The sequence below is a fragment of the Ensifer sp. 2TAB8 genome (assembly GCF_052115125.1).
Classification (GTDB): Bacteria; Pseudomonadota; Alphaproteobacteria; order Rhizobiales; family Rhizobiaceae; genus Ensifer.
Genome location: NZ_JBFRGB010000031.1, coordinates 1 through 56075 on the forward strand (window position 1 = coordinate 1; position 56075 = coordinate 56075).

General features: G+C 62.5%; 55 protein-coding genes. 18 read left to right on the plus strand and 37 right to left on the minus strand.

Going from position 1 to position 56075, the window contains the following annotated elements:
* Window positions 1-1010, minus strand: a 1010-nt coding sequence (locus AB4Z53_RS30860) for an alpha/beta fold hydrolase (RefSeq protein ID WP_441599192.1), incomplete at its 3' end; no start/stop codon positions are given.
* A 195-nt stretch (window positions 1011-1205) separates the two neighbouring features.
* Between AB4Z53_RS30860 and AB4Z53_RS30865 the strand changes: the two genes are divergently transcribed.
* Window positions 1206-1658: a MarR family winged helix-turn-helix transcriptional regulator gene (locus AB4Z53_RS30865; RefSeq protein ID WP_291159561.1), complete on the plus strand. Its 453-nt coding sequence runs from the start codon at window positions 1206-1208 to the stop codon at window positions 1656-1658.
* 182 nt (window positions 1659-1840) lie between these two features.
* Here the strand turns inward: AB4Z53_RS30865 and AB4Z53_RS30870 are convergent, their stop codons facing one another.
* From AB4Z53_RS30870 to AB4Z53_RS30920, 11 genes are all read right to left on the minus strand, one after another.
* Complete coding sequence (locus tag AB4Z53_RS30870) at window positions 1841-2959, minus strand: branched-chain amino acid ABC transporter substrate-binding protein (protein ID WP_113539230.1); 1119 nt, start codon at window positions 2957-2959, stop codon at window positions 1841-1843.
* A 114-nt stretch (window positions 2960-3073) separates the two neighbouring features.
* Window positions 3074-3418, minus strand: a complete 345-nt coding sequence (locus tag AB4Z53_RS30875) for a DUF6867 family protein (protein ID WP_113539229.1) — start codon at window positions 3416-3418, stop codon at window positions 3074-3076.
* A 24-nt stretch (window positions 3419-3442) separates the two neighbouring features.
* Window positions 3443-4168: an ABC transporter ATP-binding protein gene (locus AB4Z53_RS30880; protein ID WP_441599193.1), complete on the minus strand. Its 726-nt coding sequence runs from the start codon at window positions 4166-4168 to the stop codon at window positions 3443-3445.
* Window positions 4168-5052 carry an ABC transporter ATP-binding protein gene (locus AB4Z53_RS30885; RefSeq protein WP_441599194.1) on the minus strand — a complete coding sequence of 295 codons (885 nt, stop codon included), beginning with the start codon at window positions 5050-5052 and terminating at the stop codon, window positions 4168-4170. Before AB4Z53_RS30885 ends, AB4Z53_RS30880 begins: the two co-directional genes overlap by 1 nt.
* The gene (gene livM / locus AB4Z53_RS30890; RefSeq protein WP_441599195.1) at window positions 5052-6437 is read right to left on the minus strand and encodes a high-affinity branched-chain amino acid ABC transporter permease LivM; all 1386 of its coding nucleotides are present in this window, start codon (window positions 6435-6437) and stop codon (window positions 5052-5054) included. The genes AB4Z53_RS30885 and livM overlap by 1 nt, the downstream gene beginning before the upstream one ends.
* A 4-nt stretch (window positions 6438-6441) precedes the next feature.
* Entirely contained in the window at window positions 6442-7344 is a 903-nt protein-coding gene (locus tag AB4Z53_RS30895) for a branched-chain amino acid ABC transporter permease (RefSeq protein WP_113539225.1), read from the minus strand.
* A 286-nt stretch (window positions 7345-7630) separates the two neighbouring features.
* Window positions 7631-10057: a GcvT family protein gene (locus AB4Z53_RS30900; RefSeq protein WP_441599196.1), complete on the minus strand. Its 2427-nt coding sequence runs from the start codon at window positions 10055-10057 to the stop codon at window positions 7631-7633.
* A gap of 252 nt (window positions 10058-10309) precedes the next feature.
* Window positions 10310-10864 carry a sarcosine oxidase subunit gamma gene (locus tag AB4Z53_RS30905; RefSeq protein ID WP_441599197.1) on the minus strand — a complete coding sequence of 185 codons (555 nt, stop codon included), beginning with the start codon at window positions 10862-10864 and terminating at the stop codon, window positions 10310-10312.
* A gap of 10 nt (window positions 10865-10874) precedes the next feature.
* On the minus strand, window positions 10875-13832 hold the full coding sequence (locus AB4Z53_RS30910; protein WP_441599198.1) for a sarcosine oxidase subunit alpha family protein: 2958 nt from the start codon (window positions 13830-13832) through the stop codon (window positions 10875-10877).
* On the minus strand, window positions 13829-14107 hold the full coding sequence (locus AB4Z53_RS30915; protein ID WP_113539221.1) for a sarcosine oxidase subunit delta: 279 nt from the start codon (window positions 14105-14107) through the stop codon (window positions 13829-13831). Before AB4Z53_RS30915 ends, AB4Z53_RS30910 begins: the two co-directional genes overlap by 4 nt.
* Window positions 14108-14180: 73 nt before the next feature.
* Window positions 14181-15431, minus strand: a complete 1251-nt coding sequence (locus tag AB4Z53_RS30920) for a sarcosine oxidase subunit beta family protein (protein ID WP_223725299.1) — start codon at window positions 15429-15431, stop codon at window positions 14181-14183.
* A gap of 230 nt (window positions 15432-15661) precedes the next feature.
* Between AB4Z53_RS30920 and cysQ the strand changes: the two genes are divergently transcribed.
* Window positions 15662-16438, plus strand: coding sequence for a 3'(2'),5'-bisphosphate nucleotidase CysQ (gene cysQ / locus AB4Z53_RS30925; protein ID WP_441599199.1), 777 nt, complete (start codon window positions 15662-15664; stop codon window positions 16436-16438).
* 19 nt (window positions 16439-16457) lie between these two features.
* Here cysQ and AB4Z53_RS30930 read toward each other — a convergent pair whose 3' ends face one another.
* Window positions 16458-16832 carry a response regulator gene (locus AB4Z53_RS30930; protein WP_441599200.1) on the minus strand — a complete coding sequence of 125 codons (375 nt, stop codon included), beginning with the start codon at window positions 16830-16832 and terminating at the stop codon, window positions 16458-16460.
* A gap of 213 nt (window positions 16833-17045) precedes the next feature.
* On the opposite strand from AB4Z53_RS30930, the gene AB4Z53_RS30935 reads away from it, so the two are divergent.
* Window positions 17046-17558: a Dps family protein gene (locus AB4Z53_RS30935; RefSeq protein WP_113539217.1), complete on the plus strand. Its 513-nt coding sequence runs from the start codon at window positions 17046-17048 to the stop codon at window positions 17556-17558.
* Window positions 17559-17624: 66 nt separating this feature from the next.
* Here AB4Z53_RS30935 and AB4Z53_RS30940 read toward each other — a convergent pair whose 3' ends face one another.
* Entirely contained in the window at window positions 17625-18371 is a 747-nt protein-coding gene (locus tag AB4Z53_RS30940; protein WP_162768834.1) for a Crp/Fnr family transcriptional regulator, read from the minus strand.
* Window positions 18372-18564: 193 nt separating this feature from the next.
* Between AB4Z53_RS30940 and AB4Z53_RS30945 the strand changes: the two genes are divergently transcribed.
* Both AB4Z53_RS30945 and AB4Z53_RS30950 read left to right on the plus strand, forming a co-directional pair.
* A complete protein-coding gene (locus tag AB4Z53_RS30945; RefSeq protein ID WP_441599201.1) occupies window positions 18565-19422 on the plus strand; it encodes an SDR family NAD(P)-dependent oxidoreductase in 858 nt (285 codons plus the stop codon).
* Window positions 19423-19581: 159 nt separating this feature from the next.
* Entirely contained in the window at window positions 19582-21138 is a 1557-nt protein-coding gene (locus tag AB4Z53_RS30950) for a VOC family protein (RefSeq protein WP_441599202.1), read from the plus strand.
* Between the two features lie 79 nt (window positions 21139-21217).
* On the opposite strand, the gene AB4Z53_RS30955 is transcribed toward AB4Z53_RS30950, so the two are convergent.
* The 11 genes from AB4Z53_RS30955 to speB form a co-directional block, all read right to left on the minus strand.
* Window positions 21218-21775 carry an NADPH-dependent FMN reductase gene (locus AB4Z53_RS30955; protein ID WP_441599203.1) on the minus strand — a complete coding sequence of 186 codons (558 nt, stop codon included), beginning with the start codon at window positions 21773-21775 and terminating at the stop codon, window positions 21218-21220.
* 189 nt (window positions 21776-21964) lie between these two features.
* The gene (locus tag AB4Z53_RS30960) at window positions 21965-22918 is read right to left on the minus strand and encodes a ring-cleaving dioxygenase (protein WP_441599204.1); all 954 of its coding nucleotides are present in this window, start codon (window positions 22916-22918) and stop codon (window positions 21965-21967) included.
* Window positions 22919-23103: 185 nt separating this feature from the next.
* Window positions 23104-23883 (minus strand): carbon-nitrogen hydrolase family protein, encoded by a 780-nt coding sequence (locus AB4Z53_RS30965; protein ID WP_113539212.1) that lies wholly within the window; start codon window positions 23881-23883, stop codon window positions 23104-23106.
* Window positions 23880-24680: an ABC transporter permease gene (locus AB4Z53_RS30970; RefSeq protein ID WP_113539211.1), complete on the minus strand. Its 801-nt coding sequence runs from the start codon at window positions 24678-24680 to the stop codon at window positions 23880-23882. The genes AB4Z53_RS30965 and AB4Z53_RS30970 overlap by 4 nt, the downstream gene beginning before the upstream one ends.
* Entirely contained in the window at window positions 24677-25531 is an 855-nt protein-coding gene (locus AB4Z53_RS30975; protein WP_113539210.1) for an ABC transporter permease, read from the minus strand. Before AB4Z53_RS30975 ends, AB4Z53_RS30970 begins: the two co-directional genes overlap by 4 nt.
* Window positions 25528-26565, minus strand: coding sequence for an ABC transporter ATP-binding protein (locus tag AB4Z53_RS30980; RefSeq protein WP_441599205.1), 1038 nt, complete (start codon window positions 26563-26565; stop codon window positions 25528-25530). Before AB4Z53_RS30980 ends, AB4Z53_RS30975 begins: the two co-directional genes overlap by 4 nt.
* 121 nt (window positions 26566-26686) lie before the next feature.
* Window positions 26687-27766, minus strand: a complete 1080-nt coding sequence (locus AB4Z53_RS30985; RefSeq protein ID WP_113539234.1) for an ABC transporter substrate-binding protein — start codon at window positions 27764-27766, stop codon at window positions 26687-26689.
* Window positions 27767-27839: 73 nt separating this feature from the next.
* On the minus strand, window positions 27840-28487 hold the full coding sequence (locus tag AB4Z53_RS30990) for an amino acid ABC transporter permease (RefSeq protein WP_441599206.1): 648 nt from the start codon (window positions 28485-28487) through the stop codon (window positions 27840-27842).
* Window positions 28484-29152 (minus strand): amino acid ABC transporter permease, encoded by a 669-nt coding sequence (locus AB4Z53_RS30995; RefSeq protein WP_113539207.1) that lies wholly within the window; start codon window positions 29150-29152, stop codon window positions 28484-28486. Before AB4Z53_RS30995 ends, AB4Z53_RS30990 begins: the two co-directional genes overlap by 4 nt.
* A gap of 60 nt (window positions 29153-29212) precedes the next feature.
* Window positions 29213-30007, minus strand: a complete 795-nt coding sequence (locus AB4Z53_RS31000) for a transporter substrate-binding domain-containing protein (protein WP_113539206.1) — start codon at window positions 30005-30007, stop codon at window positions 29213-29215.
* Window positions 30008-30099: 92 nt separating this feature from the next.
* Window positions 30100-31161, minus strand: coding sequence for an agmatinase (speB, locus tag AB4Z53_RS31005; protein ID WP_113539205.1), 1062 nt, complete (start codon window positions 31159-31161; stop codon window positions 30100-30102).
* Between the two features lie 223 nt (window positions 31162-31384).
* Between speB and AB4Z53_RS31010 the strand changes: the two genes are divergently transcribed.
* Both AB4Z53_RS31010 and AB4Z53_RS31015 read left to right on the plus strand, forming a co-directional pair.
* Window positions 31385-32431: a LysR substrate-binding domain-containing protein gene (locus tag AB4Z53_RS31010; RefSeq protein WP_441599207.1), complete on the plus strand. Its 1047-nt coding sequence runs from the start codon at window positions 31385-31387 to the stop codon at window positions 32429-32431.
* Window positions 32432-32505: 74 nt separating this feature from the next.
* Window positions 32506-33684: an aminotransferase gene (locus AB4Z53_RS31015; RefSeq protein ID WP_441599208.1), complete on the plus strand. Its 1179-nt coding sequence runs from the start codon at window positions 32506-32508 to the stop codon at window positions 33682-33684.
* Between the two features lie 77 nt (window positions 33685-33761).
* On the opposite strand, the gene AB4Z53_RS31020 is transcribed toward AB4Z53_RS31015, so the two are convergent.
* From AB4Z53_RS31020 to AB4Z53_RS31050, 7 genes are all read right to left on the minus strand, one after another.
* The gene (locus tag AB4Z53_RS31020) at window positions 33762-34607 is read right to left on the minus strand and encodes a DMT family transporter (protein ID WP_441599225.1); all 846 of its coding nucleotides are present in this window, start codon (window positions 34605-34607) and stop codon (window positions 33762-33764) included.
* Window positions 34608-34802: 195 nt separating this feature from the next.
* Entirely contained in the window at window positions 34803-36236 is a 1434-nt protein-coding gene (locus AB4Z53_RS31025) for an aldehyde dehydrogenase family protein (RefSeq protein ID WP_441599209.1), read from the minus strand.
* Between the two features lie 16 nt (window positions 36237-36252).
* A complete protein-coding gene (locus AB4Z53_RS31030; protein ID WP_441599210.1) occupies window positions 36253-36987 on the minus strand; it encodes an MBL fold metallo-hydrolase in 735 nt (244 codons plus the stop codon).
* Between the two features lie 4 nt (window positions 36988-36991).
* Window positions 36992-38092, minus strand: coding sequence for an ABC transporter ATP-binding protein (locus tag AB4Z53_RS31035; protein ID WP_441599211.1), 1101 nt, complete (start codon window positions 38090-38092; stop codon window positions 36992-36994).
* Window positions 38089-38880, minus strand: a complete 792-nt coding sequence (locus AB4Z53_RS31040) for an ABC transporter permease (RefSeq protein WP_113539199.1) — start codon at window positions 38878-38880, stop codon at window positions 38089-38091. The genes AB4Z53_RS31035 and AB4Z53_RS31040 overlap by 4 nt, the downstream gene beginning before the upstream one ends.
* A 2-nt stretch (window positions 38881-38882) precedes the next feature.
* Entirely contained in the window at window positions 38883-39764 is an 882-nt protein-coding gene (locus AB4Z53_RS31045) for an ABC transporter permease (protein WP_113539198.1), read from the minus strand.
* Between the two features lie 74 nt (window positions 39765-39838).
* Window positions 39839-40933, minus strand: a complete 1095-nt coding sequence (locus tag AB4Z53_RS31050; protein WP_113539232.1) for an extracellular solute-binding protein — start codon at window positions 40931-40933, stop codon at window positions 39839-39841.
* Window positions 40934-41052: 119 nt separating this feature from the next.
* Here AB4Z53_RS31050 and AB4Z53_RS31055 point away from each other — a divergent pair, with 119 nt between their 5' ends.
* Together AB4Z53_RS31055 and AB4Z53_RS31060 are read left to right on the plus strand one after the other, a co-directional pair.
* Window positions 41053-41670: a TetR/AcrR family transcriptional regulator gene (locus tag AB4Z53_RS31055; protein ID WP_113539197.1), complete on the plus strand. Its 618-nt coding sequence runs from the start codon at window positions 41053-41055 to the stop codon at window positions 41668-41670.
* A 44-nt stretch (window positions 41671-41714) separates the two neighbouring features.
* Entirely contained in the window at window positions 41715-42107 is a 393-nt protein-coding gene (locus tag AB4Z53_RS31060) for a YybH family protein (protein ID WP_113539196.1), read from the plus strand.
* A 9-nt stretch (window positions 42108-42116) separates the two neighbouring features.
* Here AB4Z53_RS31060 and AB4Z53_RS31065 read toward each other — a convergent pair whose 3' ends face one another.
* From AB4Z53_RS31065 to AB4Z53_RS31080, 4 genes are all read right to left on the minus strand, one after another.
* Entirely contained in the window at window positions 42117-42266 is a 150-nt protein-coding gene (locus AB4Z53_RS31065; protein ID WP_441599212.1) for a hypothetical protein, read from the minus strand.
* A gap of 133 nt (window positions 42267-42399) precedes the next feature.
* Window positions 42400-43314, minus strand: a complete 915-nt coding sequence (locus tag AB4Z53_RS31070) for a transglutaminase-like domain-containing protein (RefSeq protein ID WP_223725323.1) — start codon at window positions 43312-43314, stop codon at window positions 42400-42402.
* A 278-nt stretch (window positions 43315-43592) separates the two neighbouring features.
* Complete coding sequence (locus AB4Z53_RS31075; protein ID WP_441599226.1) at window positions 43593-44906, minus strand: NAD(P)/FAD-dependent oxidoreductase; 1314 nt, start codon at window positions 44904-44906, stop codon at window positions 43593-43595.
* Entirely contained in the window at window positions 44903-46270 is a 1368-nt protein-coding gene (locus tag AB4Z53_RS31080) for a glutamine synthetase family protein (RefSeq protein WP_223725324.1), read from the minus strand. Before AB4Z53_RS31080 ends, AB4Z53_RS31075 begins: the two co-directional genes overlap by 4 nt.
* Window positions 46271-46491: 221 nt before the next feature.
* Between AB4Z53_RS31080 and AB4Z53_RS31085 the strand changes: the two genes are divergently transcribed.
* A complete protein-coding gene (locus AB4Z53_RS31085; RefSeq protein WP_223725325.1) occupies window positions 46492-47184 on the plus strand; it encodes a GntR family transcriptional regulator in 693 nt (230 codons plus the stop codon).
* A gap of 336 nt (window positions 47185-47520) precedes the next feature.
* A complete protein-coding gene (locus AB4Z53_RS31090; protein ID WP_441599213.1) occupies window positions 47521-48624 on the plus strand; it encodes a M24 family metallopeptidase in 1104 nt (367 codons plus the stop codon).
* A gap of 62 nt (window positions 48625-48686) precedes the next feature.
* Here AB4Z53_RS31090 and AB4Z53_RS31095 read toward each other — a convergent pair whose 3' ends face one another.
* Window positions 48687-48944 (minus strand): hypothetical protein, encoded by a 258-nt coding sequence (locus AB4Z53_RS31095; RefSeq protein ID WP_441599214.1) that lies wholly within the window; start codon window positions 48942-48944, stop codon window positions 48687-48689.
* A 145-nt stretch (window positions 48945-49089) separates the two neighbouring features.
* Here AB4Z53_RS31095 and AB4Z53_RS31100 point away from each other — a divergent pair, with 145 nt between their 5' ends.
* The 7 genes from AB4Z53_RS31100 to AB4Z53_RS31130 all read left to right on the plus strand — a co-directional run bounded on the left by AB4Z53_RS31100 (window position 49090) and on the right by AB4Z53_RS31130 (window position 55882).
* A complete protein-coding gene (locus AB4Z53_RS31100; RefSeq protein WP_113539189.1) occupies window positions 49090-49806 on the plus strand; it encodes a FadR/GntR family transcriptional regulator in 717 nt (238 codons plus the stop codon).
* A complete protein-coding gene (locus AB4Z53_RS31105; protein ID WP_060605247.1) occupies window positions 49803-50975 on the plus strand; it encodes a PLP-dependent transferase in 1173 nt (390 codons plus the stop codon). Before AB4Z53_RS31100 ends, AB4Z53_RS31105 begins: the two co-directional genes overlap by 4 nt.
* Before the next feature lie 68 nt (window positions 50976-51043).
* The gene (locus AB4Z53_RS31110) at window positions 51044-52306 is read left to right on the plus strand and encodes an ABC transporter substrate-binding protein (protein ID WP_113539187.1); all 1263 of its coding nucleotides are present in this window, start codon (window positions 51044-51046) and stop codon (window positions 52304-52306) included.
* 96 nt (window positions 52307-52402) lie between these two features.
* Window positions 52403-53338 carry a carbohydrate ABC transporter permease gene (locus AB4Z53_RS31115; protein ID WP_113539186.1) on the plus strand — a complete coding sequence of 312 codons (936 nt, stop codon included), beginning with the start codon at window positions 52403-52405 and terminating at the stop codon, window positions 53336-53338.
* Window positions 53339-53342: 4 nt separating this feature from the next.
* A complete protein-coding gene (locus AB4Z53_RS31120) occupies window positions 53343-54176 on the plus strand; it encodes a carbohydrate ABC transporter permease (RefSeq protein WP_113539185.1) in 834 nt (277 codons plus the stop codon).
* Window positions 54177-54186: 10 nt separating this feature from the next.
* Window positions 54187-55254, plus strand: coding sequence for an ABC transporter ATP-binding protein (locus tag AB4Z53_RS31125; protein WP_113539184.1), 1068 nt, complete (start codon window positions 54187-54189; stop codon window positions 55252-55254).
* A 241-nt stretch (window positions 55255-55495) separates the two neighbouring features.
* Window positions 55496-55882 carry a c-type cytochrome gene (locus AB4Z53_RS31130; RefSeq protein ID WP_113539183.1) on the plus strand — a complete coding sequence of 129 codons (387 nt, stop codon included), beginning with the start codon at window positions 55496-55498 and terminating at the stop codon, window positions 55880-55882.
* The last annotated feature ends 193 nt before the right edge of the window (window positions 55883-56075 follow it).

Consider the following 56075-nt stretch of genomic DNA (forward strand, 5'->3'; position numbering starts at 1 on the left):
TTGGCGAAGGCGAGCAGGTCGGCGTTGAGCTGGTCCTTGTGCGTGTCGGTGATGCCATGCGGCGCGCCGGCATAGACCTTGAGTTCGGCATGCGGGACGAGTTTCTTCGAAGCCCGAGCGGCCGCATCGATCGGCACGATCTGGTCGTCGTCACCGTGGATGATCAAGGTCGGCACGTCGAACTTCCTCAGGTCGTCGGTGAAATCGGTCTGCGAGAAGGCGACGATGGAGTCATAGGTGTTCTTGTGACCGGCCGTCATGCCCTGCAGCCAGAAGCTGTCGATCATGCCTTGCGAGGCGACCGCACCCGGCCGGTTGAAGCCGAAGAACGGACCGGACGCGATATCGCGGTAGAGCTTGGAACGATCCTTGAGGCTTGCCGCCTGCAGGCCGTCGAACACCTCCTTCGGCAGGCCACCGGGGTTCTTGTCGGTCTTGACCATCAAGGGCGGCACCGCCGAGATCAATCCGGCCTTGGCGACGCGGCTCGTGCCGTGGCGGCCGATATAGCGGCTGATCTCGCCGCCGCCGGTGGAAAAGCCGGCGAGGAAGATGTCCTTCAGGTCGAGCGCATTGATCAGATCCGCGAGATCATCGGCATAATGGTCCATGTCGTTGCCGTCCCAGGGTTGCGACGAGCGGCCGTGGCCACGGCGGTCATGGGTGACGACGCGGAAGCCGTTGTTGGCCAGATGAAAGGCCTGCGCCTCCCAGCTGTCCGACGACAGCGGCCAGCCGTGGCTGAGCACGACGACCGGGCCATCCTTCGGACCCCAGTCCTTGTAATAGATCTCGACGCCATCGCGGGTGATGATGCGGCTGCCGGAGACTTCACCACCTTGCGAACCGGCACCAACCTGCTTGCCGCTTGCCGCCGTCGCATCCGCCGCCTTGGCGGGGCTGTTGACCGCCGACACGGCGGCCGCGGTCGCCGCTGCGCCAAAGGCAACCGAGAGGACATCGCGACGGGAAATGCTGCTGGTTTCGGCCTTGCTGACTGCCTTGCTCATGGAAACGCTCCTTCTTCCCTGCGGTCGTGCCGCGTTGCAATAAATATCTAGCGATTAAATCGTTCACGATGCATTTGGATTTATATCGCTGCCGATTAGATCGTGCACAATCTTTTATATCGTGGTTCGCACGCCTGTCAATGCCTTGCGATTATATCGCGAACGATTTATTTTAAGGCATGATGGGAGAAAGCGATGACCGGCACCGAACCTAGAGACGACGATGCAATGCTGACGCTGGACAGTTTCCTGTGCTTCGCGGTCTATTCCGCAAACCACGCCTTCACGCGCATCTATAAGCCGCTGCTGGAAGAACTCGACCTCACCTACCCGCAATATCTGGTGATGGTGCTTTTGTGGGAGAAGAACGACCAGACGGTCGGCAGCCTCGGCGAACGGCTCTTTCTGGAATCGAGCACGCTTACCCCAATGCTGAAACGTCTGGAGGCGGCCGGCTATATCGACCGCGTGCGCGACAAGGCGGACGAACGGCAGGTCCGGGTACAATTGACCGACATGGGCAAGGCGCTGCGCCAGAAGGCGATCGCTGTGCCGCGCGGCCTCACTCAGGCAACAAAGCTCGGCGCCGACGATCTCGAGCGACTGCGTGCAGAGGTCTCGTCGCTCAGGGACACCCTGCTGAAATAGAAATCACTGCGCCAGGGCCTCATCTGAACGCGGAAGGCGCTCCTAGCCCTTTGAGCTACGAGTATCCTTCCACATCCAGCGATTCCGCTTGAAGGCGGGACGCTCTCGCAATCTTCAAAAAAGAAAAGCCCGGCGATCGCTCGCCGGGCCAAACCAGTCGGACACGCAGTCCGAAGTCAGAACTACTCGTTCTGGAAGTAGCTGTACTTGCCGTCTTCACCCTTCTTCCAGGTGTACATGACGTAGTCCGGACGCGTGATGTCGCCCTTTTCGTCATAGCCGAGGTCGCCGATTGCGGTCTTGAACGGACCCTTTGCCTTGATGGCTTCAGCAACGGCCTGCGGGTCGTTGCCGCCGGACGCCTTTGCGGCTTCAGCGATGACCTGGAGGGCGGCGTAAGCGTAGAGCGTGTAGGCTTCCGGTTCGAAGCCGGCAGTGCGGAACTTCTCGACGAGTTCCTTGGCAGCCGGGTTCTTGCGCGGATCCGGAGCGAACGTCATCAGCGTGCCATCGACGGCGTCGCCGGCGATCGAGGCCAGTTCGTTCGAAACGATACCGTCGCCCGACATCAGGGTTGCCTTGAGGCCCTGATCCTTCATCTGACGCATGATCAGGCCAGCTTCGGTGTGCAGACCGCCGTAGTAGACGATCGAAACGCCGGCTTCCTTCATCTTGGCGATCAGCGCCGAGAAGTCTTTGTCACCGGTGTTGATGCCTTCATAGAGGGCTTCGGTGAGGCCGGCTTCGTTCATCGACTTCTTGGTTTCGTCGGCAAGACCCTGACCATAGGGGGTCTTGTCGTGAATGACGGCGATCTTCGCGTCCTTGAAGTTGGCGGCGAGGTAGGCACCGGCAACTGCACCCTGCTGGTCGTCACGGCCGCAGGTACGGAACGTGTTCCAGAGACCGCGCTCGGTGAACTGCGGGTTGGTGGAGGCCGGCGTTACCTGCAGGATGCCGTTTTCAGCGTAGACTTCCGAAGCCGGGATGGACACGCCCGAGTTGAAGTGACCGACAACGAACTTCACACCGTCAGCAACGAACTTGTTGGCGACCGAAACGCCCTGCTTGGCGTCGGAAACGTCGTCGCCGAGCACAACCTTGATCTGTTCGCCATTGATACCGCCAGCAGCGTTGATATCTGCAGCAGCCTGTTCAGCACCTTTCTGGAGCTGTGCGCCGAAAGCGGCATTCGGGCCAGTCAGCGGGCCTGCGACACCAACGAGAACATCAGCCCAGGCGCTGCCGCTGAAGGCAACCATAGCCGTCAGCGCGACCGCCGACAGAAGAGACTTTTTCATCTTGTTACTCCCAATTATTCGAGCGGGTCTCGTTACCAACCTGCGCAATGCCCACCATAGTTGCGCCGGTGTTTCTTTCGCACCGGCCGCGGCGGCCGGCGCGCGCTGTTCCCTTTATTTGGCTTTCCAAGAGAAAGGCGAAGCCTTCTCATAGAGCCAATAGTAGTTATTGGTCATTTGCTTGGTCCGGTAGTACCGGAAACCTGCGGTAGCAAACAACAAAAGCACGACCGTGTCCACGATATAGTATTGCAGGCTGAACATCGTGCCCGCGAAGAGCGCGTGGTGCACGAAACGGATACCCAGCCCCAGCAACGCCACGTAGAGCAGCAGGCGTCGCATGTCTTCCCAGCTCTCGGCCACGCTCTTGCCCGTGCGCCAGGCGGTCCAGCCGCCAAGCACGCAGCTTATGAAAAGAAACTGCCAGATCGACGCTTCTTCGTAGAGAATTCCCTGCATGTCACTTGCTCCAGATGCAGCCGATCAATGACGGCCGCCTTCGAGATAGGCCGCGCGCACTTCCGGATTGGCGAGCAGTTCCTTGCCGGAACCGCTCATCGTCACCCGGCCGTTGACCATGACGTAGCCGCGGTCCGAAAGCTTGAGCGCACCGAAGGCGTTCTGCTCGACGAGGAAGACGGTCAGGCCCTCCTCCTTGTTGAGTTTCTTGATCGCTTCGAAGATGCCCTTGACGATCAGCGGCGCGAGACCGAGCGACGGTTCGTCGAGAAGCAGGAGCTTCGGCCGGGCCATCAGCGCGCGGCCGATCGACAGCATCTGCTGCTCGCCGCCCGAAAGCGTGCCGCCGCGCTGCGCCTGGCGTTCCTTGAGGCGCGGGAAGAGTGCGAACACCTTTTCCACGTCTTGGTCGAAGTGCTTCAGGTTGTCGAGGCTCGCGCCCATCTGCAGGTTCTCGAACACCGTCATGCGCGGGAAAATACGCCGCCCCTCGGGGGACTGGGCGATGCGCAACCGGGCGATTTCGTGCGTCGGCATGCGGGTGATGTCCTGGCCCTCGAAGTGGACCGAACCGGTGCGCGCCTGCGGACTACCGCAGATGGTCATCATCAAGGTCGACTTGCCGGCTCCGTTCGCGCCGATCAGGCAGACGATCTCACCACGGTGAACTTCGACATCCACCCCGCTCAAGGCGCGGATGTTGCCGTAGTAGGTCTCGACGRCTTTGACTTGGAGAAGAGGCGCCGTCATCAGTTGGTGCCCCCCTGTCCGCCTTCGATTTCCTCGATTTGTTCGATCACCTCTTCAACCTCTTCATCCTCGACACCCAGATAGGCCGCGATGACCTTCGGATCGGTCTTCACGAAATCCGGTGTGCCGTCGGAAATCTTCTGTCCGTATTCCAGGACCACCACGTGGTCAGAGATCTCCATGACCACGGACATGTCGTGTTCGATCAGCAGGATCGACGTGCCGGTATCGGCACGGATGCCCTGCAGCAATTCGTTGAGCGCCAGCGATTCCCGCGGGTTGAGGCCGGCGGCCGGCTCGTCCAGGCAGAGCAGTTCGGGGCCCGTGCACATGGCACGTGCGATCTCGAGACGACGTTGAGCGCCGTAGGAAAGATCGCCGGCCGGATCATCCGCCCGGTCGATCAGCGATGCCTTTTCGAGCCAATGCTTGGCAAGGTCGATCGCCTCTCTCGACGCCTGGCGGTAGGCCGGGAAGCCGAGAAGACCGAGGAAGGTGTAACCTGATGCCTGCATCAGCTTGTTGTGCTGCGCGACGAGCAGGTTCTCGAGCACCGTCAGACCGGAGAACATCCGGATGTTCTGGAAGGTGCGCGCCACCTTGGCGTGCTTGGTGATCTCGAAGTCTGGCAGCCGCTCCAGCAGGTATTCCCTGCCGGCCTTCTGCTTCATCGTGATCATGCCCATCGTCGGCTTGTAGAAGCCGGTGATGCAGTTGAACACCGTCGTCTTGCCTGCGCCGTTCGGACCGATCAGCGCCGTGATGTCACCGCGATAGGCTTCGAAGGAGAAGTCGTTGATGGCCATCAGACCGCCAAAGCGCATCGACAGGTGCTCAACCTTGAGAATGGGGTCTTTTGTCATTGTCGTTGTCTCGCGGGCCATCAGCCGTGCCCTTCCTTGGTGAAGCTGCCGGAGACTGCCTTGCGTTCGTGCAGGAAGGCTGTCGGTTCGCGCGATCCGACGAAGCCGCGCGGCTTCCAGACCATGACGACCACCATGGCGAGGCCAAAGATCAGCATGCGGTAGAGTTCAGGCGTGAAGTCCTGCCCGAAGATGGCCTTCAGGAAGGAAAGCTCACGCAGGATTTCCGTGCCGCCGATCATCACCACCGCGGCGACCGCAATGCCGGTGAGCGAGCCCATGCCGCCGAGAACCACGATCGCCAGGATAACGGCGGACTCCAGGAACACGAAGGATTCAGGCGAAACGAAGCCCTGGCGCACTGCAAAGAACGACCCGGCAATACCGCCGAACATTGCGCCCGTGGCAAACGCGGTGAGCTTGGTCGTCACCGTGTTGATGCCGAGGGAGCGGCAGGCGATCTCGTCCTCGCGCAGCGCTTCCCAGGCGCGACCGATCGGCATGCGGCGCAGCCGCATCGTCACGTAGGCCGTCAACAGCGCAAGCGCCAGGATCAGGTAGAACAGGAAGATCTTGTAGTAGGCCGAAGACATCGGCAGGCCCATCATCGCGGCAAAGCCGTCCTTCGAGGCATCGAACTTGATGCCGAACAGCGTTGCCTTGGCGATACCGGAAACGCCGAACGTACCCTTCGTCACCTCTGTCCAGTTGATCAGGACGAGGCGGATGATTTCACCGAAGGCAAGCGTCACGATCGCCAGATAGTCGCCCCGCAGACGCAGGACCGGAAAGCCGAGGATCATGCCCCAGAAACCGGCAAGGATGCCGGCAACCGGCAAGAGAATCCAGAACGACAGGCCGAAATAGGTCGACAGCAGCGCGTAGGAGTAGGCGCCGACAGCGTAGAAGGCGACATAACCCAGATCCAGAAGGCCGGCCAGACCGACGACGATATTCAGGCCCCAGGCCAGCATCACGTAGATGAGGATCTGGATGCCGAAATTGTCGACCCATTTGAGCGAGCCCTGGACGCCGAAGAGCGCGACGATGATCGGCGGGTAGACGAGCAGGAACGCGATGGCGATCTTCGAGAAGTTGCGGCTGAAGAAGGTCTCCTCCTTCGCCACGTCCTCGGCTGCAGCCTTCGCCGCCTTGCGGCGGGCGAGTGCCGGCTGGACATAGGCAACCATCGCGAAACGGCCGACGGCAGCCACGATTACGAAGATCGCAAGCAGGCCCCACCGTTGATTGAGGATCAGCTCATTGCGGATGTTCTGATCGGACTTGAGACCGACGAACAGCACGAAAAGGCCGAGGGAAATCAGGCCCGCGAAGACAGCCTCGCGCAGGGCCCGCGCCGTCACGTCAGTGCCGGCGCTTGCAGTCGTAGAAGCAATGTTTGCCATGGAATTATACCTTCTCGACTTCCGGTCGTCCGAGAATGCCAGACGGCTTGAAGATCAGGACGATAGCGAGAATGGAGAAGGTCGCGACGTCCTTGTAGTCGATGGTGAAATAGGCCGACCAGAGAGACTCGATGAGCCCGATCAACAGTCCGCCGAGAACGGCGCCCGGCAGCGAACCGATGCCGCCAAGAACGGCCGCGGTGAAAGCCTTGACGCCAGGGACGAAACCGTCGGTGAAGACGACGACGCCGTAATACATCAGGTACATCGTACCGGCGACGGCCGCGAGTGCTGCACCCATGATGAAGGTAACAGAGATCGTGCGATCGACGTCGACGCCGAGCAGTGCAGCCATCTTGCGGTCCTGTTCGGTCGCACGCTGTGCACGACCAAGCGGCGTCTTGTTGACGATGTACCAGAAGATGGAGAGCAGGATCGCCGTGATGATGATGATGATGATCTGCTTCAGCGAGATGGTAATGCCGAAGACGTTGTAGACCGAGGAAACGAGCGGCGGGATCGGCTTGTTGCGCGGGCCCTGCGTTACCTGGATGAAGTTCGACAGCGCAATCGACATGCCGATTGCCGTGATCAGCGGCGCAAGACGGAACGAACCGCGCAGCGGCCGGTAAGCCACCTTCTCGATCGTCCAGTTCCAGAGCCCTGCGGTCAACATGCCGACGATCATCATCAGCAGCAGCGCAAGTACAACCGGGACGCCCCCGATGAATGTTGTGAGAATAAGAAAGACAATCAAAGCGGCAAAACCGCCGAGCATGAAGATATCGCCATGGGCGAAGTTGATCATGCCAATGATGCCGTAGACCATGGTATAACCGATTGCGATCATACCATAAATAGACCCAAGAGTCAGCCCGTTGACGAGCTGCTGGACGAAATACTCCATCAATCTTCCCCTGGACCAGATCCTTGTAGGTCCGGTCTCTTGTTTTTTGAGCTCATTTTGAGCGCTGTATTTGCTCGATTCCATACCTTTTTCAAACGAAAAGGAAAGCTAAAAAACGCGACTTCGATAAAATCTTCCTCGATAAAATCGATTTGACGCTTTTAGAGCCAGAAAAATCAAAATTTCCGCAGCTTTCGCCCGTGAAATCATCAACTTTAGTCGTAAATGCTTTGGGCTTGGTCAGCGGCCTGGCCACCGAACGGCCAGACCAGTGCTGCTTCGCGGCTCAGCCGCGCATCCTTTGCCCGCTTGCATCGAACAGKGGATTCGGCTGGAGGCGCGCCGGCAGTATCTCGCCCAGCAGTTCGATCGCCCAGCCATCGCTGCGGTCGGCGATCTCCTTCGGCACGTAACCCATGGCGACCGAAACGCCGCTCGTGTGCGCATAACCGCCGGATGTCACCCAGCCGCGCACGACGCCATCGAGATAGATCGGCTCATCACCGATGACATCGGCATCCCTGGCTTCGAGGAGGAAGGTTCTAAGACGCAGCGCGCCGCCTTCCGCCTTTTCCTTCACGGCTGCCGCCTTGCCGATGAAATCCGCGTCCTTTCCGGCCGCCACGAAGCGACCAAGGCCGGCTTCGACCGGGCCATAAAGCGGACGATACTCGCGCGCCCAGCTGCCGAAGGATTTTTCGACGCGCAGCGCATTCAGCGCCCTCAAGCCGAACAGACGGATCCCGGACGCCTGTCCCTTCTCCATCAGAAGTTCGAAGAGATAGCGCTGATATTCCGGCTTCATCCAGATCTCGTATCCGAGATCGCCGGTGTAGCTCACGCGGCCGACGATCGCGGGCGCCATGCCGAGATCCATTCGGCGAACTTCCATGAACGGAAAGGCCGTATCGGAGACGTCGAGATGGGTGAGGCCGGCAAGCACGTCACGCGCCTTCGGCCCGGCGATCGATAGGCCGACCAGTTCCAGCCTCAGCGCCTTCAGCGAAACCGAACCGTCCCCGGGCAGATGCGCCTCGAACCAGCGCATGTGGTAGTCCTCGGCGATGCCGGATCCGACAAGCAGGAAATCCCCCTCCCCGAGCTTGGCAAGCGTGAAGTCGCCGATCAGCTTGCCATCGTCCTTCAGCATCGGCGCCAGCGTCATGCGCCCCACCTCAGGGATGCGGCAGGCAAGCATGCGGTCGAGCCAGGATTCGGCGCCCTTGCCGGTGATCGCATATTTGGCAAAGCCCGATGTCTCCATCAGGCCGACCCCCTCTCGCACGGCCCGGGCCTCCGCGCCCACCGTCTCGAAGTCGGTCGAGCGCCGCCAGGAGAAGGCGTCCTTTACGCCTTCGGGTGCGAACCACAGCGGCGTTTCGAGCCCATAGGAAGCGCCGAAGACGGCGCCCGCAGCCTTCAGCCGGTCGTAGATCGGCGTCGTCAGCAGCGGCCGCGCGGCCGGCAGTTCCTCGTTCGGATAGCGGATGGAGAAGCGGCGCGAATAGTTTTCGCGTACCTTGGCATTGGTATAGGCAAGGGTCGCGAAATCGCCATAGCGGGAAACGTCCATGGCGAAGACGTCGAAGCCGGGATCGCCATGGATCATCCAGTTGGCGAGCGCCAGCCCGACGCCGCCGCCCTGGCTGAAGCCGGCCATGACGGCGCAGGCCGACCAGAAGTTCCTCAAGCCTCGTACCGGGCCGACCAGCGGGTTGCCATCCGGCGAGAAGGTGAAGGGCCCGTTGATGATCTTCTTGATGCCGGCTTTGTTGAAGGCAGGAAAGTGCCGGAAGCCCACTTCGAGCTCCGGCGAAATGCGGTCGATATCCTCTGCCAGCAGCTCATGACCGAAATCCCAAGGCGTGGAGATCGGCGACCACGGGCGGCACGCCTTCTCATAGGTGCCCATCAGCATGCCGTTTCGCTCCTGGCGGAGATAAATCTCGCCGTCGAAATCGACGCAGTGCATCAGCTCCTTGCCGCGCGCCTGGTTGAACTCGATGACCTCGGGCATGTCCTCCGTGATGAGATACATGTGCTCCATGGCGAGCACCGGCAGTTCGAGGCCAACCATGCGGCCCACCTCGCGCGCCCAGAGCCCGGCGGCGTTGACGACGTGTTCGGCGATGATCTCGCCCTGGTTGGTGATCACCCGCCAGGAACCATCCTCGCGCTGCACCAAGTCTTCGACCTTGGTGTGCAGATAGATTTCCGCACCATTCTTCTTCGCCGATTTGGCATAAGCGTGCGTCGTGCCATAGGGATCGAGATGCCCCTCGACCGGATCGAAGACCGCGCCGACGAACTGGTCGGGATCAAGCAACGGCATCAGGTCGTGCGCTTCCTTGGGCGCCAAAAGCTCGGCTTCGAGCCCCATGTAGCGCCCCTTGGCAAGGATCGACTTCATCCAGTCGAAACGCTCCTTGGTGGCCGCGAGCATCATGCCCGAGGTCATGTGCAGGCCGACATCCTGGCCGGAATACTCCTCAATCTCCTTGTAGAGCTCGACCGTATATTTCTGCAGCTTGGCGACGTTCGGGTCGCCGTTGATCGTGTGCATGCCGCCGGCCGCATGCCAGGTGGAGCCGGAGGTCAGTTCCGATCGTTCGAGCAGCACGGCATCGGTCCAGCCGAACTTCGTCAGGTGATAAAGCACCGAACAACCGACGACACCGCCTCCGATAACGACGACCTTGGCATGGCTTTTCATGCGTACACTCCGTCTTCCCACGCTCCTGCCGGAGGCGCGGCCAAATTGTCAGGGAAAATCAAGCACGGCGACCGCTTGCCTTCCGCCACGGAAGCGCAAGCGACTGATGATCGAAGCCTAGTCAGAAAGGCGGCGCCGATAAAGACACGGCTGCGAAGGACGCTTGTCCATTTCCGCCGTTTGCTGGCGGATGGGCGACCCGTTTGCGGCATTTCATGCCGCATTTGTTTTCAGCCTTTAGGAAGGGCCGGTTCAGTCTGAAAAGGCTGCGGTAAGATCGAACGCCCGCCCCATCCGCACGAGGTCGTCGAAGAGCGATTCGGCGTAACTCCGCGGCACGATCAGCTCAAACGTGTCTTCGTCGGTCCGGGCGAGATTGACCGGGATGTGACCGCAAAGAACGTTGGCGCTGCCCCCAATCGAAAAGGCCGCGGGATGGAGGTCGAGGCCGATGCCTTTGGCAAGGACGCTGCGTGCGTTCGGTCCGGCAAGACGGAATACGACGCGTCCGTCGCTCTGGTCGACGACGTAGGCACCACCGGCGCAGAGCTCCTCGAGGCGGCGTACGAGCCCGCTCGGCGCCTCCGTCTCTGAGACCACCAGCCATTCCTCGGGGCCGGAGAAACGGAGCGAGAACTCGGGCACCGAAGCGATCGCCTGCCGCACCGCGTCTTCCTGACCCGCACGAGCAAGAACCGTCGCGACCGTGCGCCAATGGCCGACCATCAGATGATCGGCCGCTGCAGGCGCCGGTGCCGAGCGCAGTTTCTGTTCCAGTGCGTGGCGGTTGTTGTAGTCGCGAACCATCACCGCCTCCTCAGGCCTTCAGTTTCATGTTTTGCGGATCGACGAAGACCGGGTCGCAGACCTCGGCGACAATCTCCTGATCACGCAGCTTGTCGAAAACGATGACCTTCTCGCCATATCGCTCACGCCCGGATTTCAGGAAGGCAAGCGCTATGGCATGCCCCAGCACCGGCGAGAAGCCGGCCGAACTCACCCAGCCCTGATCGTTCAATGTCGAGGGCTTCGTGCCTTCCTTCAGGAGATGAGCGCCGGCGCGCATGTCCTTGTCGGTATCGACAGGCTTCAGACCAACAAGTTGCATGCGGTCGGCCGCCGTCAGGCCATAGCGCGTCGACAGGCGCTTGCCGATGAAGTCGGTCTTCTGCATCGACAGCATGCGGCCGAGACCGGCGTCGTCGGGCGTCACGCGACCGTCGAACTCGGCATGCGTCAGCAAACCCTTTTCGAGCCGCAGCACATTCAGCGCCTCGACGCCATAGGCACAGATTTCATGTGGCCGGCCAGCCTCCATGATCTGGTCCGCCGCCGCCTCACCGTAGCCTGCAGGCACCGCCAGCTCGAAGGCCAGCTCGCCGGAGAAGGAAATGCGGAAGAGCCGCGCGGACACGCCGCTTTTCAGGACGACCTTACGGGCGGACAGGAACGGAAATGCACAGTCCGAAATGTCACCGTCGACGATCTGCTGCAGCACTGTCCGCGCCTTCGGACCGGCGATCGCCATCTGCGCCCATTGGTCGGTCGACGAGGTAAAACGGACGTCGAGTTCCGGCCAGAGCGCCTGGGCACAATATTCCATATGCGCCATGACCGGGCCGGCCATCGCCGTCGTCGTGGTCACGAAGAAATGCTCGTCATCGAAGCGGCTGACCGTACCATCGTCGAAGACGAAACCATCCTCACGCAGCATCAGGCCGTAGCGCGCCTTTCCAACCGGCAGCTTCAGGACTGGGTTGCAATAGAGCCGGTTCAGGAACTCCGCGGCGTCGGGGCCGAACACCTCGATCTTGCCGAGGGTCGATACGTCGCACAGGCCGACATTGGCCCGCACGTTCAGCACTTCGCGATCGACGCTGTCGCGCCAGGTCTTCTCGCCGGCGCGCGGGAACCAGGCGGAGCGGTGCCAGAGCCCGGCCTCGACAAAGGTCGCCCCGTTTTTCTTCGCCCAGCCATGCAGCGGCGACTTTCGCGCGGGTGCTGCATGTTCGTCGCGGGCCGCGCCGGCGAGCGCGCCGAAGGAGACCGGCGTGTAGAACGGCCGGAAGGTGGTGGTGCCGACCTCCGCCGGGCTGACGCCGCGCATGCCCGCGAGGATGCCGACCGCATTGATGTTGGAAAGCTTGCCCTGGTCGGTCGCCATGCCGTTGGTCGTGTAGCGCTTGGCGTGCTCCACATGGCCGAAGCCTTCGCGCAGCGCCAGGCCCAGATCCTTCGCATGCACGTCGTTCTGGAAATCGACAAAGGCCTTCGACTTGGCGCCCGGTACGTACCAGAGCGCCGCGAAGGAAGCGATCTCCTCGCCATCGACAACGGGTGCTGCGGCCGAGCTTGCGCTGAAGCCGAGATCGGCCGCAATCGCTGCAGCTTTCTCCGCACCATCGGAAAGGCAGCCCGAGAGCGTATAGACGCCGTTGGCCGCACCCACGGGACGCAGGCCACCACCGACATCGGGCGCCGCGAATGCCTTCAGCTCCTCCGACCAGACCGGCTTCGCACCGCGCTGGCAGGCAAGATGCACGACCGGGCTCCAGCCGCCGGACATGCCGAGCGCGTCGCAGGCGATCAGCTCCTCGAAGCCGGAGCGTTCGACGACGATGCCCTTGAGGCGTTGCCTGCCCTTGGTGTCGACGATCGAAGCGGAACGAATGACCCTGATGCCATCCGGCGCCTGATCGGCGGCCTCAGCCCGGGAATCGACGATCGCCGCGATGGCGACGCCCTTGGCCGCAAGCATCCGTGCCGTCCGGTAACCGGCGCCGCCGCTGGTAAAGATCGCGACTTGCTTGCCGGCGGCCACGCCGTAACGCTCGGCATAGGCGGTCATAGCACCGGCCATCATCACGCCCGGGCGGTCGTTGCCGCCGAACACCAGCGGGCGCTCCTCGGCACCGGTTGCCATCAGCGCCCGCTTTGCAACGATGCGCCAGACACGCTCGCTCACAAGCTTAGAAGACGGTTCGGCGACGTGCTTCTGCACGCGTTCGACGGCGCCGAAGACGTTGTCGTCATACCAGCCGAAAACGGTGGTGCGCGAAAGCAGCGTGACGGTGGACAGCGATTGCAATTCCGCGACCGTTCGGTCGGCAAAAACGGAAGCCGGGGCGCCGTCGATCGTCTCACCGCTCGAAAGCAGGGAACCGCCGGGGCGGAAATCCTCATCGGCCACGATAACCCGGAGACCAGCGCGGCCGGCGGTCAACGCCGCCATCAGGCCAGCTGGACCGGCACCGACGACGAGCAGGTCACAGAAGGCCCAGGATTTCTCGTAATTCTCGGGATCTCGCTCGAGCACGGCTCGGCCGAGGCCGGCGGCACGGCGAATGAACGGCTCGTACACCCGTTCCCAGGCCTGCTTCGGCCACATGAAGGTCTTGTAATAGAAGCCTGCGCCGAGGAACGGCGAAAGGACGCCGTTGACGGCCCCGACATCGAAGCCGAGCGACGGCCAGCGGTTCTGGCTTTTGGCGGTCAGCCCGCCATAGAGCTCGGCGACGGTCGCCTTGGTATTGGCATCGGTACGCGCACCGGAGCCGAGGGTGACGAGCGCGTTCGGCTCGGAAGGCCCGGCGCTGACGATGCCGCGCGGCCGATGATACTTGAAGCTGCGCCCCACGAGCAGCTGGTCGTTGGCAAGAAGCGCCGAAGCGAGCGTGTCGCCGGCAAAGCCGCGCAACGGTCGACCATCGAAGGTGAAGCTCAGCGACTGGCTGCGATCGACGAGACCGCCGGAGGAAAGACGGTATCCGGTCATCGCGCGGCCCTCCGCGCAAACTCGGCGGCATCGACGACGGAATAGACCTCGTGGGTCGCCGTATCGCGCTCGACCACGAGGAAGCGGCGACAGCCGGCGACGTGGTGCCAATGTTCCAACGTGCGGCCGCGCGGGTTGGCGCGCACGTAAACATAGTCGTGCCAGGCTTCGTCCGAATCCATCGGTTCGGGGCGGCCGCGCGAGGCATCGCCGCGGATCGCGAATTCTTCCTTCGGTCGGACCCCGCAATGCGGGCAGGTAATCAGGCTTGCCATCGTCTTCCGTGTCCTGAAGCCGCGCTCCGGCTTCCTGTTCATATCAAGCGGGCCGGTTGCCCGCCGCGTGCTGTCAGTGAAGGTTGGGCTGCGGCCCGGCCCCGGCCTCGTCGACGGCATAGCCGCGCGCGAAGCGATCGAGCCTGAGGGCGCGCGCCACCGGATGGGTGTCGTTCTTGGCGATCAGGTGGGCAAAGCAATAGCCGGAAGCCGGCGTCGCCTTGAAGCCGCCGTAGCACCAGCCGCAATTGAGGTAGAGATTGTCGATCGAGGTGCGGTCGATGATCGGCGAGCCGTCCATGCTCATATCCATGACGCCGCCCCAGGCGCGCAGCACCCGCACCCGCGACAGGCCGGGGATCATCGTCACCCCCTCCTCCATCACGTGTTCCGCCGTCGCCAGATTGCCGCGCTGGGCATAGGAGGAGTAGCCGTCGATCTCGGCGCCGAAGACGAGCCCGCCCTTGTCCGACTGCGAGATGTAGAAGTGCCCGCCGCCATAGACGATCACGTGGTCGATGCAGGGCTTCAGGCCCTCGGTCACGAAGGCTTGCAGCACATGGCTTTCCAGCGGCAGCTTCAGATCCGCCATCTCGCCGACACGCGAGGAATTGCCGGCCGCCGCCAGGGCCAGCTTGCCGCAGCCGATGAAGCCCTTGGTCGTTTCGACGCCGGTGACGACACCGTTTTCGCGACGAATGCCGGTCACTTCGCAATGTTCGATGATGTCGACGCCGTGCCGGTCGGCACCCCGGGCATAACCCCAGGCAACGGCATCATGGCGCGCCGTGCCGGCGCGGCGCTGCAACAGGCCGCCGAGGATCGGATAGCGGGCGTGATCGTAGTTGAGGAAGGGGATCATCTTCTTCAACTGTTCGCGCTCGATGAGTTCGGCGGCAACGCCCTCCATCCACATCGCGTTGCCGCGGCGGACATAGGCGTCACGCTGGGCGTCGCTGTGGTAGAGCATGATGACGCCACGCTGCGACAGCATCACATTGTAGTTGAGATCCTGCTCGAGCCCTTCCCAGAGCTTCATCGAGAATTCGTAGAAGGGTTCGTTGCCGGGAAGCATGTAGTTGGAACGCACGATCGTGGTGTTGCGGCCGACATTGCCGGAACCGAGATAGCCCTTCTCCAGCACCGCGACGTTCTTCACGCCGAATTCCTTGGCGAGATAATAGGCGGTCGAGAGGCCGTGCCCGCCACCGCCGATGATGATCACGTCATAGTGCGGTTTCGGCTGCGGCTGGCGCCATTGCGGCTTCCAATTCAGGTTTCCGGAAAGGGCGTTCCTGACGAGCGAGAAAGCGGAATAACGCATGAAGGCATCCAGTTCAGTTGCGTCGGCACATTTGCACAGCCGAGCCACGGAAGCAAAGACACAAGCTTCTCGCAGTTGCAAAAAACCCTTCGCCGGCTCATCGAGTCTCGGCTGCCAGGCAGAACGGATCGAGGTCAGTCTTCAGTGGAATACGCCTACCGCCGAAAGCATTAGCTACCTTCCTGTTCTCAATATGCTATGTGCTTGATGACAGAGGGAAGTAGGGGCGAATGCTGGAGATACTGCAACAATCGGCGATATCAGCAGGTCGGGCCATTCTCGACATCTACAATGCTGGCCCTGAAGTCACCTACAAGCCGGACTGTTCGCCGGTCACCGATGCCGACGCCTGTGCCGAGCGCATCATCCTCGCGGATCTCGCCCGCGCCTTCCCCGGGGTTCCTGTGGTCGCGGAGGAAGCGGTCGCCGCCGGCTTCGTGCCCGACATCGCCGGCAAGTCCTTCTTCCTCGTCGATCCCCTCGACGGCACGAAGGAATTCATCGGCCGCCACGACGACTTCACCGTCAATATCGCGTTGATCGAGAACGGCGCGCCTGTGGCCGGGGTCGTCTATGCGCCGGCGCTGCGCATTCTCTATGCCGCCCACCAGGGCAAGGCGGTGAAGGCGGTCATCGACGAGACGTTCCGTCTCGACGATGAAACGGTCATTGGCTGCCGCAGTTGCGGCGATCGTATGGTAGGGCTTGCCAGCCGTTCGCATAACAGCGCCGAGACGATCGCCTACCTCGCCGAGCACGGCATCGCCGACTACAGGGCGGTCGGCTCGTCGCTGAAGTTCTGCCTCCTCGCCGAGGGGCTCGCCGACGTCTATCCGCGGTTCAGCCGCACGATGGAATGGGACACCGCCGCAGGCGACGCCATTCTTCGGGCAGCCGGTGGCGAAACGCTGACGATGGACGGTGCGCCGCTCACCTACGGCAAGCGCAACCAGAAGGACGACAGCGACTTCGCAAACCCCTGGTTCGTTTCGCGCGGCAAGCCGTAAGGATCCCGCCGGGATCCCGTCACTCGTACCGCATTCCGGCGGCGATCAGCTGGCCGAGCGACCGTTCGTTGAACGGCTTGTCTATCCGCGGGATACCCCGCAGGTGGCTTGGGAAAAGCTCTATGTCTCCGTAGCCACTGGTGAACCCAAACGGCATGCCGCGCGCGAGCATTGCATCGGCAACGTCAAAGCTCGTATGGTCGTCGAGGCTGACGTCGAGAATTGCAAAGTCGAAGCCCTGTCGAGACAGGATTTCCATCGCCTGGTCCGCGTTCCCCGCGATCGTCACCTCGGCAATCCCGAGCGAGGTCAGGATCTCTTCTGCATCCGATGCGATCAGGAAATTGTCTTCGAGAATAAGAACGGCCCGGACATGCGGCGGAACTTCGTCCATCCAGCTCACTCCACCTTTTGCGCGTACCGACAGGGCATTTGCGCCGATAAGAGCAAGCTATAGGCGCCTCAAGCCGACCCGGCATTTAAATAAGACATGTGGCGCCGATTGGGGTGAAGTGCGGAACAACGAACCGTTACCGACGTTCAACACCGGTACGCGGATCGCGATCGCCGTTTCGCGGCTTCCTCAAGATAGAACGGGAGCAGGAGAATGAAGCAGACAGCCTCCGTGCTTAAACCGAAGGTCAAGGACGAAGAGTTCGACATCGGCCTGACCAGAGCCTATCGCCAACAGATGGCGGCAGCACTGTCCGACATCCTCGCGGATACCTACAAGCTGGTGATCAAAAGCCACATCTACCATTGGAATGTGGTCGGCCCATTGTTCAAGCCGCTGCACGAGTTGACGGAAGAGCACTACAATACGCTCTTTCAGGCAACCGATGTCATCGCCGAGCGTATCCGCGCCCTCGGCCACCTCGCCCCGGCCAAACTCACCGAAGCGGCGGCATTTGCCCCTGGCGGCGGCTCCGTCAACCACACAAGCGCCGCCGACATGGTGGCTGACCTGATCGCCGATCATGAAGCGGCGGTGCGCCGCATGCGCGATGCCGGCACCAAGGCAGACGAGAACGACGACCTCGTCACCACGGACATGCTGACCGACCGCCTCAACTTCCACGAAAAGGCGCTCTGGATGCTGAGGGCGATCGTCGCGAGCTGAACGCCCCAAGGGGACCGACCGATGCGGCGGCGGACGCCGCATCCTCCGATGAGCGTCTTCCCCTTCTCAGATGAAAGGCCGCTTGATTTCCCGATAGCCATCCCACCCGGCGATCGCCAGCAAGCCCTTGATATCGCCGACATTGCAGCCTTTTTCCGCCCAACGGATGACACCGCGCGCCGCAAGCTTTTTCAAGGTCTTGTTGGTATGCACGATCGAAAGCCCAAGCGTGTCCGCCACGTGCTGTTGGGTAATTGGAATGGCCACACGGTTGCCGTCAAACAGGTTGAGCGCCTCCGCTCTCTGATAAAGGAAGGCAAGCAGGTAGGCGGCTCGCTCGAGCGCCGAGCGGCGGCCGATGCTCAACAGGTTCTCGTCGAGGATGCGCTCCTCGCGCGCCGCGATCCAGGTGAGGTCGTAGGCAAGTTCGGGGTAGCTCTTGTAGAGCTCGTTGAGCTTGGTTCGCTCGAAGACGCAAAGGGTGACGGGGGACAGGGCCTCGATGGAGTGCTGCATTTCGCCCAGCAGTGACCCCTGCAGGCCGACGAGGTCACCTGGCATGACGTAGTTCAGGATCTGGCGGCGGCCATCATCGAGCGTCTTGTAGCGAAAGCCCCAGCCGGAGAGCACGGTGAAGAGATGCGCGCTTTGGGCGCCCTCCATGAGGATGGTCGCGCCAGCATCGACCGCGAATTCACCGACCTTGAAGCGCGAGACATAGGCGAGTTCGTCGCTCGTGAAGGCGCGAAAGTGATCGAGCGTGCGCAAGGGACAGTTTTCGCAATCGGTGCGTTTCTCGCTCCGGCCGTTCATTCCTTCCGTTCCTCCACTCGCTGGCCCTTCGATACAAAGCTGCAGGTAGCGCCAGTGTTCCCGGCGGCAAGACCGCTTTGAAAATAAACGGTTTTCGACATCTCATCTGCGCACAGGAACATCACGCGGCAATAGACAGGCGGCGACGAGCGCCCTATCTCTTGCATTCGATCCCACCGCTGGAGCCTCCGCCATGCAGCATCCTGCCTTTGCACCCAACAACGTTGCCGTCATCACCGGCGCCGCCTCCGGCATCGGATTGGCAGCGGCCCTTCGCTTTGCCTCGCTCGGTCTGCGGGTCGTGCTCGCCGATCTCGCAGGTGACAGATTGGACAAGGCGGCGGCCGAGGTCTCTGCCGTGTCCCCGGCTGGCGCGCAAAACGTCGTTGCGATCCCGACCGATGTCTCGCGCCTCGCCGACCTCGAAGCGCTCGAACGCGGGGCACATCAACGGTTCGGCGAAGTGCACGTGCTGATGAACAATGCCGGTGTCCAGCCGGGCAGCGCCATGCTCGGTCCGCTGGCAGCCTGGGAGGCGACGATCGGCGTCAATCTATGGGGTGTCATCAGTGGCGCCCGCACCTTCGCACCCGGCATGATCGCCCATGGCAAGGCGGCGGTAATTATCAACACCGGCTCGAAACAGGGTATCACCACGCCGCCGGGCGACCCCGCGTACAATGTGTCGAAGGCCGGCGTGAAGGTCTTTACCGAGGCGCTGGAACACGAGCTGCGCAACACGGCCAGCAGCCAGGTTCACGCTCACCTCCTGATCCCCGGCTTCGTCTATACCGGGCTGACGGCCCATGGCCGCACCGAGAAGCCCGCCGGCGCCTGGACGGCCGAGCAGACCGTCGACTTCATGATGGAGAGTCTTGGCCGGGGCGATTTCTATATCCTTTGCCCCGACAACGATGTCCCGCGCGCAACCGACGAGCGGCGCATTCTGTGGGCCGCCGGCGATATCGTCGAGAACCGGCCGCCGCTCTCCCGCTGGCATCCGAAATACGGGGAAGCGTTCAAGGCGTTTCTCGAGAAGGATCGCGACTGATCCTCCTGCATAACTCGTTAGATCGGCATCGATTTTGAGGATGAAATTATAGCGCGTCGCGATAGGCGCGCGGCGCGTAAACACAGCGTTCGCCGCAGCGCTTCTGGCGCCGGCGCTGCGCTTCGTGTTTTGTGCGCTAAGACCAATGAGGAAATGAGAATGACGAGCGGCATCCATCACATCACCCTGATCGCCCGGAAGGTCCAGGCAAACGTCGACTTCTATGTCGGTTTCCTGGGCTTGCGGCTCGTCAAGCGGACCGGCGGCTACGAGGACGCCAACCAGTTGCACCTCTTCTACGGCGACGCCAAGGGTTCGCCCGGCTCGCTCGTTACCTTCCTGATGTGGGAGGACGGCGGCCGCGGCCGTGTCGGCCACAGCCAGCCGAGCGAGATTGCCTTCGCCATCCGGCCGGAGAGTATCGGCTTCTGGCTGACCCGCGCGCTGCAATTCAATATCGCGACGTCAGGGCCGGCGCAGGAGTTCGGCGAACCGGTGCTGCGGCTCAAGGACCCGGATGGCGTCATCGTCAAGCTCGTCGGCACGGATGCGGTTTCCGCCGCGGCCCCCTGGAGCACGCGCGACATTCCGGAAGAAGACGCGATCCGGCGCCTGCGCGGCGCCACGATCCTCACCGAGAAACCGGAAGACTCGGTTCGCTTCCTGAAAACGCATTTCGGCTACAGCGAATCGGCCTCCAGCGACACGATCCGTCGCCTCACCTCCACCTCGGGCGACGTCATCGATGTGCGCGACGCGACCGGCTTCTGGACGTCGGCGGCCGGAACCGGAACGATCGATCATATCGCCTTCCGCGCTCCTGACCGAGCCGCCGTGGAGCGGGTGCACGCGGACCTGCAACGCGATGGCGCGGGCGCGATCAATGCGCATGACCGCAAATATTTCTATTCGCTCTACGTACGCGAACCCGGCGGCTCGCTCTACGAACTGGCCAGCGACGTGCCCGGCTTCACGGTCGACGAACCCAAGGAAACGCTCGGCACGGAACTCTTCGTGCCTGCGCATTTCAGTGCCGCCCGGGAGGAAATGCTTCTCGCCATGCCGCAATTCGCGCTGCCGGGCGAGCCGCGGCTGACTGAGCGCGACCTGCCCTTCGTGCACCGTTTCTATCACCCCGATGTGCTCGATGATCGCACCTTCATGCTGCTGCACGGCAGCGGCGCCAACGAGACCCAGCTTCTCTACCTCGCCCACCAGGTCGACCGCGAAGCGACACTGGTCGGCATTCGCGGCCGATCGAACGAGGAGAGAACGCCGCGCTGGTTCCGCCGCTATTCGCCAACGACCTTCGACCAGAAGGATGTGCGCGCGGAGGCAGAGGCCTTCGCTGCCTTCGTCGAAGGCGCCCGGGAAGGCTACCGCATCGATCTCGATAAGACCGTGTTCATCGGCTACTCCAACGGCGCCAATCTGCTGGCTGCGCTGATGCTGCTGCATCCGGGCCTGATCCGAAATGTCGTGCTGATGCGCTCGATGCTCGTCATCGACGACGTGCCGCCACCGGATCTCACCGGTACGAAGGTGCTGCTCCTGACAGGCAAGCATGACGGCTATGGCGATTTCGCTCCGCGCCTCAAGGAAGAGCTTTCCCGCACCGGGGCCGATCTGACGACGGCCGAACTCGACATGGGCCACGAAATCGGTGCGCCGGATATTGCGGCCATCCAGCAATGGCTGGCGGACAAGGAGCTGTGAGAAGCTGACGATGTAAAACGTGGGCCCGGGCTATTCCGCACCGGGCCACGTGGTCAACTGCTTCACGTTTGCCTCAAGCCTACTTCTCGGCCGCTGCAAAATCCGCAAACGCCTTGACGAAGGCCGCCAGCCGGTCGCGGGCATCGGCATCCGTCAGCGTCCCCTCGGCATCGAACAGCGTATCCGCCTTGGGCAACATCAGCCGTTTGCCCGACCAGAGTTCGGCACCGAGCGTACGCATAACGGACAGCCAGGCGTTCTGGCTGAGTATGGTGCCGAAATTGCCGGGCGAGGCGCCGGCAAGCGCGAACGGCCGGTTGCGAAACACTTTGGCAATGTCGGCGGATGGCCTGCTCAGCCAGTCGATCCCGTTCTTGAACACGCCGGGGATGGAGTTGTTGTATTCGGGCGTGAACAGGATGACGCCGTCGGCGGCCATCACTTGCTGCTTGAGCGCCGTCACGGCCGGCGGAATGCCACTCTCCTTTTCGACATCGCCGTCATAGAGCGGTATCCCATGCAGCGTCGCCGTGTCGAATTCGACGCCATCGGGCAGATTTTCCGCGGCCGCCCGCATCAGCCCGGTATTGAACGACGCCTTGCGCAGGCTCCCGGATATCCCGAGGATTTTCGTCATGAGATTTGGTCCTTCCTACTCCACAGGGTCGTGCAGGCGCGCCCCGAAAGCGAGGCGGAATGCAGTTGCCGGTCTATAACGCAGCAGCCATCATGATGGGTCCGTGGCAAGCCGAAGTCCAACAGGATCAGAGGGATAGAGACAAAAAAGCCGGGGACGAATCCCCGGCTTTTCGTTTGGATCAGACTGTTAGACCAGCGGCTTCAGCCGCGCCTCGATCTGGGCGCGCTTCGGCTCCAGGAACGGCGGCAGAGACAGGCTTTCACCCAGCGTCTCCATCGGCTCGTCGACGGCGAAACCGGGACCATCGGTCGCGATCTCGAAGAGAATGCCATTCGGCTCGCGGAAATAGAGCGAGCGGAAATAATAGCGTTCGACTTCACCGCTCGACGGCAGACGGAAGCCGTTGAGGCGTTCCGTCCACTCCGTCAGCGCCGCATTATCCGGCGCCCGGAAGGCGACGTGGTGCACGGCACCGGCGCCCTGCCGGGCAATCGGCAGACCCGGCTGAACCGCGACGTGCAGTTCGGCCGCAGGACCGCCCTCGCCCATGGTGAAGACGTTGACTTCGCCCTCGCCGTCCGGCGACAGATAGGTGCGGGCCTTGCTCATGTTCATCACATGCGTGAGGACGAGCTCGGTGTTGGTGATGTCCGGCACGCTGATGGTGATGGGCCCGAGACCCTTGATCTGGTGCTCGGCCGGAACCGGGCTCTTTTCCCAGGGGTGCGAGGGCTGGAGCCCGCCATCGTCGACCAGCCGGAAGCGCTGGCCTTCGCCGTCCTCGAAGTCAAGCGAGACAYGGCCATCGATCTCGGTGACTTCGCCGCTTAAAACCTTGAGTTCGTCGAAGCGGCGCTTCCACCACTGAACGCTCTCGGCGCCGCCGACACGGAGCCCCGCGCGCGAGATGCTGTGCGTGCCGCGCCCTTCGGGGCCGACCGGCCAGTCGAAGAAGGTCAGGTCGGTCCCGGGCGTCGCGCGCCCGTCGGCATAGAAGAGGTGGTAGGCGGTGGTGTCATCCTGGTTGACGGTCTTCTTGACCAGCCGCAGACCGAGGACCTGCGTATAGAAGCGCAGGTTCTCCGGAGCGTTGGCGGTGATTGCCGTCAGATGGTGGATCCCAGTCAGTTGCAAGCTCATGATTGCCTCCAATGCGTTGGCATTGCTGTTGAGCCCAATATGGGATGGCGTATCGTTTCCGACAGTGGATCAATAAAGAACGGAACGTTCTCGCTGAACGAACAATCGCCGAGCGTTCTTGTTTCTGCATCCGCGCCAAGCTCAAAGCCGCCACGCACTATGCGACGCAGCCGACCGGCAGAGGCTCAGCGCCTATTCAGATCACCGAGATAGGTGTTTTCAAGGCGGGAGATAGCATAGGTCTTGGGGTCGATGTCGACGAGGAGCATGGCTTCCTCTCCCGCCCCCGCCTTGGCAAGCAATTGCCCGTCGGGCGCGGCGACGCGCGATAGCCCGGCGAAGGAGAACAGCGGATCCGAGCCGTGATGATTGATGTAGGCAACGAACACCTGGTTTTCGAAAGCGCGCGTCTGGATCATGTGTTCGGCGATGAAGGACCCGGACCAGCCCGCCGGCAGCGCCGTCGGCACCAGCACAGCCTCGGCGCCCGCCAGCGCCAGCCGCCGAACGTTCTCCGGGAACTCGACGTCGTAGCAGATCAGCATGCCGCAGGTGACGCCGCGATGCACGAACAGCTTTGCCTCGGGACCGGGCGCCTTGAAGATCGAGCGCTCGTAATCGCCGTAGAGATGAGACTTGCGATAGACGACCGGCGCTGCATCGCCATCGACATAGACGGCGCTGTTGTAGACATCGTTGCCGTCACGCTCGGCAAAGCCGGCGATGAGCGCAATGCCCGTCTCAGACGAGATCGCCTTCAGACGCTGAACGATCGCCCCATCCGGCGCTTCGGCGAGTGCCGCCAGCGCCGCGCCGGCGCCGTAACCGGTGATGCCGAGTTCGGGCGTCAGGAGCAGTGTCGCCCCTTGGGCGGCAGCTTCCGCCGCAGCACGCGCGATCCGGTCGAGATTGGCGGCGACGTCGCCCGCCGCCGATTGCATCTGGAGGGCTGCGAGCTTCATCATTTACCATCCGACGACATGGCGCCAAGCAGCTTCGGCAGGTCGCCGAAGCGGGCGACGAGACCGAAGATCACCGCAGCGGTCGTGACGAACAGGATCGTCACCGAAGCCATGGTCGGCGTGTAGCCGTAACGGAGCGCATTGAAGATCTTGATCGGCAGCGTTTCCACCGTGAAGCCGACCGTCATGTAGGCAACGATATATTCGTTGAGCGACAGCACGAAAGCGAAGGCATAGCCGGAAACGATATAGGGCAGGATCAGCGGCAGCACGACGGTACGGAAGATCGTGCGCTCGTCGGCGCCCATGGTCGAGGCCGCCTCGACGAGAGATCGGTCGATCGAGGTGAAGCCGAGCGAAAGCGTCACCAGCGGCAGCGTCACAAAGAAGATCGCGTGGCTGACGACGGCCGTCCAGGGCTGGCCGTAAAAGCCGACCGTCGCCCAGAAGGTGAGCATGCCGAGCGCGGTGATGACCGGCGGCAGCGTGAACGGTGCCACACCGAGAAGCTGGAAGATGTTCGCCCAGGGTGCGATGCGCCGCCACAGGAACCAGGAGAGCGGCAGGGCGATCGCGACCGCAAGCGCTGCCGAAAGCACGGCCAGCGTCACCGAGGCAAAGAGGGCGTTGCGCCATTCCGGATTGAGGAAGATTTCGCCGTACCAGGAAAGCGAAAAGCCCTGCGGCGGAAAGGCAAGCGTCTGCTTCTCGTTGACGGAAACACCGGCAACGACGATCAGCGGCAGCGCCAGGAACAGGCCGATCAGGAAAAAATAGGCTTTGCGGAAGATCGAGATCATGCCGCCTCTCCCTTGCGTCCGGCAATCACGGTGAGCGCGACGAGGCCGAGCGTCACCAGCACGAGGAAGACGGCCATGGCGGCGGCGAACGGCATGTTCGACTGGTAGATCGCCTGGTCGGTGATCAGCACCGAGAGCGTCCAATGCTGCGGCCGGCCGAGAAGCTGCGGCAGCAGATAGGAGCCGAGCGCGAAGATGAAGACCATGATCAGCGTGGCGGTGATGGTGTTGCGAAGCGCCGGCACGACCACGGTGAAGAAGGCCTTCAGCGGCGATGCACCGAGTGTGCGCGCCGCCTCCGTCAGCGTCGGATCGAGACGGACGAGCGCCGGGAAAAGCACCAGAACCGTATAGGGAAAGGCCTGGTAGACCATGCCGGTCAAAACCGCGCCGAAGCTCGGCGTCAACGCCTTCGCCTCCGCCATGATGTCGAGCGCGACGAGAATATTGGTGATGCCAGCGGTGCGCGAAAACAGCGTCGACCAGGCAAAGCCGATGATAACTTCGGAGAGCGACAGGATCGACAGAAGCGCGACCAGCCACACCACCTGCACCTTCCGCGCCATGCGCGTCAGCATGTAGGTGAAGGGCAAGGCGAGCACGACGCAGCAGATCGCCACCGTGATCGCCAGCAGCAGCGAAAAGCCGAGCACGCCGCCGAAGAAGACCGAAAGGAAGCGGGCGTAATTGTCGAAGACGAAGGCCGGCGTATAGAAGCCGCCCTGCTGGCGCTGGAAGAAGCTGACGGCGATCATCGTGCCAAAGGGCACGACGAAGAAGATTGTGAGCATCGCGGCGGGAAAGAGGAGCGGCGCATAGTCGCCAAGGGTCTGGGGCGGTTCGCGTCTCATTTCTTCAGCACCACGCAGACATCCGGGGTGAGCGCGATGCCGACCTCCTGGCCGACGGTGACGTCGGGTCGGGCGCGCGGTGTGGAGACGGCGACGATCTGGTGTCCGGCGATATCGACGAAAGTTTCGATCGTGCCGCCGAGGTCACGCACGAAGGTGACCCTGCCGGTGAGCGCGCCGGCGCCGGGCGCGGTCAGATGCACGTCTTCCGGGCGGACCGACAGCGTGCCCTTGGCGGCACCGGCCGGGAGCGCGAGGCCGGGGATCGCCTGGCCGAGCACCACGGCACGGCCGGAACTGTCGCCCTGAACATCGAGCAGGTTCGTCTGGCCGATGAAGTCGGCAACGAAGCTGTCGGCCGGGCGGCGATAGATTTCGATCGGCGACGCGGCCTGGCGGATCTCGCCGCCGCTCATGACGACGACGGTGTCGGCCATGGTCATCGCTTCGCGCTGGTCGTGGGTGACGACGATGGTGGTGATACCGAGCTTCTGCTGCAGCTGGCGCAATTCCACCTGCATCGCTTCGCGCAGCTTCGCGTCGAGCGCCGACAGCGGCTCGTCGAGCAGGAACAGTTTCGGCGAAATCGACAAGGCACGGGCGATCGCCACGCGCTGGCGCTGGCCGCCGGAGAGCTTGGCGACGGGCCGATCAGCATAGCCGGAGAGATGGATCATCGACAGAAGCTCGTCGACGCGCTTCTTCTGCTCTTCCTTGGCGACGCCGCGGATGCGCAAGGGATAGGCGATGTTCTCGCCGACGGTCAGATGCGGAAACAGCGCCAGCGACTGGAACACCATGCCGAGATTGCGCTTATGCGTCGGCACGCGGGTGATGTCCTCGCCGTCGAGCCGGATCGCGCCGCCGGTCGGCAGGTCAAGCCCGGCGATCATGCGGAGCAGCGTGGTCTTGCCGCAACCGGAGGGTCCGAGCATGCAGACGAAGGTGCCGTGCGGCACGGTCAGGTCGACATTGTTGACGGCCCTGAAGGCTCCGAATTCCTTGACGACGTTTTGAAGGGCAAGTCCGGACATTGTTTCTCCGCGGAATGGTCCCCTCCTCCTCATGGGAGGGGTTCAGGCGGGGAGCGCCGAAAGGCGCTCCCCGTCGTTAAGTCAGTCTTCCTCGAAGGTCGAGGAAGGTCGTCGGTCAACCTCAACCAACGATCAGCTCGGTCCACTTCTGGTTCAGCCAATCCGACTTCGTCTGGTAGAGGTCGTAGCGCGGAATGATCGGCTCGATGTCGGACGAGACGGCTGCGAACTCCTTGTCGGTGAGATCCGTGACTTCGCGCTTGACGGTCGGCGACGTCCCGACCTTGCGCGACAGCGTCGCCTGGATCGAGGGCTGGCACATGTAGTCGATAAAGATATGGGCCTCTTCCGACTTCTGCGAAGCGCGCGACAGCGCCCAGCAACCGGAGTCCTGGATGCCGCCTTCCTTCGGGAAGGTGGAACGGACAGGATGACCGTCGGCCGCCGCAAGGCCGGTCACGTCGTGATAGTACTGGCCCATCGGGATTTCGCCCGACTTCAGCGACTGCTCGAACTGCGCTTCGTCGCGGTACCAGAGGCGGACGTTCGGCTTGACCTCGGCCAGCTTGTCGAAGGCCTTCAACAGGCCCTCTTCCGTGTCGAGCGCATTCGTGCCGCCCATGAAGGTCTTGGCCGTCACTTCGAGCAGGAACGAGTTGGAAACGAGCGCCAGCAGGCCGAGCTTGTCAGCGTTCGCCGGATCCCAGAAGGCAGACCAGGATGTTGGTGCTTCCTTGTAGACGTCGGTGTTGGTTACCAGCGTGATGTACCAGGAGACGGCGCCGATGCCGGCGATGCGGCCATCCGGATACTTGTTGACGAAGCGGTCGAGCAGGTTCGACGCGTTCTTGATCTTCGCCGTATCGAGTGGCGTCCAAAGATCGGTCGACTGACCCTTCAGCATCGCCACCTGCGACATCATCGAGACGTCGGCCGGTGCCTGGCCGGCGCGAGCTGCCTGCTCAAGCTGAACGAGCCAGGCTTCACCAGTCGGCTCTGCGATCGATTCGACGGCAATGCCGGTCGCCTTGGTGAATTCCGGGAAGATGTTCTTGTCGAACGAAGTTTTGAAATAGCCGCCGTAGACGCCGACCTTCAGCGATTTGTCCTGTGCTCTCAGGATCGACGGCATCGCCAGCATGGAAGCGCCGGCTAGGCCGGCACCGAGCAGCGTCCGTCGCTTGATGGAAGTGGTGATCATCATCTGTCTCCTTTGTTCCGGCGGTGATCCGCCTTGTTCCCTGTTCTGTTTGATTTCTTGCATATTTTCAGTCTCAGTGCGCGGGTGATTTGCGCTCCAGCATGCGTGCATATTGTGTCAGCGGATAACACAGCACGAAGAAGATGACTGCCACCAGCCCATAGACCGTGAAAGGTTCGAAAGTGGCATTATTGATCGCATTCGCGGTTCTGAGAAGCTCTTCGAAACCGATGATCGAGGTGAGCGCCGTGCTCTTGATGAGCTGCACGAGAAAGCCGACGGCCGCCGGCCGGGTGATCGCGAAGGCCTGCGGCAGGATGACGAGGCGCAGTTCCTGCAGGCGATGAAGCCCCAGGCTCGCCCCGGCATCCCATTGACCGCGCGGCAATGCCTCCACGCCACCGCGCCAGATTTCGGCAAGATAGGCGCTGGCATAGAAGGTGAGCCCGAGGGCCGCCGCCGTCCACGGCTCGATCCGGAAGCCCAGCATCGGCAGACCGAAGAACATCAAGAACAGCTGCATCAAAAGCGGCGTGCCCTGGAAGAGCGCGATGTAACCGGAGCCGAGGCGGCGTGGCCAGCGGCGCTCGGAGATGCGCGCAGCCAGGATCATCAGTCCCACCGCAGCCCCACCGGCAAAAGCGACAACAGACAGGAGGATCGTCCACCGCGTGGCGAAGATCAGGTTGCGCAGGATGTCCCAAAAGGTGAATTCGATCATGACACGTCGGCTCCAAGCGCCCGCCTGCCACCGGCAACGAAGAGCCGCCGGATCGCCATCGACAGGGCGAGATAGATCAGCGTGACGACGAAGTAGGTCTCGAATGAGCGGAAAGTCCGAGCCTGAAGCAAGTCCGCCTCATGCGCCAGCTCCCGCACCGCGATCTGCGAGACGACGGCTGATTCCAGCATCATGATGATCACCTGGCTGGTGAGCGCCGGAAAGATCACCTTCAGCGCCTGCGGCAGGATGATCTTGACGAAGACCTGACGGGGCTTTAGCCCAAGCGCAAAGGCCGCCTCGCTCTGCCCCTTCGGTACGGCGTCAAGACCTGCGCCGACGATCTCGGTCGTATAGGCAGCCATGTTGAGCGTCATCGCCAGAATGGCCGCGACGATCGGGTCTAGCCGGATGCCGAGGCTCGGCAGTCCGAAATAGATGAAGAACAGCTGCACCAGAAACGGCGTGTTCCTGACGACTTCGACATAGACGGCCACGGCCTTGCGCAGCACCGAGTAGCGGCTGCGACGGACGGCGGCAAAGAGAATGCTGATCAGGATGCCGAGCACGGTCGTGCAGGCGATCAGGAACACGGTCATGGCCGCGCCATGGGCGATCGCGCCCGCGGCGTCCTTGAGCCAACCGAAGCTGAGGCCGTAGCCCATCGTCGCGCCTCCCCAGAGGTCCGCGAGAAGCTCAGGCTCCTCGCGGCCGTCAGGCTCTTGTTAGTCCTTGAGGTTCTCGGGGTTGAGCGGCGTCTTCAGCCAGGCTTCGGAGCTCGCGTTCAACTTGCCGTCCGAGAGCATTTTGGCGACGGAGTCATTGACCGCCTTCTTCAGGCCTTCCTCGCTCTTGTTGAGACCGATATGCGACGGTGAGGTCAGAAGCTGGAATTTCTGCTCCGGCTTCAGCGCCTCCTGGCGAGCCAGCACCTGGGCGCCGACGTCGTTGCCGACGACCATCAGTTGCGTCTGGCCGGAAATGAAGGCCTGGATCACCGCATTGTAGTTGTCGAAGCGCTGGATGTCGGCATTGGCTGGTGCTGCCTCGGTCAGCGAGGTGTCTTCCAGCGTGCCACGGTTGACGGCGATGGTCTTCTCCGCAAGGTCTTCCTTGCCGGCGACCTTCAGTTCCGCCGGGCCGATGACGGCGATGTAGTACGGCGCATAGGCGGCGGCGAAATCGATCACCTCGGCGCGCTCCTTGGAGAAGCCGACGCTCATCAGGATATCGACGCGCTTGTCGTTGAGATAGGGAATACGGTTCTGGCCGGTGACGCTGACGAGGTTCAGCTTGACGCCGAGGTCATCGGCGATCTGCTGGGCCACGTCGACATCGTAGCCCTTGATGCTCATGTCGGCGCTGGCAGACGAGAAGGGCGGGAAGTCGGAGAAGATGCCGACATTGATCTGGCCGGCGGACTTGATATCGGCGAGCGCATCGGCCTTGGCGATGCCGGCGGCTGCACCGAGCATCAGGGCAGCGGCGAATGCTGTCTTCAGTTTTGCATGGATCGTCATGGTAATTCCCCTACCCGGAAGCTTTGTGATTGTGCAGTCTGGTGGTCGACCGCCGGTTCCGGTCCGGCAGCCGACAAACATTTTTCCGGGCGTCAGGCGGACTTGCCTGTGATCGCCGGGCTGAAGACCATGAGGCTCAGGATTTCGAAGAGCACCTGGGCACCGGCATGGGCGGTATTGGTGGTCGAGTCGTATTGCGGCGCCACTTCCACGACGTCGCCGCCGACCAGATTGACTCCCTTGAGGCCGCGGATCAATTCCAGCACTTCGCGGGTCGTGAGGCCACCCACTTCCGGCGTCCCGGTGCCCGGAGCGAAAGACGGATCGAGGCTGTCGATGTCGAAGGAGAGATAGGTCGGGCCATCGCCGACGATCTTCTTCGCCTTCTCGATGATCGCGGGAATGCCGAGACCGGTCACTTCTTCCGCATGGATGACCGTCATGCCGGACTCGTAGGAGAACTCCCAGAGATATTCGGCCGAGCCGCGAATGCCGATCTGCACGACGCGAGTCGGGTCGAGCACACCGTCGAGCACCGCGTTGCGGAACGGACCGCCGTGGTGGAACTTGGTGAGGTCGTAGGCGCCGCCGGTGTCGCAATGGGCGTCGATATGGATCATGCCGACGGGGCGCTTCTTGCCGACTGCCTTGAGGATCGGATGGGTGATCGAGTGATCGCCGCCGACCGAGAGCGGCAGCACGCCGGCTTCGACGATCTGGTTGATGCGCTTCTCGATATCCTCGTGGCTGAGTTCCAGCCGGTAGCGGCTCTGGAACGGCACGTCGCCGATATCGGCGACCCGCAGTTCCTGCACCGGCGTGCAGCCGAGCACGTGGTTGTAGGGGCCGATACGCTCGATCGAACGCAGCGCCCGCGGTCCGAAACGCGAGCCCGGACGGTTGGTGACGCCGAGATCCATCGGAATGCCGACGATCGCCACCTGCAGATTGCCAAAGTCCGGGTTTTCTGCATCGACGGGCATGTGCGGCGCCGTCAGGAAGGTCGGGATGCCGGAATAGGGTGCGAGACGCGTGCCGCTCTTGTTGAAGATCTTGTCGGCAACCTTGCGGAAGGTCGGATCGAACAGTTCGCCGCCGTGGCTTTCGCCGTACTTCGCCTTCAATTCGGCAAGCTTGTTGTTGTCCCAGGCCATCCGTTCAATCCTCCGTCATGAATAGCCCGAGGCATGCGCGTGAAGCGCCACAGATATCTGTCTGCGGATGGGGCCGGCTCGTCCGGCGCGATCATGTTCCCCAGGCGTTTTCGCCTTTGTTGATGAACATTAGGCGGTAATTCGACTAGAAAATCAATTGACATTGTTATAGCGTTTCGTGTGAGAAAAATTCACATAACTGTAACCGCCGGAACGCCCAGATTTGTCCAGCCGCCTGCCCCCGCTCAACCCCTTGCGTGCCTTCGAAGCGACAGCGCGGCGGGGCTCCGTGTCGGCTGCGGCGCGCGAGCTGAACGTTACCCACGGTGCGATCAGCCACCAGATCCGGGCGCTCGAACTCTCGGTCAAGGCGGCGCTGTTCGAGCGCGGCGGCAAGCGGCTGAAACTGACGCCGCAGGGCGCGCTGCTGCTGCCGGCGGTCACCCATGCTTTCGCCGAGATCGCCGCGGCGACGGCGGCAATGACGCGGCCGACGACGAGCGGCGAACTCCGCATCACCTGCGTCCCGGCGCTGCTTTCCTTCTGGCTGATTCCGCGGCTGCACCTCTTTACCGAGCAATATCCGGACGTGCGCCTGACGCTGATCGCCTCCAACGACGAAGCCTATCTGCACTCGCCCGATGTCGACGTCTGCCTGATCTACGGCGACGGCAACTGGTCCGGTGCCTGGGCCAAGCTCTGGAGCCGTCTCGAACTTTTCCCGGTCGTAAGCCCGACGCTCGTCAACATGCGGCCCTTGCGTTCCGTCCGGGATCTGCGCGACCACGTGATGCTGCATGGCGACGATGGACGCGAGTGGAACACCTGGCTCGCAGCGGCGGATGCCAGCGACCTGCAGCGCGGCCAGCAGCATTTCATGAGCGATGCGCGGCTTTCAACCGAAGCGGCGCTGCACAACCAGGGCGTCGCGCTCGGCGACACCATCACCGCCGGCAGCCTCATCGCGCGCGGCGAACTGATCGCCCCTTTCGACCTGACGGTGCCCGCCAACGACGCCTTCTTCGTCGCCTGCCGCAATGAAGTGCTGGCCGCGCCGATCGTGCGCATCTTCATCGACTGGATGTTTGCGACGCTCGAAAGCGACCCGATGCCCGAGCTCCAGACGTCAGCGCGCACGATTATTCGCAGCCGGACCTCGAAATCCGAGCCAACTGATCGTAAATCGAAGCCGGACGGCTTTCAGCCGGTCTCGGCGCCAAGCCGCGATCGCCGCTCAGAGCGTCCGCTGAAACCTAAAGCCAAGGCCTGAAGCGGGAGGAGGAAAAGTGTATACGATTTTCGCCCGCATCCCGCTTGAAACTATCTAACGCAGGAACTCCCGCCATGCCGCATTTCAACCCGCTCGTCGAAAAGCTCTCGCCGCCGCCCGTGCCTTCGGTGCTGGCTTGGGCGAAATCCTACGACGGCTCCCGTGGCCCGCTGATCGATCTGTCGCAGGCGGTGCCCGGCTATCCCGCCCATCCGGACATGCTGGCCTGGCTCGGCGAAGCTGCGGCCTCCACCGCCTATACCGGCTATGGCGCGATCGAGGGCGAAGCGGTGCTGCGTGACGCCTATTCGGCCCATGTCGCCGGGCTCTATGGTGCCGTGATCACGGCCGACAACATCCATATCACCTCGGGCTGCAACCAGGCCTTCATCTGCACGGCAATGGCCATTGCCGGCGCGGGCGACACGATCCTGATGACCAACCCCTACTACTTCAACCAGGAAACGACGCTTTCGATGCTCGGCATCCATGTCGAGCTCGTGCCATGCGACGCCGGTGCAGGCTTCCTGCCGGAGGTCGACGCGATCGCTGCAGCGCTTCGCCCCGGCATCCGCGCACTCGCGCTCGTCTCGCCCAACAACCCGACCGGTGCCGTTTATCCGCCGGAGCTGCTTGGCCGCATTTACGAGGCTTGCCGCAGCAAGGGCGTCTGGCTGATCCTCGACGAGACCTATCGCGACTTCCTGCCCGACGCGTCTGCCGCCCCGCATGGCCTGCTTTCAGCCGAAGGCTGGCAGGAAAGCTTCATCGGCCTCTACAGCTTCTCGAAATCCTTCTGCATTCCCGGTCATCGCCTGGGCGCGATCACCGCTGGCCCTGCCGTCATCGAGCAAGTGACGAAGATCATGGACAACCTGCAGATCTGCGCGCCGCGCTCGGCCCAGGCCGCGGTCGCCAAGGCGATCCCTGCGCTTGCCGACTGGCGCCAGGCAAACCGCGCCGAGATCGCAGCACGCGCAGACGCGCTGCGCGATGTCATGAGCCGCTTGCCGCAATGGAAGCTGCAGGCCGTCGGCGCCTATTTCGCCTATGTCCGCCACCCCTTCCCGGATATCGACTCGCAGTTCATCGCGGAGAAGCTCGCAAAGCTCGCCGGCGTCGTCTGCCTGCCGGGCGACTATTTCGGCGAAGGCCAGGAGAACTATCTGCGCTTCGCCTTCGCCAATGCGGATGCCGCAACGATCCGCCAGCTTGAAGAGCGGCTGGCAAACTTCACGCCGCCCGGTCTCTGAGACCGCGAATGACGCAATTCCGGACAGAAAACCGCTTCACACTTTTCCTGGAATTGCTCTGAAGAAAGCGCGCGGCGTTATCCGCGCCGCGCGATCAGGATGCCGACAAGCACGATGGCGCCGCCGATCGCCTGCATCATGCCGACCGGTTCGGCAAGCAGGATCCAGGCGAGAATTGCCGCCACGACCGGCTGCAACAGCAAGGTCAGCGAGGAAAATGCGGCCGGCAGATAGGCAAGCGCATAGGTGATCGCCACCTGCCCGCCGGCATGACTGACAAAGGCGAGGCCGAAGAGCATCGACCAGCCGAACGCCGTTGCCGGAAAGAACGTCGGTTCAAACAGGGCCGCAATCGGCAGCATGCAGATCGCCGCAGACGCCGTGCTCCAGATCATGATGCGCACCGTGCTGAAGAGACTACGCAGCCTCCCGATCGCCAGGATATAGCCGGCATAGAACATGGCGGCGATGACGGCGATGCCGTCCCCCAGCAGATTGCCCTCACCGAGCGCCATCGGTCCGCCCTTGAGGATCACCACGCCCGCGACCGCTGTGACCAGACCGATCGCAAAGACCGCACTGATACGCGCCCGAAACAAGAGCCAGCTCGTCAGTGTCACGAAAACGGGCGCCAGATTGGCAAGCAGCGTGGCGTTGGCAACGGATGTCTTGGTCAGCGCGTAGTGCCAGGCGCCGAGATCGATGGCGAGAAACACGCCGGGCAGGATGAGCAGCGCATATTCCGAGAGCTTTTCCGGTCGCCGCCCGCCGGCACCCTCGGGGCGGAACCAGGTCCAGGCAAGAAGCGGGATCAACGCCAGAGCCACGCGCCAGAAGGCGGTCGCCATCGGCCCGACTTCCGACAGTCGCACGAAGATCGGCGACCCGCCGATCGCAGCGCCGCCGATGAGAAGTGCTGCCATGGCAACGCGATTGTGGGCCGAGGAATGATGTGGGTGGGTCACGGGAGGCATCCGGAAGGGAGCAGTGGTCTGCTGCAGATCGTTGACGAGCTATCAGATGCCGGCCGCCGGTGACAGTCCTTGTGGCCCACGCCCGAAAGAAAAACGGCCGCCGCGGATTGCGACGGCCGTCTCTCAAATGCTGTTGCGCTTTTCTCAGGCAGCGTCGGGAACGTGGACAGTCTTCACTTCGAGGAAATCCTCGAGGCCGAACATGCCGCCTTCGCGACCGTTGCCAGACTGCTTGTAGCCGCCGAACGGGCTGCCATAGCGATGCGGCCCGCCATTGATGTGCACCATGCCGGCGCGCAGACGCGCGGCGACACGCTCGGCCCGCTTCGGATCACCCGTCTGCACGTAAGCCGCGAGACCGTAATTGGTGTCGTTGGCAACCGCGATCGCTTCCTCTTCGGTATCGAAGGGGATGATCGCGAGCACCGGACCGAACACTTCCTCGCGGGCGATGCGCATGTCGTTGTTGACGTCGGCAAAGATCGTCGGCTTGACGAAGTAGCCGGTCTCGAAGCCCTCCGGCTTGCCGGCGCCGCCGACGAGCAGACGCGCGCCTTCGGCAATGCCTGCCTCGATCAGCGCCTGCACCCGGCCGAACTGGATGTGGCTGACGAGCGGACCGATGTGGCCGCCTTCCTGGGTGGGGTCGCCGACCTTCGCCTCGCGGCCGACACGCTTGGCGATCTCGACCACCTGGTCGTAAACGCTGCGCTCCACCAGCATTCGGGTCGGCGCGTCGCAGGACTGGCCGGAATTGTTGAAGCATTCCAGCACGCTGCCGGTGACGCGGTCTTCGAGATCGGCATCGGCAAAGACGATGTTCGGCGACTTGCCACCGAGTTCCAGCGTCACGCGCTTGACGGTCTCGGCCGCATCCTTGCTGACGGCGATGCCGGCGCGGGTCGAGCCGGTGAACGACATCATGTCGATGTCGCGATGCTTGGAAAGGGCAGCACCGGCATTGATGCCGTCGCCGTTGACAAGGTTGAAGACGCCGGCCGGAAAGCCCGCCTCGTCGATCATCTCGGCGTAGAGCATGGCGTTCAGTGGCGTGAACTCGCTCGGCTTCAGGATGCAGGTCGAGCCGGTTGCCAGCGCCGGCACCACCTTCAGCGCGATCTGGTTGATCGGCCAGTTCCACGGCGTGATCAGACCGCACACACCGATCGGCTCGCGCAGGATGACGTCGCCGTTCGGCAGCCGGTCGCGGCTCTTCAGCCGCTTCAGCGCGTCGATGAAGCCCTGGAGGTGGCCGACGCCGACATCGGCCTGCTGCTCGCGGGTCATGGTCTTCGGTGCACCAAGCTCCATGGTGATGGTATCGACCATCTCGTCATAGCGGCGCTTGTAGACGGCAAGCAGCTTTTCGAGCAGCGCCAGCCGTTCCTCGACGCTGGTCTGGCTGTAGGTGGCAAAGGCCTTCTTGGCGGCGGCAACCGCCCGGTCGATGTCCGCGGCCGTACCCATCGAGATGACAGCGATGGGCTTTTCGGTAGCCGGGTTCAGCACCTCGAGATCGTTTGCGACGATGGGATCCACCCAGGCGCCGTTGATGTAGAACTTGCGTTTGTCGAGCATTCGCTCCTCCTTCCCGTCAGTTTGTCTTTTGCTTCTCCGCGAGCCAGTTCCGGATCAGCATGCGATAGCGCTCGCCGGAAAAGCTCGGAAAATGTCCGCCATGAACGATACGCGCGGGGATCGCGAGCAACCGTTCCATCGACGCCAGGTAGTCGTCGGCATTGGAATGATAGGTGTCCTCGATCAGAGGCCCGTCATAGAGAATGTCGCCCGAGAAGAGCACGCCGGTTTTCGCCTCCCAAAGCGCAATCCCGCCGGGCGAATGGCCGGGCGTATGGATCACCTCGAAGACCCGGTCGCCGAGATCGATATGGTCGCCGTCTTCCAAGAGCCGCGTCGCCGGCGCCGCCCTCACCGCATAGGTGGTGGAGGCGTAGGGTTCGGGCGGCAATGCGTCGAAGATCTCGTYGGCGACATAGGGATCGGCAAGCGTGTTCTTGCGGGTCGGATGCGCCAGCAGCTCCGCCTCGGCGGAATGCACGCAGCGGCACTCGAACTCGTGATGGCAGCCGATATGGTCGAAGTGGGTGTGGCTAGCGACGGCATCCAAGGCACGTTCGGTGACGAGCGGCACCCATTGCCTGAGTGACACGACGCCCATGCCGCTGTCGACGAGCATGTCGCGGTCACGGCCGCGCACATGCCAGATGTTGCAGCGGTAGAACTCCTGGATAAAGGGCTCGTCGATGATGGTGACGCCATCGTCGAGCCGTCTCACCCGGTACCAGTCCTTGGGGGCAATTCTCTGCATCGTGCTACGCGTGTCCACCTGTGGCGGGCAAAGCTACGACGTCGGTTGCGCGCACGGCAAGCGGCACAATCTCGCCCTCGCGCACGCTTGCCGATTGCGGCAGGTGTGCCACAAGCGCCCTCGTATCCGCAGCACAGGGCTGCAGGTGGCAACGATAGTGCGTGCCGAAAAAGGCGCTGCCGGCGACCCGCGCCTCTCCGAGCGTCACCGTCGGTCCCTCTGCCTTGTCGTCGGCGCGGAAATGCTCGGGCCGGATAGTCAGCATGATCCGGTCCCCGGCCTTCGGCGACGATGCGGTGAAATTGCCGGCCGGCAACGCCAGGCTGCCGAGTGGTGTTTCGACTTGGGCGGAGCTGGCATCCGCCGCCGCGACACGACCGGAAACGAAATTGACCTCGCCCATAAACCCCGCTGAAAACAGCGAGCGCGGGCGCATATAAATCTCCGACGGCGGGCCGAAATCCTCGATCCGCCCCTGGTTCATCACCACGATGCGGTCGGCAATCGCCATCGCCTCCTCCTGGTCGTGGGTGACGTGCACGAAAGTGGTGCCGACCCGCTTCTGGATCGCCTTCAGCTCATCCTGCATCTGGCGGCGAAGTTTCAGATCGAGCGCGCCGAGCGGTTCGTCGAGAAGCAGGACGTCCGGATCGACGGCCAGCGCGCGGGCGAGCGCCACGCGCTGACGCTGGCCGCCCGAGAGCTCATGCGGTCTCTTGCCGGCAGAGGCCTTCAGCCCGACAAGATCGAGGAAGCCGAGCGCCTTTTCCTCGCGCTCGGCCTTGGAAAGTCCGCGCATCCTGAGCCCGAAGCCGACATTGTCGACGAGGCGCATATGCGGAAACAGCGCATAGTCCTGGAACATCGTGGTCGTCGGGCGCTTGGCCGGCGCGACATAGGTCATGTCCCTGCCGCCGATCGCCACACGGCCCGTGCTTGGCGACTGAAAGCCGCCGAGGATGGACAGAAGCGTGGTCTTGCCGCAGCCCGACGGTCCGAGCAGGACGATGAACTCGCCCGCCCGGATATCGAGGGAAACGTTGTCGAGCGCCGTGAAGGCACCGAAGATCTTGCTGACGTTTTCGATCGAGACCGGCGCAGTCATTGTTTTTTCGTCCTTCCGAACAAAGAGAGCTCGAGGATGAGGAGAATGGCCACTGAGGCGAGGAACACCAGCGAGCCAATGGCATTGGTCTTGGGGTTGAGGCCGGAGCGCAGCATACTCCAGATCTCCACCGGCAGCGTCACGTCGAAGCGCGACAGCAGGAAGGCGATGATGAACTCGTCCCAGCTGAAAGTGACGGAGAGGAAGAAGGCGGCAAGGATCGAGGGCATCAGCATCGGCGCCGTCACCAACGCCATAACCTTGAAATCGCTGGCGCCAAGATCGCGCGCCGCCCGCTCGATGTTGATGTGGTGATCGCCCATCGAGGCATAGATGATGGCAAAGCAGAGCGGCAGGTTGATCACCACATGGCCGACGCCGACGGTCATCAGGGACAGCGGGATATGCAGCGCATTCATGAGCGACAGCAGGCCGAGCGCGATGATCAGGTAGCTGACCGTCATCGGTGCGATCAGCAGCCCCCTTTGCAGCGCCGAGCCCGGCAGCTTGTAGCGCGCCAGCGCATAGGCCGCGAGAAAACCAAGCAGCACCGAGATGGCCGAGGAGACGAGTGCCACGACCATCGAGTTGCCGAGCGCAGCCATCAGCTTGCGGTCGGCGAAAACCGCCTCGTACCATTGCAGCGAGAAGCCGTTGAACGGCGGCACCGGCAGACGGCCATCCTGGAAGGAGAAAAGCACCAGCACGGCGACCGGCAGGAAGATGAAGGCATAGACGAGGACGAGATAGGTCCAGGAGAGCAAGCTTGCGGAGATCTGGCGCAACATCGTCAGGCCCTCTCGATCTTCAGCCAGCGGGCGCAGGCAAGGTAGGCGACGGTGACGGCCAGCATCAGGACGATCGACAGCGCCGCCGCCATCGGGAAATCCGCCCGGCGCCCGAGTTGCAGCATGATGATCTGCGGCAGCACCAGCTCGTTGTTGCCGCCGAGGATCTGCGGCGTGACGTAGTCGCCGATACACAGGACAAAAGTGAGGAAGGCGCCGGTCATGATGCCGGGCAGCGTCAACGGCAAGACCACATGCCAGAAGGTCTGGAAGGCATTGGCGCCGAGATCGGCGGCTGCGCGGCGGTAATTGGGCGAAAGCTGGATGAGATTTGAATAGATCGTCAGCGTCAACAGCATGACGAAGAAATGCACGAAGCCGATGACGGTGCCGGTACGCGTGCTCGCGAGTTCCAGCGGCTCCGAGATCAGCCCGATGCTCATGAATGTCTGGTTGATCACGCCGTTCTTCGACAGCACCAGCAGCCAGGAATAGGAGCGCACCACATAGGACGTCCAGAACGGCAGGATCGCCAGGATGAGCGCCATGCGCTGCAGCCGCTTCGGCACGCGCTCGGCGATGATCCAGGCCAGCGGATAGGCAAGCAGCACAGAAATCACGGTGACGATGACGGTGATTTCGAGCGAGTTGATCAATCCGCGGAACAGCGCGTTCTCGGAGAAGAAGCGGACGTAATTGTCGAGATTCCAGACATGGACGATGTCCCGCCCTTCCCGCTTCCACAGGCTCATGGCCGCCATGAAAGCGAAGGGCACGACGAAGAAGGCGACGGTCCACAGAAGCGCTGGAGCAACGAAGCCCCAGGCCTTGCGGCGGTCGGCGTCTTCAAGCGCTGTCGCTGATGTCAAAGCGGTGTCTGCCATTACCGTCCCAGATCAAAGGATTTCGGCCAACGAAGAAAAAGGGCGAGCGCGACACATCGCGCCCGCTGCTGTCGTTACTGCTGCAGCATTTCCGTCCAGGCGTCCTGGAACTGCTGGTCGAGTTCGGACGACGGGATCGGGTAAAGCTGGGTCTTCTTCAGGTATTCAGCCTGCTGGTCGAAGCGCAGAGCCGCCTTCTGCTGGTCGGTCAGATGCTCGCCCGCCTTGGCATTGGCCGGCATCGCCCAATAGCAGGACGACGTCGCAAGCCGCGCCTGCCCTTCCGGGCTCACGATGTACTGGACGAACTTCAGCGCCAGATCCTGCTTGGTCGAATCCTTCATGACCCCGATCGATTGCGCCCAGCGCACGGCGCCCTGCTCGGGGATGGTCCAGTCGAGGTTCGGCTTGTCGGCCGAGAGAACCGCGGTGATCCATTCACCGCCGCCGACGAGGATGTCGACTTCGCCGGTCGCAAGGGCTGTCTGCGAGGAGACGACGTCGCTCACCTGCTTGGAGACCGCACGCATCGCCGCAAGTTTTTCCTTGATCGCCGGCATGTCGGCTTCGCTGAGCTCGGCAGTCTTCTTGCCGAGGCCAAGCCCGACGAGACCGATCATCGGCAGGTAATAGTCATAGAGCGCGATGCGGCCCTTGTACTTGTCCGACCAGATGATCGACAGGTCCTGCATGTCCTTCGGGTCGACCTTGGTCTTGTCGTAGGAAATCGTGTTGTAGCCAAACTTCTCGGTGACGGCGTAGATCTTGCCGTCCTTGGTGTTGTTCGCCTCCATGCGCACTTCCGGGAAGATGTCGGCGGTCGGCAGCGCATCGGCGGGCATTTCGGCAAGCAGATCGAGATCGATGGCGCGGTGCACGTCGACGCCATCGATGACGAGCACGTCCCAGTCACCCGGCTGCGACTGGTCGAGGATCGAGAGCCCCGCCCCGGTGCCCTCATAGACCTTGACGTTCACTTTGACGTCGTTGGCCTTTTCAAACGGTTCGAGAAGCGCAGGATCGGTGTGGTCGCACCAAACGAGCGCATTGAGCTCCTCTTGCGCGAAGACGGGCGCCGGTGCGGCAACCGTCGACAGCGCAGCAATCGCGATTGCGGCCGTAGAAGAGAAAAAACGGCGCAGGCGCGCACCGTCACGAACTGACTGCATCATGCTGTTGCCCTCTTGTTTTGACGCTCGTTTCGGCGTCTTCAAAAAAAGATTGAATGAATTCATTTTTTAAGTCAATCTCAATTTTGAACCAATTCATAATTCGGGGAAACACTGGAATGACGGGACTGCGCGCACGGCAAAAGGCCGATCGCAACAGGCGAATTCTCGACGCCGCCGCCGTGCTCTTTCGCGAAGTCGGCTATGACAGCGCGCGCATCGAGGACATTGCCGAGCGCGCCGAGATTTCGGTCGGAACCTTCTACAATTACTATGAAAACAAGGGCGACATCCTGCTCGCCACCGTGTCGATGGAAGTCGAGGAGGTGCTCGCGGGGGGCGGATCGATCGTCGACAATCCGCCGGCATCCGTCATGGGCGCCCTGGATGCCCTGATCGGCGAATATTACGACCACTCGCTCTACTATCTCAGCAAGGAGATGTGGCGGACGGCGATGGCGCTCGCCATCCAGCAGCCGGAGAGCCCTTTCAGCAAGCGCTATACGGATCTTGATCGCCGGCTCTGCGCGCAGGTTTCGACGCTGATCCGCAAGCTGCAGGCCAAGAGCGTCGTCGCGCCTGACGTCGATGCCGAGGCGGTCGGCGAGATGTTCTTCAACAATCTCAACATGATGTTCACCGAGTTCGCCAAGCGCGAAACCATGACGCTCGACGATCTCAAGGCCCGGGTCTCACGCCAGAACCGCCCGCTTGCGACGTTGATCGCGGCACGCTGACCGTCACCACAAACGAGCCGCGCTCGGCAAAAAGAGGGAACCCGATGTCAGATCTCGAACAGGCGGTGCTTGCGGCCGCTGACCGGCTTGTCGCCGCCTTTGCCCGGCACGATCGCGCCGCCTACTTCTCGGCCTTTGCGCCCAATGCCACCTTCATCTTCCATACGCTCGACCGGCCGCTGAAGAGCCGCGCCGAATACGAGGCAGAATGGTCGCTTTGGGAGGAACGGGATGGTTTTCGCGTCCATGCGTGCCGGTCGAGCGAGCGGAATGTCCAGAGCATGGGCGATGTCGCGGTCTTCACGCACCGCGTCGAGACGGAACTGGAATTCAATGGAGAACCGGCGACTGCCGACGAGCGGGAAACGATCGTTTTCGAGCGGGCGTCATCGGGAGATTGGCTCGCCGTGCATGAGCACCTGTCACGGCATGGCTGAAGGCTGGCCTCAGAAGGCGCCGACCACCACGGCGCTGACGAAGGAAAAAGCGGCAACGATGGCGATGGCGTGCGGAACGAGGTGAACATGCGAGCGGCGTGGCGGTGTCGTCCCATAGAGTGCGTAGCGGGACTGGATCATCGGTTTCGCAGCGTTCATCGCGTCTCTCCGTTCCTGCGAGGGCCTCGGCCATCGACTATCTTGTTCTCCTATATTCTCCATTGAGTTTGTAGATATTATTTTCCGCAAATTGCACAGATCGTAAAAAAATCAGTTCAGCGGGCGGACGCCATCAATGCCGGTTGCGGTTGCGCTCCTTCAGATGCTTCGACCAGCTCTCGCTGAACCACGGCGTCAGCAGCGAAACGTCGGATGCGCGGTGCGAGCGCGTCAACGCGCTGTCCGCTTCGACGCAGGTCCAGACCGTAAACGCGGTCAGCTCATGCTTGCCGAACGTCTGAATCAGCGGAATGTCTGCCGCATCGCGACCCCGGGCAACGGCGATGCGGCCAGCCCGCCGCTGGTTGTTCTTGGCGTCGAAGGTGTGCCACCGGTCGCCGAGGAAGACTTCGAACCAGGCGTTGAAATCCATCGGCGCCGGATTTTCGCTTTTCGGAACGTCGGCCATGTAGCCGTTCACATAGCGCGCCGGCATGTTCATGCAGCGGCAGAAGGTTATGGCGAGATGGGCATAGTCGCGGCTGACGCCGACGCGATCCTCATGAGCCTCGAGCGCCGTGCGCATCGCCTGGGCATAGCCATAGCTGAAGACCAGTCGCTCGTGCACATAGTCCGAGATAGCCTGAACGCGATCCCATCCGGCCGGCACATCGCCGAAGAGCCGCCAGGCGAGCGCGCCCAGCCGGTCCGTTTCGCAGTAACGGCTGGCGGCAAGGTAGGGTAGCCACGCTGCCGGCAGATTTTCGACAGGGACCGCTCCCGCCAGGGGATCGGAGGCATCGAGCTTGCCGTCGTCCTCGATAACGGCATCGTAGGAGAGCTTGAAGTCGCCTTCCGGCGCCGTCATCCGCAGGCAGGTGTTGCCGTGCGGATCGGTGATCTGTTCCATCCTCACCAGCGGCATGGACAGCGGGCCATGCTCGCGACAAAGCGCACCCCGTCGCTCCGGCACGACGGAAAGATAGGTCATCATCGGAGTCGGCTGCGGACAACGAATGCCGATTTCATAGCCAAAACGCACGAACATCTCAGACCTCCAAGATCGATGGGGAACGGTCGGCTCCCCCTCTGCCCTGCCCGCCCAGAAAACGCAGGCCTTCCTTGGTATCCGTATGCGAAGGGAACCGCGCAGGCGGCCCTCAGATGCAAGCAAATGCATGCAGGCTGCGCCCTTCGGCGGGCGCGCCGATGTTGATGGGCCGATACTAGCGCATCAGGCAACCGGACGGTATCGCGTCAGGCGCGAAAACGACGCTCGGCCCACGCGCGACACCGTCCTTGCGGCAGACGATAGTGGCCGACCGCCTATAGCCCGACGGCATCCTTGAACTGGTACCACCAGGAGCCGATCGTCGAATATTGCGCACGGAACATGCGCCCGCCCGGGAACGGATACCAGGGCAGTTTCTCGAAGACGTCGTAACGCGTGGTGTCACCATCGATCGCCTCGGCGAGCGTGCGGCCGAAGAGATGCGAGCCGGTGACGCCGTGGCCGCTATAGCCGTGGGCAAAATAGGTATTGGAGCCGATGCGGCCCATCTGCGGCACGCGGGTGAAGGAGAGCGCAAAATTGCCGCTCCAGGCATAGTCTATCTTCACGCCCTTGAGTTCTGGGAACACCTTTTCGAGATTGGGCTTGAGCTTGGCGACCACATCGGCCGGGTCGGTACCGCCATAAACGGTGCCGCCGCCGAAGATCATGCGCTTGTCGGCGGACAGGCGGAAATAATCGAGGATGTAGCGCACGTCCTCAACGCACATGTCGCTGGGGATCAGCGAATGGGCGAGTTCTTCGCCAAGCGGCGCCGTGGTGATCATCTGAGTCGAGACCGGCATGACGCGCGAAACGAGCTTCGGCACCGCGTCGCCGAGATAGGCATTGCCGCAGAGCACGACGATGCGCGCCGAGACTTCGCCACCTTCGGTGTAGACCGTCGGCCGCGCCGCTTCGTGGTCGACCTGTGTTACCGGCGACTGTTCGTAGATCGTGCCGCCGATGCTTTCGAAAGCGCGCGCCTCGCCCAGCACCAGATTGAGCGGATGCATGTGGCCGCCGGTCGTATCGAGCATGCCACCGCAATAGGCGTCCGACTTGACGAGCTTGCCGAGCGCGTCGCGGTCGAGAAGCTGGTGATCGTCCATGCCATATTTGCGCCAGAGCGCCTGCTTGGCTTCGAGTTCCTTCATATGCGCCGGGGTATAGGCGGCGTAGATATTGCCCGGCTTCAGGTCGCACTCGATCTGGTACTGGCTGACGAGGCGACGAATGATCTTGCCGCCTTCCTGCACCAGCCCGCCGACGAAACGCGCCGCGTCCTCGCCGTAGCGGCGCTGGATCGTCGCGAGACTGGCGTTGAGGCCGTTGACGACCTGGCCGCCATTGCGGCCCGAAGCGCCCCAGCCGACCTGAGCCCCTTCGATGACGACGACCTTGTAGCCTTTTTCCGCAAGGTGGATCGCCGTCGACAGGCCGGAATAGCCGGCACCGACGACGCAGATATCGGTCTCGACCCGGCCCTGAAGCCGGACCGGCGTGCGGACGATGTTGCGGGACGCGGCATAGTAGCTGGTCGGGTAGCTGCCGTCGCCGGCATAGGACTTCTGTTTCGTAAGCATCAGACGATTTCCAGATAGGCGCTGAATTCGTAGTCCGTGACCTGCTCGGCAAAGCCTGCAATTTCCTGGCGTTTGCAGGCGATCAGCATCGAGCGCAGTACGGGATCGAAAATCTCGGCGGCAATCGGTCCGGCCTCGAAGGTATCGACCGCTTGCCCCCAATCCGAGGGAATTTTGGGCAATTTCTCCGCTGCATAGGCCCGCCCAGAAACCGGCGCCGGCGGCTTCCACTTGTTGCGGATGCCGACGAGTGCTGCGCCAAGGATCGCGGCGACGACGAGATAGGGATTGGCATCTGCGCCTGCGACACGATGCTCGATGCGGCGCGCATTGGGGTTGCCGCCGGGGATACGGATTGCCGAGGTGCGGTTCTCATAACCCCAGCAGACGGCGGTCGGCGCGTGCGTATCGGGACGCAGCCGCCGGTAGGAATTGAAATGCGGGGCAAAGAGCAGCGTCGTCTCGGCCATACCGCGGAGCAGTCCGGCGACGGCGTTCTTCAGGATAGGCGATCCTTCGTCACTGCCATCGTTGAAGACGTTGTTGCCCTCTTCGTCGAGCAGGCTGAAATGGATGTGCAGGCCATTGCCAGAGCGGGTGCCATAGGGCTTCGCCATAAAGGTCGCGGCAAGGCCATGCTTGCGCGCCACACCCTTGACGATGCGCTTGAAGAAGATCGCGTCATCGGCCGCCTTCAGCGGATCGTCGGTGTGAAGCAAGTTGATCTCGAACTGGCCGATGCCGTTTTCGGCAATCGCCGCATCCGCCGGCACGTTCTGCCGGGCGCATTCCTTGTAGACGTCGGAGAAGAACTCGCCGAAATCATCGAGCTCGTCGATCGACAGGATCGCGTCGGAATCGAGCCGCTTGCCGGTATAGGGTGAGATCGGCGGCACCGCGCTGTCGGGCTCCGGATCAATCAGGTAAAACTCCAGTTCCGTCGCGACGACGGGACGGAGGCCGAGCTCCTTGTACTCGCGCACGATGGCTGCCAGCGCCTGCCGCGGATCGGCGAGGAACGGTTTGCCGTCTTCGAGCTGCAGCCAGAGCGGCACCAGCGCGCTCGGCCGAGAGGTCCAGTTGACCGGCAGCGCGCCGCGACCGGTGACGCCGCAGATGCCGTCACGGTCGCCGCTCGCAAATACCTGCTCGCTGTTGATGATATCCTCGCCCCAGACGTCGACGCCGACGATGGAGAGCGGCATGCGGATGCCACCGCCGAGCACCTTTGCCGCCTGTTCCACCGGCACGCGTTTTCCCCGCATGATGCCATTGAGGTCGCAGACCACGGCCTGAATGCTTTCGATCGGCCCGTTCTGCTCGAGCCATGCCTTGAATGCGCTGGGATCTTCCGCGTCGAGCGACATATCGCAAATCTCTTTTTGTGATCACATTTTCAGATTGTTGACATAATTCAGGAATTGGAGTCAAGCATGAGCGATGCTATCAGGCGTTTGACGTAGAGCGGTATGCAGGAAAGTGAATGCGGGTCTCCGCCCGCATTCCACGCGTAACGATAAGTAAGGATCGCGATGACCAGGGCCGAAGAGAGCCAGGATCATCGCAACGGGCAGAAGGACAGGCGCTCTTGAAACCCCTTGTTTTGCCGCCACTTGCGCGACCCGACGGCATGACCACGCATGATTATGCCTTCCACCGTCTGCGACAGGCGATCATGGTCGGCGCGTTCCGCCCCGGCACCTCGGTCACCATCCGCGGCCTGGCCGAAGCGCTCGAAAGCAGCCCGACACCGGTGCGCGAGGCCCTGCGCCAACTGACCTCCATCGGCGCGCTGCAATTTCTGGAAAACCGCCGCATCGTCGTGCCGCACATCACGCCTGCCCGTTTCGAGGAACTGATCTCGCTGCGCATCGCACTCGAAAGCCATGCCGCCCGCCGCGCCGTCGCTCATCTTTCCGAGCGCCAGATTGAAAAGATCACGGCGATCGATGACAGCATCGAGACGGAGATCCGTGGAGGTGACAAGGTGGCGGCGTTGATCGCCAACCAGGCGTTCCACCGCATGATCTATACGGCCAACCCCGATCCGGTCGCCATGCCGCTGATCGAGAGCGTCTGGTTGCAACTCGGGCCTATTCTCGGCATCGCCATGGAACATGTCACCGAGCTCTATGTGGTGGATCGCCACCGCGAGGCGATCGAGGCACTGAGACGGCGCGATGAGCAGGCCGCCGCCGATGCGATCGCCGCCGACATCCGGGAAGGCATCGGCGGCTTCGACCAGCAGGCGGTGGCGCGGCTGCTACGATTGGCCGCCTGAGCCACCCACATCATGCCGCATAGGCACAAATTTTAGTGTGACTAAAATTCCATATTGACAACGCCAGAGTCCGACACCAAAGTCGTGCAAATACAAACGCATAGTGACGGGAAGCGCGCAGCCTTCCGGACTATGCTCGTGCATTCGAGGGGGAGGAGTCCGCTTGAAGAGCCAAAGAGCCACATCCCGGGGCAGCACCTGCACCGATCCCAGGCATTCCCCGTAACCGCCCCTTCGCGCTGAAACGTCCAGCGCCTCTGTTCCGTCCGTCGATGAGCACACTGTTGCGTCAACGGCGTGCGCATCTCGTTTCCTCAAACCAGAATTGGACCCCCCATGAACGAACTCACCAAGACCCGTTTTGCCGCGCTCCGCCGCAAGATGGCCGAAGGCAATGTCGGCCTCATCGCGCTCGCGCCGGGATCGCACATGGATTGGCTGATCGGCTATCATCCACATCCGGACGAGCGGCCCTGCCTGCTTTTGATCGGTCCGGGAAAGGAAGCCTTCCTGATGCCGGCGCTCAACGCCGAGGGCACGCGCGAGCACACCGACATCGCCTTCCACAACTGGGCTGATGACCTTGGCCCGGCCGCTGCCCTTTCAGCCGCGCTCGCCGATGTCGGCGCGGAGAAGCCCGGCCGGGTCGTGCTCGACGAAACCATGCGCGCCGATTTCGCGCTTCTGCTCATCGATGCGCTCCCCGCCGATACCGCCCGCGAATTCACGCCGGCAACGCTCGGCGCGCTCCGCATGCGCAAGGACAAAAGCGAGTACGCGTTTCTGAAGATGAATGCCGGCATCGCCGACCGTGCCATGCAGGCGGCGTTTTCCAAGATCCGCCCAGGCATGACCGAGAAGGAACTGGCCGCCGAAATCCGCGGACACTTCGCCTCTGAAGGCGCGGCACCGGCCTTCTGGATCGTCGGTGCCGGCGGCAATGGCGCTTTCCCGCATCACTCGGCCAGCGAGCGGGTGATCGAGGAAGGCGATGCGGTGGTCATCGACATCGGCGGCCGCAAGCAGGGCTTCCCGAGCGACATCACCCGCATGGCGATCGTCGGCCGCGCGCCCGAGGGATACGGCCAGATCCACACCATCGTTGAAAAGGCCGTACAGGCGGCGATGAAGGCAGCACGCCCGGGCGTCCTCGCCAAGGAAGTCGACGCCGCCGCCCGCAAGGTGATCAGCGATGCCGGCTACGGCGAATACTTCGTGCACCGTACCGGCCACGGCATGGGCATCGACGGCCACGAGCCGCCTTACATCACCGCGACTTCGGAAACCGTTCTGGAAGAAGGCATGGTCTTCTCGATCGAGCCCGGCATCTATCTGCCCGGCCGCTTCGGCATCCGGCTTGAGGATATCGTGATCCTGCGCGAGGACGGGCCGGAGGTTCTTTCCTCCCTGCCCCGCGACGTTCACGTCGCCCGGGTCTGATCAAAGTTGCGGCGCCTTCGGGCGCCGCTTCTCTTTGCCGGTTCACTTGGCGGTACGGAAATCTATTGAGCCGGCCGCTTGCGCGGCGTCGGCATTCCGCTCTCCGCCCCCTTCTTGCCGGATTGCTTCTTGTAGACCGGTTGCTGGTATTCAACCGGCGGCCAGATCCAGTAGTGCCCGTAGGGCTTGCGCTGGACCCCTTCGTAGTACTCGCCCTTCCGCGTCCGCATCTGCGCCTCGGTATCGCCCACGACCATCGTCACTGCGAGGAACGCGCCCAGCATGGCTGCGACCACGAACTGACATTCCGATTTCATCATCACCAAAACTCCTTGCCTCCCTGTCTACGCCTGGAGCGCTCGGGGTCAACATGTCCACGTTTATCAGTTCTTGCTTGACGACCTACCCTGCCTTGGTCATATTGGTGAGATGTCAGACCAATTTGGCCTCTGGGGAGGGAGCCGAATGAATGAACCGGCAAGAGCGGCGCTGATGCCCCTGCCCCCGGCCGATCGGGCCCAGCAGGTGATTGCCGCGTTGGCTGACTACATCGAACAATCGGGCCTGAAGCCGGGCGAACGCCTGCCAGCCGAGCGCGAGTTGATGACGGCGCTGGCCGTCGGCCGTTCGACCATCCGCGAAGTCATCCGCCACTTTCAGGCACTCGGCGTCGTCGAAGCACGCAAGGGCAGCGGCACCTATCTGCTGCGCACGATTTCGGGCGCGACCGTCCATATGCCGCTTACCCTCGATGCGGCTCATCTGCGCGACGTGCTGTTGATGACACTCGAAGTGCGCCGCGGCATCGAGGTCGAGGCCAACATGGTCGCCGCCCGCCGTCGGACCGAAGACGACCTCAAGATCATCGAAATCAAGCTCAACGAAATGGAGCGCGTGCATATCGCCAAGGGCACGTCGGGCCCGGAAGACCTCGCCTTCCATCTTGCGATCTACGACGCCACCCACAACCCGCTCTTCCGCCAGCTTCTCGAACAGATGCGCGAAGCTTTCGAGCGCTTCTGGGAAGAGCCCTTCGACCGGTCGGACTTCGCCCGCCGCTCCTTCCCGTTCCACCGCACCCTCTTCAACGCGATCGCGGCTCAGGATCCTGACACCGCGCGCGAAGAAACGCTGAAAATCCTCGCGATCGTCGAGGAAGACATCAAGGAAATGTCCAAATGACCAACGGCCTCGATCCGTTCGACCACGCCTCGCTGATCGTCGCGCATGACGAGGGCAATGCCTTCGATGCCGTCGTGCCGCCGATCGTGCAGACCTCGCTCTTCACCTTCAAAGACTATGACGACATGGTCGCCTCCTACCGGGGCGAGCGCGTACGGCCGATCTATACCCGCGGCCTGAATCCGACGGTTCGCATGTTCGAGGAGATGCTGGCCAAGCTCGAAGGCGGCGAGGACGCAATCGGTTTTGCCAGCGGCATGTCGGCGATCTCCTCCACTGTGCTTTCCTTCGTCGAGCCGGGCGACCGCATCGTCGCCGTCAACCATGTCTATCCCGATGCCTTCCGCCTCTTCGGCACGCATCTGAAGCGCATGAAGATCGAGGTGACCTATGTCGACGGCCGCGACGAGGAAGCGGTTGCCAAAGCGCTACCCGGCGCCAAGCTCTTCTATATGGAAAGCCCGACGAGCTGGGTGATGGACACCCACGACGTCGCGTCGCTGGCCCGCCTCGCCAAGGACCAAGGCATCATCACCGCGATCGACAACAGTTGGGCAAGCCCGATCTTCCAGCAGCCGATCTCGCTCGGCGTCGATCTCGTCATCCATTCGGCGTCCAAGTATCTCGGCGGCCACTCGGACGTCGTCGCCGGCGTTGTCACCGGATCGAAGGAACTGATCGGCCGCATCCGCTCCGAAGCCTACCCGTATCTCGGTGGCAAGCTTTCGCCCTTCGATGCCTGGCTCCTGATCCGCGGCCTGCGCACCCTGCCGATCCGGATGAAGTCGCACGAGCGTTCGGCGCTTGAAGTCGCGCGGCGGCTGCAGGCCCATCCGCTGGTCGAGACCGTCTGCCATCCCGGACTCGGCAACACGCTGCCGCCGGGGCTTTCCGGCACCTCGGGCCTGTTTTCCTTCATCTTCCGCGAGGGCGTCGATGTCAGGCGTTTCGCGGATCATCTCGAACTCTTCAAGCTCGGCGTTTCCTGGGGCGGACATGAAAGCCTCATCGTGCCGGGCGAAGTCGTGCTGTCACAAAAAGCCCAACCCAATTCCGCGGCCGCCTTCGGCATCTCGCCGCGGTCGGTACGGCTCCATGTCGGCCTGGAGGGAACGGAGGCCCTCTGGAGCGATCTCGAAGCGGCGCTCGCCGTGGCTTCGACTGACTGACAGGGGCGGGATGCAGATCCCGCTCTGCCCACTTTGAACCAAAACCAACGAAGAAAAGAGGGAACAAAATGAAGAAACTGATCACTGCAACGCTTCTCGCCAGCCTGATGGCCGGAAGCGCACTCGCCGACACCAAGCTGAAGCTCGTCGAGGTCATCACCAGCCCCGAGCGCACCGAGACGCTGAAGTCGATCGTCGCCAAGTTCGAGGCGGCCAACCCGGGCACCACGGTCGAGATCATCTCGCTGCCCTGGGGCGAGGCCTTCCAGAAATTCGCGACCATGGTCTCCGCCGGCGAGCTGCCTGACGTGATGGAAATGCCCGACACCTGGCTGTCGCTCTATGCCAACAACGGCATGCTCGAAAGCCTGGAACCCTACCTGACCAAGTGGGAACACACGGCCGGCCTCACCGAACGCGCGCTCGAACTCGGCCGTGATGTCAACGACACCGCCTACATGCTGCCCTACGGCTTCTATCTGCGCGCCATGTTCTACAACAAGAAGCTCTTGTCGGAGGCCGGCGTCAGCGAACCGCCGAAGACGATGGACGATTTCGTCAAGGCATCGGAAGCCGTCTCCAAGCTTCCGGGCAAATCCGGCTACTGCCTGCGCGGCGGTCCGGGCGGCCTCAACGGCTGGGTGATGTTCGGCGCCACCATGGCCGGCAGCAACACCTTCTTCAACGAGGACGGCACCTCGACCATGAACGGCGAAGGCTGGGTCAAGGGCCTCACCTGGGTGATTGACCTCTATAAGAAGGGCCTGGCACCGAAGGACAGCGTCAACTGGGGCTTCAACGAAATCGTCGCCGGTTTCTACAGCGGCACCTGCGCCTTCCTCGACCAGGATCCGGACGCGCTGATCGCCATTGCCGAGCGCATGAAGTCTGAAGACTTCGGCGTCACCACCATGCCGAAGGGTCCGAGCGGCAAGGCGTTTACCACCATCGGCTTCGCCGGCTGGTCGATGCTCTCGGCAAGCCAGAACAAGGACCTCTCCTGGAAGCTGATCGAGACCCTCGAAGGGCCGGAAGGCAACATCGAGTGGAACAAGCGAACGGGCGCACTGCCGGTGCACAAGTCGGCCGAGAAGGACCCCTTCTACGCGAGCGCTCAGTTCAAGGGCTGGTTCGACGAACTCGCCGACAAGGACGTCGTGCTGACGGTCATGCCGACCTACCTCGAGGAATTTGCGTTCTTCAAGGATTCGCTCGCCATCAAGACGACCCAGGAAGCCCTCCTCGGCGACATCACGCCGGAACAGCTAGCCAACCAGTGGGCGGAGTACCTGACCAAGGCGCAGCAGAAGTTCCTGGCCAGCAAGAAGTAAGCCTTCGGCCGGCGGTGGCTAGCCGCCGCCGGCTTTCCATTCGCGAAAATAGGCACGCCCGAACAACCGGCGGCCACACAGGGGAAATTTCGATCGATGGACTATGTCGCCCGCCAAAGCGGCCTGCCGGCAAGCAGGACGCCGCTGATGAAGCGCATCGCCGATGGCGCCGCACCCTATCTCTATAGCGCGCCGGCTCTGATCCTGATCGTCACGGTCATGCTTGTGCCGCTGGCTCTCGGCGTCTCCTACGCCTTCCGTGACATTCAGCTCCTAAACCCGTTCTCCGGCGCCTATATCGGCCTCGATCATTTCCGGGCGCTCTCCGAAGACCAGGCTTTCTATCGGGCGCTACGCAACACGCTGTGGTGGACCGGCGCCTCCGTCCTCCTGCAGTTCGTCTTCGGCCTGATCCTGGCGCTGCTGCTCGACAAACCCTTCTATGGTCGCGGCCTTGCGCAGGCACTTGTCTTTCTTCCCTGGGCAGTGCCGAGCTTCCTTGCCGGCCTCAACTGGGCCTGGCTCTTCAATCCGGTCGTCGGACCCTTGCCGCACTGGCTTTTCAGCCTCGGCATCATGAGCGAACCGAACAATATTCTTTCCGACCCGCAGCTTGCCATGTGGGGGCCGATCATCGCCAATGTCTGGTGGGGCATTCCCTTCTTCGCGATCACACTGCTGGCCGCGCTGCAGGCGATCCCGCGCGATCTCTATGAAGCCGCAAGCATCGACGGCGCCGGCCCGGTGCAGCGCTTCATGTCGATCACTCTGCCGTTCCTGGCGCCCACCATCGCCATCACCATCCTGCTGCGCACCGTCTGGATCTCCAATTTCGCCGATCTGATCATCGTCATGACCAATGGCGGACCGGCCGACCGCACCCAGATCGTCGCCAGCTACATCTTCACCCAGGCCTTCAAGCGGCTGGATTTCGGTTACGCCTCGGCGATCGCGCTGGTACTCCTGGCACTGCTGCTCGCCTATTCGATGCTGATCGTCATCCTGCGGCAATGGCTCCTGAGCAAGGATTGAACCAATGCGCGCCAAACCGCTTTTCCTCATGATCGCGCACCGGCTGGCCATCCTTGCCTATATCGCCTTCGCGCTCTTCCCGCTCTATTGGTTGCTGAAGGTTGCGGTCACCCCGAACGACCTGCTCTATTCCGAAGGCATTCGGATGTGGCCGTCGCGCGCCAGCCTCGAACATTTCGATTTCGTGCTCCGCCACAGCGCCTTTCCGGTGTTCTTTCGCAACAGCCTGATCGTCTCCGGCTCCACCGCCGTCATCGTCACCATCCTCGCCTCGCTCTCCGGCTATGCCCTGTCGCGCTTCAATTTCCGCGGCAAATATTGGCTGGTGGCGCTGATGCTTCTGACGCAGATGTTCCCACTGGTCATGCTGGTGGCGCCGATCTTCAAGATCCTCTCGCCGATGGGCCTCACCAACAGCCTGACCGGCCTCGTCATCGTCTACACCGCCTTCAACGTACCCTTTGCCACCTTCCTGATGCAGTCCTTCTTCGACGGCATTCCGAAGGACCTGGAGGAAGCGGCGATGATCGACGGCGCGACGCAATTCGTCGCCTTCCGCCAGATCATCCTGCCGCTGACGCTGCCGGGCATCGCAGCAACCCTCGGCTTCGTCTTCACCGCCGCCTGGAGCGAGCTGCTGTTCTCGCTGATGCTGATCTCCGGCAACGACCAGGCAACCTTCCCGGTGGGACTGTTGTCCTTCGTGTCGAAGTTCTCCGTCGACTTCGGGCAGATGATGGCCGCCGGCGTGCTCGCGCTCATCCCCGCCTGCCTCTTCTTCCTGCTCATTCAACGCTATCTCGTCCAGGGCCTCACGGCCGGCGCGGTCAAAGGCTGAGGATTACCCCATGGCTTCCATCGATATCGCCAACATCCAGAAATCCTACGGCATCCACCCGGTCCTGCATGATGTCGACCTGAAGATCGGCGACGGCGAATTCGTCGTGCTCGTCGGCCCGTCCGGCTGCGGCAAGTCCACGCTGCTGCGCATGATCGCCGGGCTTGAAAGCGTGACTTCGGGCGAAATCCGCATCGCCGGAAAACGTGTCAACGAGCTCGCTCCGAAGGACCGTGACATCGCCATGGTGTTCCAGTCCTATGCGCTCTATCCGCATATGTCGGTCGCCAAGAACATGAGTTACAGCCTGAGGCTCCGGAAGACTGCGAAGGAAAAGATCGCGAGCGTCGTCTCGGGTGCGGCCGCCAAGCTCGGTCTCGACCCGCTGCTCGAACGCCGCCCCCGCGCACTGTCTGGCGGCCAGCGTCAGCGCGTCGCCATGGGCCGCGCCATCGTTCGCGAGCCAAAGGCGTTTCTCTTCGACGAGCCGCTCTCGAACCTCGACGCGCGCCTGCGAGAGCAGATGCGCGCCGAAATCAAGAAGCTGCACAAGGACCTCGGCGCCACTTCGATCTACGTCACCCACGACCAGATCGAGGCAATGACGCTCGCAGACCGGATCGTCGCCATGAACGGCGGCTTCGTGCAGCAGGTCGGCAGCCCGCTCGACCTCTATGACCGGCCGGCCAATCTCTTCGTCGCCGGCTTCATCGGCTCGCCCGGCATGAACTTCTTCGAGGGCACCTACCGCAACGGCACCGCCCCGCGCTTCGAAACGCAAAGCGGCATTGTCGTCCCGGCACAGCCGCATCCCGCCTTGGCGGACGGAGCCAAGGCCACACTCGGCATCCGCCCGGAACATGTGGAGATCGGCGGCGAAGGGCCGGATGCGCTCAAGGCCAGCGTCGACCTTGTCGAGCCGACCGGCTTCGGTATCATCCTGCACCTCTCCTTCGGCCGCTCCGGCTTCAAGGCGTTCACCAACGACCGCAAGTTCCTCAACGCCTCCGGCACGCTTGCCGTGCGCCTGCCGGTCGAGCGGCTGCATTTCTTCGACGCCGCCGGCAATCGCGTCTGATCGTGGTTGATGCAACGAATGGGCGCGCCAGATGGCGCGCCCACTGCATGTTCGCTTTCCAGCGCATCCGATGAGACAGTGCATGAGCGACTGCGGTTGACTTCCTGAAGGCGAAGCGTACCGTTTCTCGTGTCGCAAGTATCAACCGCCCGTGGCGCCACCTGAGAGAAGCAAGCACCGCCAAAACCAAAAATTGACGATAGCCTTCCTTGCCTGCGCCCGGCGATTTTGAGGAAGTGTCATGCGAATTCTTGTTGTTGCCCTCGCCCTTTCGACAACCCTGCTCTGTCCGCTCGCTGCCCGCGCCCAAGAAGGTGATGCCGCAGCCGGTGCCACCGTTTTCAAGAAATGCGCTGTCTGTCACATCGCCGACAGCGATACCAACAAGGTCGGCCCATCGCTCAACCATGTGTTGGGGCGGACCGCCGGCACCCATCCCAACTTCAGCTACTCCTCGGCAATGGTCGATGCCGGCAAGGGTGGCCTCGTCTGGGATGAGACGACGCTGCGCGACTATCTGCACAATCCCAAAGCCAAGGTGAAAGGCACGAAGATGGCCTTTGCCGGCCTGAAGGACGACACCGACATCTCCAACCTCCTCGCCTACCTCAAGCAGTATTCGCAGTAGCCGAGAAAGATTAGAGATAGTCTCCATCTAAGACCGGACGGCGAATTGCGACTATTTGACGTTCGTGTAATAATTGCACCTACAGCGCCGCGCGCCTTATCAGACGCGCAAAGGTCGCTGTAGAATTCTGAAATTCCTGCATGTTTTGTCCTCAATCGGCTACGAATAAAGGAAACATGCAGCAGAGCTCTAC

Excerpts from the sequence above, each read along its gene's own strand:
- AB4Z53_RS30865 (WP_291159561.1), top strand. The coding sequence starts at position 1,206 with ATGACCGGCACCGAACCTAGAGACGACGATGCAATGCTGACGCTGGAC.
- AB4Z53_RS30870 (WP_113539230.1), bottom strand. The coding sequence starts at position 2,959 with ATGAAAAAGTCTCTTCTGTCGGCGGTCGCGCTGACGGCTATGGTTGCC.
- AB4Z53_RS30875 (WP_113539229.1), bottom strand. The coding sequence starts at position 3,418 with ATGCAGGGAATTCTCTACGAAGAAGCGTCGATCTGGCAGTTTCTTTTC.
- AB4Z53_RS30885 (WP_441599194.1), bottom strand. The coding sequence starts at position 5,052 with ATGGCCCGCGAGACAACGACAATGACAAAAGACCCCATTCTCAAGGTT.
- livM (WP_441599195.1), bottom strand. The coding sequence starts at position 6,437 with ATGGCAAACATTGCTTCTACGACTGCAAGCGCCGGCACTGACGTGACG.
- AB4Z53_RS30895 (WP_113539225.1), bottom strand. The coding sequence starts at position 7,344 with ATGGAGTATTTCGTCCAGCAGCTCGTCAACGGGCTGACTCTTGGGTCT.
- AB4Z53_RS30905 (WP_441599197.1), bottom strand. The coding sequence starts at position 10,864 with ATGGTTCGCGACTACAACAACCGCCACGCACTGGAACAGAAACTGCGC.
- AB4Z53_RS30910 (WP_441599198.1), bottom strand. The coding sequence starts at position 13,832 with ATGACCGGATACCGTCTTTCCTCCGGCGGTCTCGTCGATCGCAGCCAG.
- AB4Z53_RS30915 (WP_113539221.1), bottom strand. The coding sequence starts at position 14,107 with ATGGCAAGCCTGATTACCTGCCCGCATTGCGGGGTCCGACCGAAGGAA.
- AB4Z53_RS30920 (WP_223725299.1), bottom strand. The coding sequence starts at position 15,431 with ATGCGTTATTCCGCTTTCTCGCTCGTCAGGAACGCCCTTTCCGGAAAC.
- cysQ (WP_441599199.1), top strand. The coding sequence starts at position 15,662 with ATGCTGGAGATACTGCAACAATCGGCGATATCAGCAGGTCGGGCCATT.
- AB4Z53_RS30930 (WP_441599200.1), bottom strand. The coding sequence starts at position 16,832 with ATGGACGAAGTTCCGCCGCATGTCCGGGCCGTTCTTATTCTCGAAGAC.
- AB4Z53_RS30935 (WP_113539217.1), top strand. The coding sequence starts at position 17,046 with ATGAAGCAGACAGCCTCCGTGCTTAAACCGAAGGTCAAGGACGAAGAG.
- AB4Z53_RS30940 (WP_162768834.1), bottom strand. The coding sequence starts at position 18,371 with ATGAACGGCCGGAGCGAGAAACGCACCGATTGCGAAAACTGTCCCTTG.
- AB4Z53_RS30945 (WP_441599201.1), top strand. The coding sequence starts at position 18,565 with ATGCAGCATCCTGCCTTTGCACCCAACAACGTTGCCGTCATCACCGGC.
- AB4Z53_RS30950 (WP_441599202.1), top strand. The coding sequence starts at position 19,582 with ATGACGAGCGGCATCCATCACATCACCCTGATCGCCCGGAAGGTCCAG.
- AB4Z53_RS30955 (WP_441599203.1), bottom strand. The coding sequence starts at position 21,775 with ATGACGAAAATCCTCGGGATATCCGGGAGCCTGCGCAAGGCGTCGTTC.
- AB4Z53_RS30965 (WP_113539212.1), bottom strand. The coding sequence starts at position 23,883 with ATGATGAAGCTCGCAGCCCTCCAGATGCAATCGGCGGCGGGCGACGTC.
- AB4Z53_RS30970 (WP_113539211.1), bottom strand. The coding sequence starts at position 24,680 with ATGATCTCGATCTTCCGCAAAGCCTATTTTTTCCTGATCGGCCTGTTC.
- AB4Z53_RS30975 (WP_113539210.1), bottom strand. The coding sequence starts at position 25,531 with ATGAGACGCGAACCGCCCCAGACCCTTGGCGACTATGCGCCGCTCCTC.
- AB4Z53_RS30980 (WP_441599205.1), bottom strand. The coding sequence starts at position 26,565 with ATGTCCGGACTTGCCCTTCAAAACGTCGTCAAGGAATTCGGAGCCTTC.
- AB4Z53_RS30985 (WP_113539234.1), bottom strand. The coding sequence starts at position 27,766 with ATGATCACCACTTCCATCAAGCGACGGACGCTGCTCGGTGCCGGCCTA.
- AB4Z53_RS30990 (WP_441599206.1), bottom strand. The coding sequence starts at position 28,487 with ATGATCGAATTCACCTTTTGGGACATCCTGCGCAACCTGATCTTCGCC.
- AB4Z53_RS30995 (WP_113539207.1), bottom strand. The coding sequence starts at position 29,152 with ATGGGCTACGGCCTCAGCTTCGGTTGGCTCAAGGACGCCGCGGGCGCG.
- AB4Z53_RS31000 (WP_113539206.1), bottom strand. The coding sequence starts at position 30,007 with ATGACGATCCATGCAAAACTGAAGACAGCATTCGCCGCTGCCCTGATG.
- speB (WP_113539205.1), bottom strand. The coding sequence starts at position 31,161 with ATGGCCTGGGACAACAACAAGCTTGCCGAATTGAAGGCGAAGTACGGC.
- AB4Z53_RS31015 (WP_441599208.1), top strand. The coding sequence starts at position 32,506 with ATGCCGCATTTCAACCCGCTCGTCGAAAAGCTCTCGCCGCCGCCCGTG.
- AB4Z53_RS31020 (WP_441599225.1), bottom strand. The coding sequence starts at position 34,607 with ATGGCAGCACTTCTCATCGGCGGCGCTGCGATCGGCGGGTCGCCGATC.
- AB4Z53_RS31025 (WP_441599209.1), bottom strand. The coding sequence starts at position 36,236 with ATGCTCGACAAACGCAAGTTCTACATCAACGGCGCCTGGGTGGATCCC.
- AB4Z53_RS31035 (WP_441599211.1), bottom strand. The coding sequence starts at position 38,092 with ATGACTGCGCCGGTCTCGATCGAAAACGTCAGCAAGATCTTCGGTGCC.
- AB4Z53_RS31040 (WP_113539199.1), bottom strand. The coding sequence starts at position 38,880 with ATGTTGCGCCAGATCTCCGCAAGCTTGCTCTCCTGGACCTATCTCGTC.
- AB4Z53_RS31045 (WP_113539198.1), bottom strand. The coding sequence starts at position 39,764 with ATGGCAGACACCGCTTTGACATCAGCGACAGCGCTTGAAGACGCCGAC.
- AB4Z53_RS31050 (WP_113539232.1), bottom strand. The coding sequence starts at position 40,933 with ATGCAGTCAGTTCGTGACGGTGCGCGCCTGCGCCGTTTTTTCTCTTCT.
- AB4Z53_RS31055 (WP_113539197.1), top strand. The coding sequence starts at position 41,053 with ATGACGGGACTGCGCGCACGGCAAAAGGCCGATCGCAACAGGCGAATT.
- AB4Z53_RS31060 (WP_113539196.1), top strand. The coding sequence starts at position 41,715 with ATGTCAGATCTCGAACAGGCGGTGCTTGCGGCCGCTGACCGGCTTGTC.
- AB4Z53_RS31065 (WP_441599212.1), bottom strand. The coding sequence starts at position 42,266 with ATGAACGCTGCGAAACCGATGATCCAGTCCCGCTACGCACTCTATGGG.
- AB4Z53_RS31070 (WP_223725323.1), bottom strand. The coding sequence starts at position 43,314 with ATGTTCGTGCGTTTTGGCTATGAAATCGGCATTCGTTGTCCGCAGCCG.
- AB4Z53_RS31080 (WP_223725324.1), bottom strand. The coding sequence starts at position 46,270 with ATGTCGCTCGACGCGGAAGATCCCAGCGCATTCAAGGCATGGCTCGAG.
- AB4Z53_RS31090 (WP_441599213.1), top strand. The coding sequence starts at position 47,521 with ATGAACGAACTCACCAAGACCCGTTTTGCCGCGCTCCGCCGCAAGATG.
- AB4Z53_RS31095 (WP_441599214.1), bottom strand. The coding sequence starts at position 48,944 with ATGATGAAATCGGAATGTCAGTTCGTGGTCGCAGCCATGCTGGGCGCG.
- AB4Z53_RS31100 (WP_113539189.1), top strand. The coding sequence starts at position 49,090 with ATGAATGAACCGGCAAGAGCGGCGCTGATGCCCCTGCCCCCGGCCGAT.
- AB4Z53_RS31105 (WP_060605247.1), top strand. The coding sequence starts at position 49,803 with ATGACCAACGGCCTCGATCCGTTCGACCACGCCTCGCTGATCGTCGCG.
- AB4Z53_RS31110 (WP_113539187.1), top strand. The coding sequence starts at position 51,044 with ATGAAGAAACTGATCACTGCAACGCTTCTCGCCAGCCTGATGGCCGGA.
- AB4Z53_RS31115 (WP_113539186.1), top strand. The coding sequence starts at position 52,403 with ATGGACTATGTCGCCCGCCAAAGCGGCCTGCCGGCAAGCAGGACGCCG.
- AB4Z53_RS31120 (WP_113539185.1), top strand. The coding sequence starts at position 53,343 with ATGCGCGCCAAACCGCTTTTCCTCATGATCGCGCACCGGCTGGCCATC.
- AB4Z53_RS31125 (WP_113539184.1), top strand. The coding sequence starts at position 54,187 with ATGGCTTCCATCGATATCGCCAACATCCAGAAATCCTACGGCATCCAC.
- AB4Z53_RS31130 (WP_113539183.1), top strand. The coding sequence starts at position 55,496 with ATGCGAATTCTTGTTGTTGCCCTCGCCCTTTCGACAACCCTGCTCTGT.